This window comes from Chryseobacterium gleum, from assembly GCF_900636535.1.
GTDB classification, from domain to species: domain Bacteria; phylum Bacteroidota; class Bacteroidia; order Flavobacteriales; family Weeksellaceae; genus Chryseobacterium; species Chryseobacterium gleum.
This window is the reverse complement of sequence record NZ_LR134289.1, coordinates 1,268,774-1,326,444: the sequence shown is the minus strand read 5'-3', so window position 1 is coordinate 1,326,444 and position 57,671 is coordinate 1,268,774. Positions and strand designations below refer to the sequence as shown.

The 57,671-nt window shown below is 36.9% G+C and carries 30 protein-coding genes and 1 pseudogene (1 of these 31 cut by a window edge); 27 read left to right on the top strand and 4 right to left on the bottom strand.

The genetic code is table 11. The features are described 5' to 3' along the window. Positions 1–332: 332 nt before the first annotated feature. Together EL165_RS05985 and EL165_RS05980 are read right to left on the bottom strand one after the other, a co-directional pair. Positions 333–2,018, bottom strand: coding sequence for a UvrD-helicase domain-containing protein (locus EL165_RS05985; protein WP_002978683.1), 1,686 nt, complete (start codon positions 2,016–2,018; stop codon positions 333–335). Continuing rightward, positions 2,009–4,087 carry an ATP-dependent nuclease gene (locus EL165_RS05980; RefSeq protein WP_002978684.1) on the bottom strand — a complete coding sequence of 693 codons (2,079 nt, stop codon included), beginning with the start codon at positions 4,085–4,087 and terminating at the stop codon, positions 2,009–2,011. Before EL165_RS05980 ends, EL165_RS05985 begins: the two co-directional genes overlap by 10 nt. Before the next feature lie 325 nt (positions 4,088–4,412). On the opposite strand from EL165_RS05980, the gene EL165_RS05975 reads away from it, so the two are divergent. Next, positions 4,413–6,719 (top strand): AAA family ATPase, encoded by a 2,307-nt coding sequence (locus EL165_RS05975; protein ID WP_002978685.1) that lies wholly within the window; start codon positions 4,413–4,415, stop codon positions 6,717–6,719. A 173-nt stretch (positions 6,720–6,892) separates the two neighbouring features. On the opposite strand, the gene EL165_RS05970 is transcribed toward EL165_RS05975, so the two are convergent. Then, complete coding sequence (locus EL165_RS05970; protein WP_002978687.1) at positions 6,893–7,174, bottom strand: hypothetical protein; 282 nt, start codon at positions 7,172–7,174, stop codon at positions 6,893–6,895. Between the two features lie 515 nt (positions 7,175–7,689). Here EL165_RS05970 and EL165_RS05965 point away from each other — a divergent pair. The 10 genes and pseudogenes from EL165_RS05965 to EL165_RS05920 all read left to right on the top strand — a co-directional run bounded on the left by EL165_RS05965 (position 7,690) and on the right by EL165_RS05920 (position 31,889). Next, the gene (locus EL165_RS05965; protein ID WP_002978688.1) at positions 7,690–14,145 is read left to right on the top strand and encodes an NACHT domain-containing protein; all 6,456 of its coding nucleotides are present in this window, start codon (positions 7,690–7,692) and stop codon (positions 14,143–14,145) included. Next, positions 14,099–14,800 carry a hypothetical protein gene (locus tag EL165_RS05960; protein WP_002978689.1) on the top strand — a complete coding sequence of 234 codons (702 nt, stop codon included), beginning with the start codon at positions 14,099–14,101 and terminating at the stop codon, positions 14,798–14,800. Before EL165_RS05965 ends, EL165_RS05960 begins: the two co-directional genes overlap by 47 nt. Positions 14,801–14,883: 83 nt before the next feature. Continuing rightward, the gene (locus EL165_RS05955) at positions 14,884–15,795 is read left to right on the top strand and encodes a PIN domain-containing protein (RefSeq protein WP_002978690.1); all 912 of its coding nucleotides are present in this window, start codon (positions 14,884–14,886) and stop codon (positions 15,793–15,795) included. Next, entirely contained in the window at positions 15,782–18,724 is a 2,943-nt protein-coding gene (locus EL165_RS05950; protein ID WP_002978691.1) for a hypothetical protein, read from the top strand. The genes EL165_RS05955 and EL165_RS05950 overlap by 14 nt, the downstream gene beginning before the upstream one ends. A 1,001-nt stretch (positions 18,725–19,725) precedes the next feature. Beyond that, positions 19,726–20,112, top strand: a complete 387-nt coding sequence (locus EL165_RS05945; RefSeq protein ID WP_041461724.1) for a hypothetical protein — start codon at positions 19,726–19,728, stop codon at positions 20,110–20,112. Positions 20,113–20,238: 126 nt separating this feature from the next. Further along, positions 20,239–24,586 (top strand): annotated as a pseudogene (locus EL165_RS05940) (CusA/CzcA family heavy metal efflux RND transporter). 2 nt (positions 24,587–24,588) lie between these two features. Further along, positions 24,589–25,743 carry an efflux RND transporter periplasmic adaptor subunit gene (locus tag EL165_RS05935; RefSeq protein WP_041461450.1) on the top strand — a complete coding sequence of 385 codons (1,155 nt, stop codon included), beginning with the start codon at positions 24,589–24,591 and terminating at the stop codon, positions 25,741–25,743. Positions 25,744–25,785: 42 nt separating this feature from the next. Next, entirely contained in the window at positions 25,786–26,250 is a 465-nt protein-coding gene (locus EL165_RS05930) for a heme-binding domain-containing protein (RefSeq protein ID WP_002978696.1), read from the top strand. A gap of 75 nt (positions 26,251–26,325) precedes the next feature. After that, positions 26,326–28,833 (top strand): cation-translocating P-type ATPase, encoded by a 2,508-nt coding sequence (locus EL165_RS05925; RefSeq protein WP_002978697.1) that lies wholly within the window; start codon positions 26,326–26,328, stop codon positions 28,831–28,833. Positions 28,834–29,375: 542 nt separating this feature from the next. Beyond that, complete coding sequence (locus EL165_RS05920) at positions 29,376–31,889, top strand: RCC1 domain-containing protein (protein WP_050791114.1); 2,514 nt, start codon at positions 29,376–29,378, stop codon at positions 31,887–31,889. Between the two features lie 106 nt (positions 31,890–31,995). Here the strand turns inward: EL165_RS05920 and EL165_RS05915 are convergent, their stop codons facing one another. Further along, positions 31,996–32,310, bottom strand: coding sequence for a hypothetical protein (locus EL165_RS05915; protein WP_002978699.1), 315 nt, complete (start codon positions 32,308–32,310; stop codon positions 31,996–31,998). A 642-nt stretch (positions 32,311–32,952) separates the two neighbouring features. Between EL165_RS05915 and EL165_RS05910 the strand changes: the two genes are divergently transcribed. The 16 genes from EL165_RS05910 to EL165_RS05835 form a co-directional block, all read left to right on the top strand. After that, entirely contained in the window at positions 32,953–33,678 is a 726-nt protein-coding gene (locus tag EL165_RS05910; protein WP_002978700.1) for an NUDIX hydrolase, read from the top strand. A gap of 16 nt (positions 33,679–33,694) precedes the next feature. Then, the gene (locus EL165_RS05905) at positions 33,695–35,179 is read left to right on the top strand and encodes a xylulokinase (protein ID WP_002978701.1); all 1,485 of its coding nucleotides are present in this window, start codon (positions 33,695–33,697) and stop codon (positions 35,177–35,179) included. Positions 35,180–35,285: 106 nt separating this feature from the next. Continuing rightward, positions 35,286–36,614 carry a xylose isomerase gene (xylA, locus tag EL165_RS05900; protein ID WP_002978702.1) on the top strand — a complete coding sequence of 443 codons (1,329 nt, stop codon included), beginning with the start codon at positions 35,286–35,288 and terminating at the stop codon, positions 36,612–36,614. 93 nt (positions 36,615–36,707) lie between these two features. Continuing rightward, positions 36,708–39,602 carry a SusC/RagA family TonB-linked outer membrane protein gene (locus EL165_RS05895; protein ID WP_002978703.1) on the top strand — a complete coding sequence of 965 codons (2,895 nt, stop codon included), beginning with the start codon at positions 36,708–36,710 and terminating at the stop codon, positions 39,600–39,602. A 12-nt stretch (positions 39,603–39,614) separates the two neighbouring features. Further along, on the top strand, positions 39,615–41,573 hold the full coding sequence (locus EL165_RS05890; protein ID WP_002978704.1) for a RagB/SusD family nutrient uptake outer membrane protein: 1,959 nt from the start codon (positions 39,615–39,617) through the stop codon (positions 41,571–41,573). Positions 41,574–41,668: 95 nt separating this feature from the next. Next, positions 41,669–42,826, top strand: coding sequence for a mannonate dehydratase (gene uxuA / locus EL165_RS05885; RefSeq protein WP_232529166.1), 1,158 nt, complete (start codon positions 41,669–41,671; stop codon positions 42,824–42,826). A 31-nt stretch (positions 42,827–42,857) separates the two neighbouring features. After that, entirely contained in the window at positions 42,858–43,673 is an 816-nt protein-coding gene (locus EL165_RS05880; protein WP_002978706.1) for an SDR family oxidoreductase, read from the top strand. Positions 43,674–43,895: 222 nt separating this feature from the next. Next, positions 43,896–45,314: a glucuronate isomerase gene (gene uxaC / locus EL165_RS05875; RefSeq protein ID WP_002978707.1), complete on the top strand. Its 1,419-nt coding sequence runs from the start codon at positions 43,896–43,898 to the stop codon at positions 45,312–45,314. Positions 45,315–45,318: 4 nt separating this feature from the next. After that, positions 45,319–46,317 carry a sugar kinase gene (locus tag EL165_RS05870; RefSeq protein WP_002978708.1) on the top strand — a complete coding sequence of 333 codons (999 nt, stop codon included), beginning with the start codon at positions 45,319–45,321 and terminating at the stop codon, positions 46,315–46,317. After that, on the top strand, positions 46,314–46,949 hold the full coding sequence (locus tag EL165_RS05865; protein WP_002978710.1) for a bifunctional 4-hydroxy-2-oxoglutarate aldolase/2-dehydro-3-deoxy-phosphogluconate aldolase: 636 nt from the start codon (positions 46,314–46,316) through the stop codon (positions 46,947–46,949). Before EL165_RS05870 ends, EL165_RS05865 begins: the two co-directional genes overlap by 4 nt. Then, entirely contained in the window at positions 46,950–48,224 is a 1,275-nt protein-coding gene (locus tag EL165_RS05860) for an MFS transporter (protein WP_002978711.1), read from the top strand. 37 nt (positions 48,225–48,261) lie between these two features. Continuing rightward, entirely contained in the window at positions 48,262–50,772 is a 2,511-nt protein-coding gene (locus EL165_RS05855; RefSeq protein ID WP_002978713.1) for a glycoside hydrolase family 95 protein, read from the top strand. Positions 50,773–50,783: 11 nt separating this feature from the next. Next, a complete protein-coding gene (locus EL165_RS05850; protein ID WP_002978715.1) occupies positions 50,784–52,502 on the top strand; it encodes a glycoside hydrolase family 43 protein in 1,719 nt (572 codons plus the stop codon). An 87-nt stretch (positions 52,503–52,589) separates the two neighbouring features. After that, positions 52,590–54,197: a glycoside hydrolase family 43 protein gene (locus EL165_RS05845; protein ID WP_002978717.1), complete on the top strand. Its 1,608-nt coding sequence runs from the start codon at positions 52,590–52,592 to the stop codon at positions 54,195–54,197. Between the two features lie 98 nt (positions 54,198–54,295). Beyond that, positions 54,296–56,221 (top strand): alpha/beta hydrolase-fold protein, encoded by a 1,926-nt coding sequence (locus tag EL165_RS05840; protein WP_002978718.1) that lies wholly within the window; start codon positions 54,296–54,298, stop codon positions 56,219–56,221. 21 nt (positions 56,222–56,242) lie between these two features. Next, positions 56,243–57,671 carry the 5' portion of a glycoside hydrolase family 31 protein gene (locus tag EL165_RS05835; protein ID WP_002978720.1) on the top strand. The gene runs 1,019 nt beyond the window's last position, so only the first 1,429 of its 2,448 coding nucleotides appear in the window; its start codon is at positions 56,243–56,245; its stop codon lies beyond the right edge, outside the window.

Below are 57,671 nucleotides of genomic sequence, written 5' to 3'. Positions count from 1 at the left end.
CGTAATTAACACCTAATTTAAAAACATTTAAGTTAGGTTTTTATACGAAATATATGCTTCAGACCAAATAATGAAACTGACAAGAATATCTTTAAATTACGGTTACTATATATTTTAATGTACCAGATTTATTTTTACACTAAAAAGAACAATTTTATTTCTCTATGGATAGTATAATTTTAAAAACAAGTAGTATTTTATATATCTAACTTTGGTATATTATTGCCTTAATTTGCCTACTGATTTTAATGTCATTGGGCTAGCTTAGCTCTTCGAATAAATATGAATTATATGCTAAATGTTAAAAAAAATCGCATCTTTTAGAATATCGATTAAAATCTTTGAATATTTACCATATCTTTTATGATGTCTTCAACATTAACATCAAGTGTTGGAACTGAAATAAAAAGTTGATCTTTAGCACGACTTGCTCCAACATAATAAATTCTATGTTCTTCCTGCGTATAATTGTATAAATCTGGTTCATACATAAATTTTAAATCTTTTTCTTCTTTTAAAATTAATAGAACGTTATCAAATTCATCTCCTTTTGCCTTATGGACTGTTCTGTGATAGCTTAAATCTTCAGATATATTTACACACAAGTAGACGCTTTGGAATGTGTTGTTTTCATAAAAAATCTTTCCTTTTCCTTTTGTTGCTTTTGGAATACTATCGTTAATATTCAGTCTGATAAATTCTGAGAATTCAAGCATAGAAAGATCTTTATAGTCATTGAATTTTGCCATTAAGATCGTTAAGTAATGTAAAGCTTTCTTTTTTCCTTCTAACCTATTACGTCTATAATTTATTACGTTTTCTAAAACTTTTATGGCTTCTTTAAATTTAGATTGTTGCCCGAGAGCAACAGCAGTAATACACGCTGTTATTAGATCAGCCCTTTTTTTAGTCGAGTCTTCTAACTTGATTTTCCGTAAAAGCTTATCGTCCATTCCAGAGCCGTTTATTTCTGATTTCATAGCATTGGAAGTGATATTATTTCTAGATAATGTATATACATACCCATCAGGACAAGAGGTTTTAGCTCTTCTCAGAGCTTCGACCATATCACCCACGTAAAGTACTGGTTTTGATATAGAAACCGTTCTATGATAATCTTGAGGAAGATCTTGCCTGATAATATTTAGGAAATCAATGATTTCATTAGTGCTTCTGCGATTAAATTTTAAAAAATAATGCTCCATTTCAGGTAATGTAAACCCATCGAAAAGTGCAGGTGTTGCACCTTGAAATGCATATATGGATTGCGCTACATCACCGATGATTCCAATTGTAGAACCAGTTGATAACTTTTCGATTATGTTTACCTGTATAGGGTTGCTATCCTGAAATTCATCAATAAATACGTAAGGGAACTTCTTATTGATTATTTTAATAACAAAAGGAAACTTTTTGATAATCTGATAGGCAAAAAACAATACATCATCATGATGAAGTATACCCCTTTGCCAAGTCATTTTTTTGTAATCAAAATATGAGCTGTTTTTAATAGGATAACCCCCAAATCTGAAAGGATAATCTGTTCTGACAATCAATTCATCGTCTACTAGTAACCATCTGAGTCTTTCAAAGGCGTAAGTAATTAAATTATCATCGGTAATTCTTTTTTGACCGGTTAATGCCTTCCACTCCTGCAAAAATGAGTAATCAGAAACTATAATATCTGTATGACCATCTAGCGAGCTGACATCAAAATCATATTCTTCAGCAATGAATGATAGATAAGGTTTAATTATATGGGAATAAAAGAAACTGTGAATTGTCAATACTTCAACCTGAGTTGCCGAGCTTCCAAGCCTTGTTAAAACTGTTTCAGCTGCAATATTGGTATATGTAATGCAAAGAATCTTCTTTGCGCCGGAAATTAGTGTGGAATTTCTTGTAACATTTTTAATGTGCTCAACCAGCCAGTGCGTTTTACCAGCACCAGGTCCAGCCTTAACTTTAAAATGTTTATTAATCTCTATTAAGGAATCTGATGATATTTCTACTGGCATAACTTTTCTATTGCATCTTTAATATATTGAGGAACATTGAACTCTACATATTCTTCAGTACCTTTTTTTAATAAATTATCCTTTAGCACAACTGCCAATTCTAAAGCATTTTCGCCTTTACCAATGGAATTAAGATATCTTGCTGCAATTATCGATCTTTTCTTACCATCTAAATCAAGCGAGGTGTTGAGAGTAATGCCGGAAATTATTCTCTCATTCTCATCACTTTCACGTAGGATTTCAAAGAAATTTTCAAGTGTTGAATCTTCGTGATCGTACAAATCCATTAGACGTTCTAGCTCATTTCTATTTTTCATAGAATCCGTTAGAATTAGTTTTAATGATGGATTTGAAAATGCTATTTCATATTCCAATGTTTTTCCTAACTCCGAATCTTGAGAATATACTGTAATGTTCGGGTGAGTCTCCCGCTGATATTCGTTGCTAAAAGAATTTTGCTGGTAATCGAAGGTTTCAGCTTCACTATTATATTCAAATGGATAACACTTCTGAAAATTTGATCTTTCTACTGTTCTGTTTTTTCTTTCAGGATCCTTGTCAGTCATACATACGACAGGTTTTGATATTGAGAAATCTTTTTCAGAATCGAATAAATAAAGAAAATGTTTAAAATATCTTCCTCCAACATTAATGACACTTACATGATGGTCTTCTAAAGATTTATCTTCGTAACCTGCGAATACCGTCGCAAGGATTTGTTCGGCAAGTCCTTCAACAAATAGTACCTTTTGACTAAAAAGCATATCTGACTTACTTGCATCCAAAAATCTCTCAACATACTTCTTGCTATGATCTAAAGGTTGACCTTCCGCATTAACAAATGTTTTTCCGGGATATGCCACAATAGTTTCTCCTTCATTATTGTGCAGGCAAATAATTTCATCTAGCCCAACGGCGGATGTTATATGTGTTGAATGTGTTGTGACAAAGATTTGTCTTACTTTTCTTTTAGTTTTATTTTCATCGAGAAATTTTAAAAACTTGAATTGCATTGCCGGATGTAGATGAGCTTCTGGCTCTTCGATAGCCAGCATTGAAAATATTTTTGCATTGCTATCCAAATAATTAACGTCATTATTGACCTGCATTTTTGCTAAAAGAAGAGACATGTAAATTAAATTGTTGTAACCAAGACCATTGCGTGTTGCAGGAATTTTTATTCCTGTCTCATATTCTACAATTAACTTTAGAACACTATACAACTCTGTCTCTGATATTACTCCTTCAAAATCTGGAACAGCATTGTTAAATGACGCTCCCGTATCTTTTGCATAAGATAATATTTCTTCCTTTCCTGATGCAATTCTCCTGTGTAACAAACCTACTAATTCTTCAGCTTTTTCAGAAAACTCAATTTTTCTTTCTTTAATATCCATATGTTTCTCAGGTGCTGTTTTTGTTGGATGGATTTTGATATCATAATCCATGAAAAAATCAAAAACATCTCGCAGCAAAGTATTTCGCCCCGTCAGCATATCTCTCTCGACGTCCCTTATAGCATCTAAAAATTGAAAATCAAATTTTTGTAATGAGTCTACGTCTGCTGTGGATTGATTGACAACATTTCCTCCCCAAATCTTTACTACATAAAGTCTTAGGAAATCATGCTTAATCGTATTCCAAATATTTTTATTTTGGTTTTCATTCTCAGGAATTTCCCTAACTAAGGTTTGGTAATTCTCGACATGCTTTTCGGGAAGAAAGAATTCATATGTTAATTTTGCTTCGTAATCTTCCTCTAATCTGGTTAGCCAAGTTGAAACGGTTACTAAGTCATCCTCCGTTTCATAAGATCCTTTTTTGATTGTTATTTCAATGCTTACTTTTGGAGGAGAAGTCAATAAATGTGCGGTCGGAATAAGTTTGTAAAAGTCGTCAATATTAAGACGTTTTGACTTTGAATTATCCATAACTAAGGAAAGAGCGGAAACCAAATTTGATTTTCCGGCATTGTTATGACCTATTACTACATTGATGCCGTCATTAAAATCGACTGTAGTATTTTCAAAATTCCTGAAATTGGTAATTTTAATCTGAGATATGTACATGGTTAGTTAAGTTGAAATGTAAAAAAGTAAAATTATTAAATTTTATATACTTAATTTAAAGTCTTGAATAAGCTTTGCTAATTTATTTAATTTCCCTACTGAATTATTACGGTTTTCCATAATTTATAGAAAAAAAAGTTTTTAAATTTACAGCACTTTTTAGATGTTTAGACAAAATATAAAACAGCAAATTAAAAATTTGTAATAATTATTAAGTCACATTTTTTAAGTGAATTTTTAATTAGCTATTTTCATCGTTGATCATGCAGTTAAGACTCAGGGAAAGTCTTTTACTTTAAAAAGAAATTATAATAAAAAACTAATAATGAGATTAATAGACGTTCTTGGTCTTAAAAACTTTAGAATATTTGATGATGTAGAAGGATTTCAGGAGGAAATGTCTTCTATAAACATACTAACTGGAGCAAATAATTCAGGCAAAAGCTCAATTATTAAATTCCTTCAGCTTTTAAGAGATAGTATTAAAGAAGGGCAATCAGTGTTTGATCTTGATTTGAGTTTACAAGAACATTTATTAGGAGATTTTGACAATGTTTTGCACAATAGTAAGAATAATAGAATGCAAATTTCTCTTCCTTTTACATTTTTAGGATTGACTAATTTGTTTGTTTCATTATCTTTTGATGTACAATCTAATCAAAAATATAAAGCAAAATTAAGAGAAATCAAGGTACTTGATAATGAAGATGAATCACTTTTGTTTTCTTTTGCATATAAAAAAGCTACTGACAATGATTTAGCGATAGATGATATTGAGTACAAAAAAGAAAAAGAAGAAAACGAAAAAAAATTCGAAGCTTATAAGAAAAATTCTGAAGATGTTATTTTTTCACAATATGTACCAATTCTACCTTATAACCAGCTTCAAGGATTTGTCGAATGGACTATTAACTTTGGAAAGCTTAAGAAAGAATTAAAAAACGTATACAGATTCTATAAAATTTATGAAGATAATGACAATAGTGTAGAGTGGTTGGAGGATATGGATGGTATCGCATCTAAAGAACATGTTCCATTTGTTCCGTCCGTACTCATTAAATCCTTTAAAGACAATATTAATCTAAGTTCTTGGACTATATTTGTTGATGGATTGCAAGATAATATTGTTAGTGATAGGGCAGTAATCAGAGAGAGTGATTTTGAAGTAGATGATTTTACTCCACCTCCAACAGTAGAAGAAATTCTTTATCTGGCTTCTGTTAATATCATCAAGCAGAAAGTATTTTGGATAGAAACAGATAAAAATAATCTTCAATATAATGTAATTGAAAATTGTTTTAAAAGTGCTTGGGATCTTTTGCAGCAAAGGATTTTAACGGTTAACTATCTTTCAGCGGTAAAAGAAAAGAATGCTAGAGTTTATTCTGCATCTAGTAACTCTCCATTTATAAATTTACTTAAAGATTACCATGCATTTGAATCAAGTTTTCCTTTCATGGAAAAGTATTTAAAAAAATTCGAAATAGGATTAAATATTAGCATTGATTTTCAGGTAAAGCTTCAATTAATCTCTATTTCAGTTACTAATTTTGATGGAAGTCATCGTGAGCTAGTTGATTTTGGGTATGGTATTAAACAATTGATTTTGATATTAATTCAAATTTGTGTGCAGGCAAAACGAAATAGAAGGGAAAAAGAGGTTCCTGATAATGAATATGGTTATCATATGGAGATTTATTATCTTCCAAGTTTGCTTCTTATCGAAGAACCGGAAGCTAATCTGCACCCTAAGTGGCAGTCACTTCTTGCAGAAATGTTTTTAGAGGCCAATGACAAATTTAATATCCAATTAATAATCGAAACTCACAGTGAATATCTTATTCGTAATTTTCAGAATTTAGTAGCTGCAAAGAAGCTTAAAGGCAAAAGAGTAAAATTATTTTATCTTAGGAATAAAGCGAAGTCTAATACTAATATCGAACAAATGTCATCTTTAAGTATCTCTGATGACGGCAGTATCGATTATAATGTATTTGATAGTGGTTTTTTTGATGAAACAACCAGTTTAGAACATAGTCTCCTGAATATTCAATTTGTTAATGATTTTAATAATTTGAAAGAAAAAAGTGTCCAAGATGATGAAAGAATCAATGATCTTGAATTGCGAATTGATGAGTATGTTAATAAGTTAGATATCTCGGTTTATGAGGGAATTATTTCTAACAATTTTGATATCCATAAATTAAATAGTACCACTGTTAAATACCTATCTTCTGCTGAACTTTTGCTTGCTACGACAGATTTAAATAGTGATTTCTCGCCTGTTATTATCCAGTATGGAAGAGCAATCGAGAATGAGCTGCAGATTTTGTTTTCTCCACTGAGAATACCCGGCTTGACATTGGCAAAAATGCAGGGTTCGCTAGAAAAATTTAAATCAGGTAGAACACGTCGTGTGAGTTGCAATCCTTCTGAACTTAATAATTTGAGACAACATTTATCTACAATATTTAATAATGCAAATAATTTAAAAATTAATCTGCTTGAGCGCTTAAGAATTCAGAGGAATTCTGCGGCTCACCCTGGACAGACAAAATCTAAACAAGAAGCAGAGAATTATATTTTGATTGCAAATGAATTTTTAATAAGATGGATTTTAGAAAAAATATAATTTTTCTAAAAAAATTCATTCATTTAATTTTAACTTCTTCAAAAGCTTTAACAATATGTTTATTTCTGGGATTATTGTAGGATGGATTTTCTTGAATATATCTGTAATCCTGATGTAATGTAGGAATTGCAACACCTGATCGCATTATAGCATTTCTGGTTTGATAAGGAAGTTTAAAAAAATGCAATGGCTGATTTCAATTCATTTTCAGATATTTCTTTTCTCATATTTGTTGCACTACAACCATTTCCTTTGTGGACAAATTTAACTGTGATATAATCGAAAAGAATCAGATCTTTAGTATTTATCCTAAATGCTCGTTTAGCTTTTTCAGGGTCATAGCCATTTTCTTTTATTTGCTTAAAGTGCAGCGGGAATTTCTTATCAGTGATGTCTACGAATCCATTATTTAGTAAAATCTGAGCAAGTTCTTCGGATGCGTAATAGTTTTTCATTATAATTTATGTTTCTAAATGATGCTTTATAAAAAAATATTGCTTTATTTAAAATTAAGTAAAATTTGGAAAATGACAAGCTATTTTGTTCTTAAAATAACTAAACGATAAGGTATACAGTTTTAAGTTGATTATTCTTTATGATAAACTCAAGAGTAATTCCTTGGCTCGTCTTACCTTTAAATTCATAAACATTAATCTATACTGTATTTGTTTAAGCAAGATAACATCCATTGGTTAACTTTTGCAAGCCCAGAAAAACGTGAAAAAACTTGTGGGTATCCAATTATGTTAAAGATTAGATCAACTTACCTCTTCCGTTTACAGACTTTGGAATACAATCAGAAGAAAAGTTCAAAGCTGAAATGTCTACTCATTTAAATTTCTTTAATCGAGGGACTCTTAAAGACTCATTTGATTTACTATTTTTTTTTTGGAATAGGAAAATTTGCGGTTACTTAAATAAAATTTGACAAATAATTTTAAGTAAATTAGCTATACAAATTATTAGTTAAATGGTTAATAAAAGGTTTATTCCCGATGCCGATTTATCAAGCGCCGGGGATGATTTTCATATTTTGTGGACAATCAAAAAATCTCTGGAATTACTAAACTTTGATAAACAAGGGCTAAAGGCTTTAACTATTGAAGGTTTTGAGAAAAATCTCTCGAAAAAACTTGATCCTACCGGAGAAATGTTCTTAGGGATTGATTTAACGGAATATTTTGGCGGAAAGGATTTCGACAGCGCCAATTCTATACTTATATCTCAATTAAAATACAGTACCAGAAGGGCTGATGAAAATTTTACTTTTTCCAAACTTTATGAAGGAAAAAAGAGTAAATCTTTTCATGGATCAATCGTTCTGCGTTTAGCTAATATTTTTAAAAAATTTGTGGATGAGTTTGGAAGGGAAAAAGTTCTGCAAAAAATAAAGATCAAACTTGTCAGTAACAGAAATGTTAATCAATCCCATCTCAATCAGATTCTTAAAGTTCAGGAATTTTTAAAGACTAATCAAAGAGCCTTAAGTTTCAACAAGGTTTTTTCCGAAATTCCAGACTTAAATAAAGATGCTTTCGGAAAACTGCATAAGGCTTCTAGTCTTAATCTTACAGAGTTTACGGATTTTGTGAGATTGCTGGATTTTAATGATTGTGGATCAAATTCAAGACAGCTACTAAAACTTGAATTGATAAATTCCATTTCAAAAAATAGCATAAAGTCTAAAGGACAGTTCAATTCATTATTTCAGCTGGTCTGGAATAAGATGATGCCTGAAAGTGAGGATGACCGCACCTTAGGCGTTACTGATGTGATTGCAAGTTTTGGATTTAGTGCGCTTGAAAATCTTTTTCCTGTTTCTCAAAATTTCGAAAAAAATATACGTACTGTTGAAAGAGAACAACTGAAGGATATTGTAAATGTTATTGATTCCAATGTTTCTTACCTACCCATCTGTTTACACGGTGGTGCAGGAATTGGTAAGTCAACCATTGTTCATCAGATAAAAAATGCTGTTCCCGACTATTGCCAATCTATTCTCTTTGATTGTTATGGTGCAGGTAAATATCAGAATCCGGAAGATAAAAGACATTTACATAGAAATGCTATTGTACAGTTGGCTAATGAGCTTGCCAAGTCATTAGGAACTGAGTTTTTGCTAGTACAAAATGAATCTGATGATGTTTATTTGAATGAACTAAAAAAGAGGATTAGAGCAGGCGTTGAAATTTTAAAAAGCAGAGATGCTAACGCTTATTTACTGCTCATTATTGATGCTGCTGATAATAGTGTAACAGCGGCAGAATCGTTTGGAGAAAGAAGCTTTGTCCAAGATCTTGTCAATATGGAAATTCCAGAGGGTTGTCATATTGTGGTAACCTCTCGTACGTACCGAAAAGATTCTCTCAAACTCCCGATTAAAAAACATTTGGAGTATGAACTACAACCATTTTCATTGGAGGAAACAACTCAATTTGCAAAAATCAATTTTAAAAATATTACGAAAAGAGAAATTTTAGAATTTCATCAATTTACCAATGGTATTCCAAGAGTACAGTTTTATTCAATGTCCCTACGAAATCAGGGAATAAAAGAGGTAATTAATTATCTTAAACCCAACGGTAAGCTTGTTGATAATTTGATACTCGATAAAATCGAAGATGCTATAGTTAAGCTTGGAGAGGATAATAGAGCTCTTGTCGATGAGTTTTTTAAGTTACTCATAATGCTGCCAAGACCGGTGCCAATTAATTACATTTCAGAAATTATGAATGTTCAAATTGCTTTGCTTCAAGATTTAGCATCTGACATTTGGAATGGACTTGTTCTTGAAAATAACCATTTTTATTTCAGGGATGAAGATTTCGAGAATTATGTAAGACAGACATATCCTTTCAGTCTGGAAGAACATCAGGATATTGCAAATTTGTTTTTATCCAATTCAACTAAAGATGAATACGCTTCTACAAATCTTGGAGCAATCTTATACTCATCGGGTTTGAAGAATGAATTGATTGATATTGTTCTAGATAGAAAATTTTTAGACTTCCCTACAGACCCGATACGCAATAGGGAAGTTTATATCAACCGTACGAAACTTGCTCTTAATGCCAGTGTTGAACATGAGAATGATATCAATTATTTTAAATTATTATTTATAGCCGCCGAAGAATCTAAAACAGATAAAGGTCTGACCAATCTTCTTATTAAATATCCGGATTTGGTTTTGAGATTTGGTGATCAAAATTCTTTGACAAGGCTTCAAATGAAAAGTGAAGAACGCTCTTGGGCTGGAGCTTTTCATCTAAAACTTGCTGGCATTAATTCCCGTAAACCCGAAAATAGAGAAATAGCCATCAAGCATCTTAAGACTGCTAATGAATGGCTTGTTTGGAGAAAAACAAAAAATGACGAAGAGCTACGGCATTATCCCATATCAAGTCTTGATATAGCATTTGAAGCTGAGGCTTTTTTGAAATTATACGGAGTCAGAAGAATGTTGGAACGCTTCAATAGATGGAGTCCTGTTGAGTCGAAAATTAGTGCAGGTAAACATCTTATCGAGAATATTGTCAGCAATTCGAGTGAAACTGAGATTTCAGAGTGGTTGAAATATGATAAATTTAGAATTGACGAAAAGATATATATATCTTGTAAACTGTTTCAATATAAGTTGCCAATCAGTTTTGATTTGACTCAGCTTGCTAAAGACCTATTAAGAGTATTTTCTCATAAGAAAAAGGAGTTCAGTCAATTATTTTATGAGTTTGCTGTAGAGTTTTGCGGAATTTTAAGCTATTACAGAGTTGATAGTGTTTTAATCATTGATTGTCTCAATCGAATTGATTCAAAACCTCTCGGTAAAGTACCTTTCTTTAATGACAGCCGTTTCGAGGATGAACCAAGATTGATGGAAATTTTTCTCAAAAAGGACTGTCTTATGTCATCACTCCAGAATGCAGACAAAAAACTAGAAGATTACTATCCTTCTAATTTTAGAAACATTGATAAAATTAAAGATTATGACCAACGTAAAATAATTGAAAGAGATAAGAGAGAGTTTGTAGCTTTTCTTAAATATGCTGTTCCAGTTTATCAGCTGCATTCCGATTTTTTAACTCACCGTTTTGAAGAGACTGAGCTTACGGAACGATTTCGAAAGATTTGCAGCGATATTCAAAATGATTATGATTTTAAACACCAATTTGGTTATTGGGCAAATTCCCGATTTATATTTTTGGCGGTTAAGCTCGCAAAAACCTGTAATCATTTTGATGATAAAGGTGAGTTGATGCAGTTAATTATCGATAGCTTTGACAAGCAGGCCGAAAAGTTGAAACTTAGGTTCGAGGTTTTAAAAGTAATCATCTTAAACAAAAGATATTTAAAGTTATCATTCAAACTTTTACATGAGGCAAAAGAAATTATTCAGGAATCTCATGTTTCTGCTAATGAATCTACAGAGAACTATCTACAGTGTTTACTGCTTAGCAGCAAGATTAATAATACTCTAAGTAAAGATTTTTTTGAAAAAGCAATTAAATCTGTTTCGGAAATTGATACTGAAGCTTTCGCACAAATAAGATGTCTTTTTGAATTGTCACAGATAGGCATTGTTAATGATAATCCAAAGATGGCATATGATTTTGCTAAGTTTATTGAATATTGCGATATTAAATTAGGAAATTACGATAAAAAACATTTTCCTTATGCTGAAGGTTTAATGGGAATTGGAAACATTGATAAATCTTCAATGTTTCCGATCATGTGCCGTTGGCATCATCGAAACGTTCTAAAGTTAGGACGTCCAATAATTACAGTGCTTAAAAAAGCAATGGAAGTAGGATATATCGACCACATTACGGCAGCGTCGCTGATCAATCTTAAGACAAATTATAACTGGCGAAATCTGGAAGAATTATACAAGATGATTATCTCAGGAATTAATAATAGTGGAAAAACTGATATAAAGAATAGATTTATAAAATCTGAGTTCCGAGATTTAAAACTGCAAAAAGATAAGCATTATTCAAAGGAAATATATGATCAGATAAAGTCACGCCAACTCATTGATGATAATTTAGTGAAGGAGATAAAAGAATATGTTGATTTTATAGATTCTTTAGAAACTAAACCTGAAGATTCGGAATCAAAATATATTGATAACGAAAAAAAACATCATAATATTGATCTCGCTTCATTGGATTTTACATCTGTTAAAGCATTAGAAAGAGTTCTTGATCATATCATAGTCAGCGGTGAAAGTTTTAACAGTAGATCAGTTATTAATAATTTTTTCGAAGATATAATTGAAAACTGTGAGGTTGAGGATCAAGTGTTTTTCCTTAATGCCCTTGTGGATGTTAGCAGTGATTTATTGGAATATCATACTCTGGAAAACATATTAGAAAAAGCTTTTGAAGAGTGGGAATTTTATCCAGATATAAAAAATTGGAAGAAAGATAACTTTGAAAAAGTATTGATAAGCAGACTCCATCAGCTTGACTATGGGAGTGCTTTGAGCATATTTTCTATCAAAAGCTTAGCAAAACTATTCTGCGTAGATGATATTATCTTGGAAATTACTATCAGAAAAATTTTGCCTAAGAAAATTGATCTTCTTTCGGATGAATCTATTTACAGTTCTTTTGAGCTTATCAAGAATACTCTCACCAAAGATAAAAACGAAGAATTATTAGAGTGGATAATCAAAAGATGGAACTTACCAATTCAACCTGATATAGCTGACGGTCTTTGGAGTGAAGAATTAAGACCTTCGAGTGACTGTATTGAAAATGTTGCAGATATGATGAGGTTTATTCTTGGTCATCCTGATAAGCGTCTACGTTGGCGGGCTATCCATTCATTACGGAAAATGGTAAACTTGGGTAGTACAGGTATATTTGATATACTTCTTAAAAAACAAAATGAAAAAAATTGTCTTCCTTTCCAAGAGAAAAACTATATGTTTTACTGGATGTCTTCTAAATTATATTTGTGGATTGCTTTAGACAGAATATCAAAAGAGAACCCAAAGAAACTTTTGCATTTGAAAGATGTTTTCTATCAGGAATTATTAAGTAATAACCTCCCTCATGTCCTGATCAGGCATTATATTAAGAAAAGTTGCCTTAACCTTTATTCATTTGATAACTCTGTATTTACAGATGAAGAGCTAAATTTTATTCTGCAAATGAATAATTCTAAATTTGAAATGGTTGAGGAAAAAAAATACGCCCGAAAGCAACGAAAATTTGCACGGAGTGATTCCGATAGTTGGCTTTTTAAATTTAGTAGTTTGGATACATTGCCGTATTGGTATGACAAGGTTGGAGATCCTTTCAACTTGTCGGAATATGATGTAGCAGACGTTGCAGACAAAATTATTGCTGAAGAATGGGGGTACGTTGGCAATCCTAACGAAGATGATTTTATAGGAAGCCAGCTTTATAATGGAGATTGGCATCTTACAAGAAATGACCACGGAAGCAACCCGGAAGTCGAAGATATTTCTATTTATTGGCAATATCACGCTATGTACTGCGCCGCTAATTTTTTGTTGGAAAATGAGCCATTCGTTAAAACTGATTATTTAGATGGTAAGGAGGATTGGGAGGATTGGTTAAAATCTGAAGCTAATGCTTTTGATAACTTCTGGCTATCGGATTTAAGAGATCCGCTTCCACTAAAAAAGAAATACTGGAAGAAAGGCGAAAACAAATTTGATTTGATTTGGCGTGATCAGATCCAAGAAGATGATTTTGATTCGGGAGTAGGCTTTTTGGATCAAGCCGATCCTTTTCTCTATGTATATGGTGGTATTACAATGTATATGGGAGCTAATCAAGAGTCAGTAAGTATTATATCAAATCTGGTCTCTCCAGATAAATCAGATGCTTTATTGAGGGCTTTGCATACGACAAAAGATAGCTACGATTATTATTTTCCTCTTGCTAAAGATGAAGATGATGATGAAGCAACAGATGAAAAAGATTTCCTTTTGAAAGGATGGATAGAAGAATTTAAATCGGAATACGAAGGTCTTGATTCACAGGATGAACTTTTTAACCGTAATCAACAAGGTTCTTTTGTTTTGGAAGATGGCTTGCAAAAAAAGTATGACGTAACTTATGATGAATACTATAAAATGGGTTATGCAAAAAATTCATTGATAAGTGTCTTCGAAAACTGGAATGAGGTTTCTAACGATGAACCGAGAAATAGAAAATATAATACAGGTGTTGAATCTTCTGGCAGTATTTTAAAAATATCGAAGAATTTTTTAGTTGAATTTTTAAAACAGGAAAAAAAGGATCTAATCTTAAGATGTATGATCGAAAGACAACTCGAAGAGAGGCACTACAGAAATAGAGACAGCGATAACAGATATCAAATAAAACTTTACCTAATAAAAGCAGATGGAACAGTCAAAACACTCAGAGGAGTCAATTATAAAATTGGGTGAGAAGCTCATTAAGGAACTAAACCTTGAATATTCTAGTAATACACTTGCTAGATGGATGTCCCACTATATAGCAGAACTTATCTCCGGAATCAATGCTGCTGAATCTGAAAGCGAAAAAAAACAATTAATGACCGAATGCTGTGATGTTATTCTTAAGTTATGGTCTAACAGAGATGATCTCCCAATCAAACAACCTTTGGAAGATTTAAAACCGGTTTTGGAGATATTGAAAATCTTACAGGAGGATAAAGAACCTATCATTATACCTCGTTGGTTGGAATATAACGCAATGCCAAGAGATAATGAATGGACACAATTTGTTGATCTTGTAAAAAATAATTCTGAAAAAATTTTTAGTAAAGTTGTGCAAATTAACCTGCATAAAGATATTCTGCTGAAAGATCAGGAATGGATGAAGGAGAATAAAGAGTTTTTAACTCGGGAGCAAATCAGTTTCTTAGAGATGCTAGAAGTTTTTAGTGATTTTGATAAAAATATGGGTGTTGTTGATTTAAATAATTTTAAAATGTCGGATGATAATATTTCTAGAGTTGATCATATGTTCAAAGATTTAGAAGATCTATTGGAAGAACAAAAAAATGAATTGGCTAGAATTAAAGAAAACTTTTACAAAAAAAATAGTGAACAGAAATAGTTTTTTGACTTGCACCGCAGGATTTCGTTTATCTGTGGCGGATTTCAAATTTAATTATATTTGTATAAGTAGATATTTTGAAAATGATTTACCTCGCTATTGATACCTGTGTTTGGCTAGAACTGCTTAAGATTGACTTTTTAAATAAAGACAATTATTTTGATGAACTTCTCTTTTGGATAGAAAATGGTCATGTTATATTCGTGACTACGGAAAACTTGGAGAGGGAATGGATGCGGAATAAAGATGTGAAAAAACAGGAGATTCTTAAAAGTTTTAAGGAGAAGAAAAGAGAAATTGCAGGAATGATGAGCGCCGTCCATCAGCTAGATAATATGTACGAACCTGACAAAGTGGAAGCCTCTATCAATAACCGAATGAGTAGAATTGATATGTTATTTTCCAATAAGGCAATCATAGCAAAAGAAAGTGACGAAATCTATTTGGAAGCAACAAAAAGAAATCTTAATTGTTCACCACCAAATCACGCCAAAGATAGTTTTAGGGATACTATAAATCTGCTTACGTTAAAAAAGCACTCACAAGATCATGGCTATTCAAAATGCATATTCACAACCATTAATTATAAAGATTTTAGTGAAGGAAACGAGCGCTATACATTGCATAGTCGACTCGAGCAGGATTTTACAGAAGGTAATTTAGAATATGTATTTTTTGACACATCAATCAAAGCTTTTTCTGGGAAGTTGTTTAAAATAGAATTGAGACCCCATCTTCCTTCTTTCTCCCAACATTTGCTGGAGGAAAAACGTAAACAAGAAAGCAGATTGCTTACAGAAAGAAAAATTCAACAAAGAAATAATATGGATTTGGAAGATGATGAGTTTGTTTCTAACACAGCACAAATAGACAGAATTATTCTGTCTGGAAAACAAACAGCATTGGATAAGAAAATTTTAGATTTTTTATTCGAAATGAATCAGAGTTATCAATTATATTTTTTCAAAAAATTGGCAGAGAATGAGTTGGTTTAGTTATTTGAAAGAGCAAGGTTTTTTTAATCCGGAAAACAATCCAATACCCGTGCAAAAAGAAAGTGGATATCAAATTCCATCTTGGGAGGTTTTAGATTATCTGATTAGTGTTGCTACAAAATTTGAGCGTTCGGAGCATCTGGAACTTGTTCCGGAAATTTTACAAATCATTAAGGATATTTCGGAACACCCCGTCGACAATTACCACACTTGGTATCGCTTAATTAAGATATTGTCTTTGGTTCCAAACGAAAATGTAACAAAGGAATATTTGGACTATATCCCTGTATGGGTAACCAGTCAATTTGATACAATGTTGCAAACGTCGGAAATTACAGATTCATTATTACCTAAATTTTTAACAGATAATCCAAATGATAGAGAGAAAGCTGAAATAATTCTATATTATTTATTTGAGTTGAGAACATCAAATAATCTGGAGGATTTTAATAGATCATCTACCGTACAATACTATTCACCTTATTATTCATATACCTTAAATAATGCATTTCATAACGAGGGATTACTTGACAAAATAATAAATATTTGTCATAACAAAACGATATACAGATTATTGGAGCAAATCAATTTCTTGTTACGCGATCACGTTATTTTTGCGGAGGGAAAAATTGGTGAAACAAATTATATTTTCAAAATATTTAGAATTTTTGAAAAAATGATAGTTCGCTTGGAAAAATCTTCAAATGGTGAAACGATGATTATCGATGAGGTTTCGCAAGAGAATTATTTAAAGCTGGATAAGGTTTGGTTTAATCAATTTTTAACTGATTTATTTGACAAAAATAACCTTGATAAAGTAATCTATCAAGATATTTATAATCGTCTGAGTTTTAATTTTTGGAGCGATTATACTTCTATAATTGGATATGAAGGAATTAAAGATTTGGATGAGAACTCTCATTATAATACTCCTATTTTGGGTGTATTTTCATTTAATTTAAGAGAATGGTTAACCAAATTAGTTACGCAGGATAGCGAGAGTTTACAAGATGTATTAAATGATTTTATTGAAGACCAAAGATTTGATCTTCCATACTTCAAGAGAATGTTGTTCTATATTGTTGCTGAAGATTGGAGTAATTTAAAATTTTTATTTTGGAAGTTATTGGATGAAAAAGATAGTATGTATTTATTTTCTACCTATGCCTATAGATTAGAGCTTCACTATCTACTATCTAAAGTTAGTACAGACTTAAATGAAGAGGAACAAAAGTTTATTTGGAAAATAATTGAAAATGGTCCAATAGGGGACAAACACTTAGCCTTGAATAAAGAAGAATGGCAACACCGATGGTTGGACGCGCTAAAGGAAAATTCATTTTTTAGTGCTAAGTTCTTGACGATTGAAGAACAGTCTAAGATTACTAAAGATTATTCTGAAGAAGGTAAAATTGTTGTTAGGATGGGCCATGTCACTCCATTTTCAAAAGATGAAATTCTAACGATGTCCGATGAGCAACTATTGAATGAACTGGATTCTTTTAAAAGTAATTATGGATTTGATGATCCAACAATTGATGGATTTGCAGAAGCTATAAAGGAAGCGGTGGAAGAGGATCCAAATAGATTCGCTCATTTTGTTGAAGAATTAGTAGAGATTAAGTTTATATATGCTTATAATATTTTATCAGGTTTTTCTAAAGCTTGGAGGTTAAGTAGAGATTTTGATTGGGATAAGGTTATGAAATTTTGTTATGCATACATAACAAATGAGTCTTTTAAATCTAATAAGCTTCAGCTAGAAGATGATTTTAGGGTAACTAAAGATTGGATAATTGGAGAGATTGGTATGCTTATAACTTCTGGAGCACAAAACGAACAGCATAGTTTTGATTGTAAGTTATTGCCAAACTGTAAAAAAGTTTTGCTTCAATGCTTGGATGAACTACCTAAAGATGATTTTAGTACCATTCGGAGTGGTGATTTTATTCTTCATTCTTTAAATTCTACAGCGGGACATGTTTTAACAGGTTTGCTTAATTATTCTTTGAAGTATGCTAGAAATCTGCCGAATAATCAGAAAGTCGCTCGATGGGATATTGAAGCTAAATTGGCTTTCGAACAATCTTTCGAAAACCATATTGATTCCTATGTTCTCTTCGGAAAGTTTCTTTCCCAATTTATGTTCTTAGATAACACCTGGGTTAATGATAATCTTTCAAAAGTAGAAGATTATGATGATATTAAATGGGAAGCATTTATGTCTGGAATAGCTTTTAGAAATCCGTTAAATATTGATTTTTATAAAATACTTTATTCAAGTTATCAGCGTGCCATAGATTCAGATAAGATTCTTACTTTCTATAATCACGGTCTGTTAAGGCATTTTTTAGCCTATTATTTTTGGAATTATGAAAATAGCTTTGAAGAAAGTTTTCTTTATAAATCACTGAAGAATCCGAACATTCATGTTCTCCAAAAAATTATTTCTCTTTTAAGAGGGCAAAAATCAATTATTGATAATGATCAGATTGGAAATAAAGAGGATTTAATTAACAAAATTCTAAAAGTTTGGGGACTAATAAATCAGTCTATAGAAAAAATAACCGATAGTAATGATAGTAAGTTATTAGAAGGAGTTGTTTACCTCACTGATTTTATAGAAAAATTAGATGAAGAAAATGTCTTGTTGGTTGAAGAAAATATGAAGAAATTTCAGAATCAGATCGTAAATATTCATATTACAGAAGCATTATCTCGATGGATAAATAATAGCCCCGCTCATTTGATTAGCAGAATAGCTTTATTAATGAAAATAAATTATGTTTATAAGAAAGAACCTATTTTAAATGTTTTGGTATTCTTATACGAGAATCAACAGAATATTGTAGCTAATCACATCATCAATAGATTGGTGAAAGAGGGATATGATTATTTCAGACCCATCTATCAACAATACAACAAGTAAAACATATTTCATTAAAGAATTTTTACCTTTGATAGTCTGTGTTTTAGTGAAATTTTGCAATCAAAAATTGTCTTTTTTTTGGAAAAACAAAAAGGACATATATTTGACTAATAAAAACAAACGCTCTTAATCTTATTTAAAAAAGTGACCTAAAAATAAGAGAAGGATATAAAGCTTATGGATAGTTTTTCAAATAAGAACAAGTCCCGTCTAAATATAATTGACTATTACTTTTTAAAAATTTCCTATTTACATAATCATTCATAATATTAAAAGTATTTGTTGAAGTTAGTAAAAAATACAAAATTGGTGATTTTATATAACCAAATCAAAATAATGTATTTGCCACCAAGTCTTATAATGAACTACAACTTTCATCTAATTATTCTCTACATTTCAATCTGAGATAATGAATGACGAGAGTTTAGCAAGTTTATCCAAATCTTCTACAAAAGTGTTCGGAAAATGCACCGCTGAGGTCACTTAAAACGGACAAATCATTTTTATTAATGGTTTGTCCGTTTTTTATTTGAGTACTTTCAAGATTGAAAACAGGGCTGAATTTAGCTTTGATACAGAAATACGTTTTATTGAAATCAAATTTTCTAGCTTTATGAGTACAAGTTCTTGTTAATATGCCGGGAGATTATTCTAGATATATATCACTGTTATTCATATGTAAATAGATATATCCTGTAGGTAGTATTTTTACAAGACAAACTTCACCAGAAATTTTATTTTTTCTGCATATTTTCTGATTTTGGTTTTGAAATTAACTTAGGGGAAAATCTAAATGAAAATCAAGATGTCCCTGATTAACTCTGTAATGATTTCAGATGCATTCCTATCATTTAAAGTAATATAGCTTCTGAAAGAGACTGTCTCCGCTGTGGATTTCGTGTTGAAGTACTTTTTGTTCTCTGAAATCTTTGGTACAAACTGACTAAAACAATTTCTTATTTAAAATGGTTCTTAATGAAAAATTTTATAATTTTGATAGTGTGAAAAAGCTGATTTCCATATTGTTGTTAACATTGTATTTGGTTTCTACAACTGAACTGTATCAGCTTTTGAAAATGCCGCTTCTTATTGAGCACTATATTCAGCATAAAAGCCTGAATCCTGAAATGTCGCTTACTGCATTTCTGAAAACCCATTACGATCATCCTGTGAAGGACAGTGACCATGATCAGGACCAGAGATTGCCTTTTGTTTCACATGCAAGCCTGCTGTCTGTGGTTTTCACTATTAATCCTTCCTTAGATTTTCATTGTATAGAAAAAGTTTGCAATCCTATTGAAATAAAAAAGACCTTTTACAAAAGCGCACTTTATAATAAGGAAATTCTTAATTCTATCTGGCAGCCGCCAAGATTTCTTCAATCTTAATCTGTTTTACTCAGTCATTTTTTGACCGGGAAGGTATTCTGTATCTGTATATAATGCGGATGCATTGAATCTATGCGTCAGAATACCGGAATTTTATCACGATAATTAAGATTAATCAATCATTATATGCTTACAAAAATCATTGAGTTTTCTGTAAAGAATAAACTCATTATTGCATTGTTGGTATTGGGACTTATTGGTGTAGGTGCCTATCAGGTTACCAGACTGCCGATAGATGCGGTACCGGATATTACCAACAATCAGGTACAGGTTATTACCACGGCGCCATCTTTTGGTGCAACAGATATAGAACGGCTAATTACTTTTCCTATAGAGCAGGCCAATAACAATATTTCAGGATTAAAGGAGATCAGAAGTTTCTCGAGGTTTGGACTCTCTTTAGTGACCATTGTCTTTGAAGATGATGTTGATATTTACTGGGCAAGGCAGCAGGTAGCTGAAAGGCTTCAGCAGATACAGGCCGTTATTCCACAGGGAATTGGAAATCCACAGCTTGGACCTATTTCCACGGGGCTCGGCGAAATTTTTCAGTATGTGGTAAGACCCGAAAAGGGATATGAAAAAAAGTACAATATCACAGAACTCCGCACTATTCAGGACTGGATTGTAAGAAGACAGCTTTTGGGTGTAAAAGGAGTGGCGGAAGTAAGCAGCTTTGGAGGGAAACTGAAACAATATGAAATTGCTGTAAATCCGGACAGGCTTAATGCCTATGGAATAACAATCAATGACGTATTTGATGCATTGCAGGCCAACAATCAGAATACCGGAGGTGCCTATATCGAAAAAGGACCTACTGTTCTTTACATCCGGAGTGAAGGATTAGTAGGAAGTATTGAAGAAATCAACAATATTTCTATTGCAACCAAAACAAATGCTGTTCCTCTGTTTATACGGGATATTGCTGAAGTGAAAACCGGCTTTGCCACCCGTTATGGAGCCATGACTTTTAATGATCAGGGAGAAGTTTCCGGAGCTGTAGTAATGATGCTCAAAGGCGAGAACAGTAATCAGGTCATAAAAAATGTAAAAGAAAAAATTGCCCAGGTTCAGAAAACCCTTCCGAAAGGAGTGGTGATAGAGCCTTTTCTGGACAGAACCAAAATGGTGAACCATGCTATTGGAACAGTAGAAAAAAACCTTACCGAAGGAGCATTGATTGTCGTATTTGTACTGGTTTTATTTCTGGGAAATATAAGAGCAGGGTTGCTGGTTGCCTCTGTTATTCCTTTGGCGATGCTTTTTGCAATATGTATGATGAACCTTTTTGGAGTCAGTGGAAATCTGATGAGCCTTGGAGCCCTGGATTTCGGACTGATTATCGATGGAGCAGTGATTATTGTGGAATCTGTTTTACACCAGTTCAGTCACAATTCAAAATTTAAAAAGATATTCTCTGTCGGAAAATCCGAAATGGACACTATAGTTATAGAATCTGCAGGGAAAATGATGAACAGCGCTGTTTTCGGACAGATTATTATCCTGATTGTCTATCTCCCGATCCTTACCCTGCAGGGAATCGAAGGAAAAATGTTTAAACCGATGGCTCAGACCGTAGCTTTTGCACTCCTTGGCGCATTTTTGCTTTCACTGACCTATATTCCGATGATGAGTGCGGTACTGCTGAGAAAAAGAAGTGACAAACCAACATTATCAGACAGAATGATGAAAAAGGTAGAGAAGATCTATCTGATAGTTTTGCTCAAACTTATAAGAGTGCCCAAAATAGTTTTTGGTGTGGTGGCAGTCTTATTTATAACCGCTGTTTTCATTTTATCCAGAATGGGAGGCGAATTTATTCCTTCCCTTGAAGAAGGAGATTTTGCAGTAGATACAAGAGTTTTGCCCGGAAGCAGCCTGACAACAACTATTGAAAGTACCCAGAAAGCAGCACATATTCTCAAATCCAGATTTCCGGAGGTGGAAAAGGTAGTTACAAAAATAGGAAGCGGGGAAGTTCCTACAGACCCGATGCCGATGGATGCTTCTGATATGATGGTTATTTTAAAGGATAAAAAAGAATGGACCTCAGCATCTACTTTTCCGGAATTAGCGGATAAGATGGGTAAACAGCTGCAGGAGGTACCAGGAATTACTGCCAGCTTTCAATATCCTGTTCAGATGCGTTTTAATGAACTGATGACCGGAGCAAGACAGGATGTGGTAATTAAAATTTTTGGAGAAGACCTTGATGTGCTTTCCCAGAATGCACAGAAGCTTGGAAAAATTATAGAAACAGTAGAAGGAACCCAGAATCTTTACATGGAACCTGTTTCGGGAATGCCGCAGGTAATCATTGAATATAACCGTCCTCTGATTGCCCAGTACCATTTGTCTGTTTCTGACATCAACCGTGTTGTTAATACTGCATTTGCGGGGCAAAGTACAGGATTGGTTTTTGAAGGAGAAAAGCGCTTCGATATGGTGGTACGTCTGGATAACAAAGACCGGAAAAATGTTACCGATATTAAGAATCTTCTGGTTCCTACGCCTTTTGGGAATCAGATTCCGCTTTCTCAGCTTGCCAAAGTGGAAGTGAAAAATGGTCCCAATCAGATTCAGAGAGAAAATGCTCAACGAAGAATTGTTGTGGGTTTTAACATAAAAGACAGAGATGTTCAGAGTATTGTGGAAGAACTTCAGCAAAAGGTAGATCAGAAGATGAAACTTCCAACAGGATATTATATGACTTATGGAGGTTCGTTTGAAAATCTAAATAATGCCAAACAGCGTCTCATGATTGCAGTTCCTATTGCACTGGCTCTTATTTTCGTTATGCTTTTTCTGGCTTTTAATTCTGTGAAAGAAAGCTTGTTGATCTATACTGCGATTCCCCTTTCTATTATTGGCGGTGTATTTCTGATGGCACTCAGGGGAATGCCCTTCAGCATCAGTGCGGGCGTAGGATTTATTGCGCTCTTCGGAGTGGCAGTTCTCAATGGAATCGTGTTGATCTCAGAGTTCAACCGTCTTCACAAGAGAGGAATTAAAAATATCGTAAGAATCATTATAGATGGTGGAGAATCCAGGCTTCGACCGGTGCTGATGACGGCTTTTGTTGCTTCATTAGGATTTATTCCGATGGCGGTCAGCAACGGAGCTGGAGCCGAAGTACAGCGGCCTCTCGCAACAGTGGTTATCGGAGGATTGATGGTCGCAACTTTTCTTACCCTGTTTGTCTTACCATTATTGTATGTAACTATTGAAAAAGGATTCAAAAATGAAAAAAATAAAAAATAAAAAACAGGCTTCCATTCTGACCTTTTTGGTATGCTTCGGTTTTGCGGGACTGGTAAACTCCCAGACTCCCGTTACATTGCAGGATGCAGTTGATATTGCTTTGAAAAATAACAGAAATATTAAAAATGAAAAACTAAAATCAGAATATACGAAAGCCCTTATCCGATCATCATCTGACATTCCCCAGACTGGAGTAACGGTAGATTACGGACAGATCAACAGTGCTTTGACAGATATGAAATTCGGAATCTCACAGAATATAGCATTTCCGACTGTATATAAAAAGCAGAAGAACGTGTACACCGAAGAATGGAAAAAGTCTCTGCTGAACGTTTCTCTTAAAGAATATGAACTGAAGAAGGCCGTTAGTCTTACCTTTTACAATATCCTGTACGCAAAACAAAAAGAAAAGCTGCTTCAGGAAACATTAAAGCTGTACACTGATTTTCTGGATAAGGCCAATATCCGTCTGAAAGCAGGAGAGAGTAATATTCTGGAAAAAACTACGGCTTCCAACCAAAAGTCTGCTATTGAAATTCAGCTGAAGCAATTACGTCAGGAGCTTTCAGTGCTAAGATATCAGCTTCAGTGGCTTTTAAATACAGAAACAGATTTCATTCCGGAAGATCAGGGAATTTATCAGGGCAGTCTTAAAGAGGAGCTCAGCCTACATCCGGCTATTAAAGTATTGCAGCAGCAGAAAAATATTTCTGAACAGCAGATTGCCCTTGAAAAGGCAAAAATGCTTCCCGGACTTCAGCTGGCCTACAACCTCAACAGCTTCAAAGGGATGGGCGCAGATGATAAAGTGTACAACGGTACACCACAGTTTCATTCTGTACAGCTTGGAGTTTCAGTTCCTGTTTTTTCCGGAGGGCAGAAAGCCAGAATTCAGGCCGCAAAAATTGCTGAATCAGTTGTGGAAAGTGATATTGCCAATATGGAATTCAACCTGCAGAATCAATACAGAAAGGCATCCGGAATTTATCAGGCTAACCTTGACATTGTTTCACAATATGAAAACTCAGAATTGAAAAATGCCGATATCATCACTGAAACAGCTAAAAAACAGTTTCTTGAAGGAGAAATCAATTATCTGGAATTTGTCATCCTGATCAATCAGGCTGTCACTTTAAAAAGCAGCTATACCGATGCAGTATGGAAACTGAATCAGAGTGCTATAGAGCTGGAATACCTTACTTTAAATCCATAACAATGAAACGTACATTTAAAATTATATCATATTCCCTGTCAATATTAGGATTGCTCATGTTTTATGAGTGTAAAGACCATGGAAAAACAGAGCCGGCGCCGGCAACAGTATCTTCAAAAGATGAAAATGTAGTAATGCTTACCGATGCGCAACTGAAAAATGCACCTATAGTAACAACGGTACTCTCCCTGCAGAAAATCTCCTCCGTTTTAAAGCTGAACGGAATGATAGATGTACCGCCCCAAAATCTGGTTTCTGTCAGTATTCCTTTAGGCGGATACCTGAAATCAAGCAGCCTGCTTCCGGGAAAGCCGGTGTCAAAAGGGCAGGTGATTGCGGTGATAGAAAATCCGCAGTTTATTCAGCTCCAGCAGGATTATTTAATGGCGAAGTCTAAAAATCATTTTGCCCAATTGGATTATAACCGCCAGAAAACGCTCAACCAAAGTCAGGCCACCAGCGATAAGGTAATGCAGCAGGCCCAGTCTGAAATGAACAGCCAGAAAATCCTGATGAACTCTCTGGCTCAGCAGCTCCGACTTATCAATATCAATCCCGAATCTCTGAATTCCGGGAGTATTCAGAAAAGCGTACCGGTTTACAGCAGCATCAATGGCTTTGTTAGCAAGGTGAACGTGAATATCGGTAAATATGTGAATCCTTCTGATGTCCTTTTTGAACTCATTAATCCGGATGATATACATCTTAACCTGAAAGTATATGAAAAAGATCTGGCAAATCTGAAGAAAGGGCAGAGGTTTGCCGCCTATACCAATACCGAACCTGATAAAAAATACTATGGTGAAATCCTGCTGATCAGCAAAGATGTGACCCCGGGCGGATGGGCTGAAGTACATTGCCATTTTGAAAAATATGACCAGAGCCTTGTACCCGGAATGTATATGAATGCCGAAATTGAGACCAGTACCTCTTTTTCCAATGCTGTTCCTGAAGAGAGTATTGTCAATTTTGAAGGAAAAGACTTTGTCTTCGTAGAAGAAAAAAAACAAACCTACCGACTGACTCCTGTTACATTAGGCGAAACAGAAAACGGATTTGTTCAGATTATGAATGCTGGCGATTTTAAAAATAAAAAAATAGTCATCAAAAATGCATATACACTTCTTATGAAACTTAAGAACACTGCAGATGAATAAAAATTATAGTAAAATAAAAGAACTTATAAATAAATACAAATTATGAAAACATCTTCTTTAATAAAAACAGGAGCAGGCTTTGTAGTCCTGTTAATGATTGTAATTCAGTTTTTTGATACTGATAAAAATATAGCGGTGGTTCCTTCGGAAAATGCTATTGAAAAACATTACCGGGTTCCGGATCATGTGCAGGGAATATTAAAAACAAGCTGTTATGACTGTCACTCCAACACTACGGCTTATCCGTGGTACAATAACATACAGCCTGTGAAATGGTGGCTGGCAGATCATGTGAACTCGGGAAAGCGGCATTTCAATTTTGATGAATTTTACAGTTATTCAAAAGAGAAAAAATTAAAGAAACTTGATGAAGTGGCAGAAACCGTCAGAGAGGGTGAAATGCCTCTTACATCTTATACCGTTGTTCACCAGAATGCAAAGCTGAATGATACTCAAAAGTCAGAAATAGAACAATGGGTAAAAGAGGTTAAAAAGCAGATTGAATAGAAAAAACAGAAAACATTACTCTGATATAATAAAAACAATCAGTAAATTTAATATCCATATCCATATCCATTTCCTATGAATTACAATATACCGGAAGACTTAAAAGGACTTACAGACGCTGAAGTAGCCGATTCAAGAAAAAAGTACGGATATAACCACCTCGAAGCAGTTAAGAAAGAATCATGGGCAGATCTACTTCTCAACATCCTGAAAGAGCCGATGCTGATTCTTCTTATATGTGTTTCCTTCATTTATGTTCTTACAGGAGATTATGGCGAGGCTTTATTCATGTTTGCAGCTATTGTTGGGGTTACCGCAATTTCTTTTTACCAGGATAACCGGAGCAAAAAGGCGCTGGAAGAGCTAGAAAAGCTCAATGAACCATTAAGTAAGGTGATCAGAAATTCAAAGATTATCAATATTCCTACTTTTGAAATAGCTGTTGGAGATTTATGCATTACCGAAGAAGGAAACCTCATCAATGCAGACGGAAGAATTGTTCACAGCAACGATTTTTCTGTTAACGAATCTTCCCTTACAGGAGAGAGCTTTTCTGTTTTTAAGGACAGCAGATCTGAAGACAATAAAGTTTATAGCGGAACAATTACGGTTTCCGGGCTTGCGGTCTTTGAGGTCGAAAATATTGGAAAAGAAACTAAAGTAGGCAAAATAGGACAGTCTATACTCAATATAAAAACAGAAATATCTCCTTTACAGCTCCAGATCCGGAACTTTGTAAAGGGAATGGCTGTTATCGGAGTTATTATCTTTCTTGCAGTATGTATTTTCAGCTTTGTTAAAACGGGAAATTTTGTGACAAGTTTATTGAGCGGACTTACATTGGCAATGTCTGTTCTTCCTGAAGAAATTCCCGTAGCCTTCACAACGTTTATGGCTTTGGGTGCCTGGAAGCTGATGCGGGAGGGAATCATTATTAAGCGAAGCAGTATAGTAGAAACGCTGGGAAGCGTTTCTGTGATCTGTACAGATAAAACAGGTACAATTACGGAAAACTCAATGCAGTTGAAGCATCTTTATGATTACCGTTCTGACAGAACTTATGAAGAAACAGAGTTTGGAACAAAGGAACTGCATGAGCTTATTGATTATGCAATGTGGAGTAGTGAACCTGTGCCTTTTGATCCCATGGAAATTACATTGCATAAGATCTATGAGCAGAACCAAAAGCCTGATCAGAGGAAAGACTATCAAATGTTTCATGAATATCCGCTGGAAGGTAAACCGCCGATGATGACTCATCTTTTTGAAAACGAACAGAAAGACCGGATTATTGCGGCCAAAGGAGCTCCCGAAGCTATTATCAGTGTTTCCAATCTTTCAGAAGAGGAAAAAAGTAAAATAAGAACGTTAATAAAGAGTTTCGGAGAAAAAGGATACAGAGTTCTTGGTGTTGCCAGATCTCATTTTGAAGGAAATGATTTTCCCGATAAGCAGCAGGATCTTAAATTTGACTTTTTAGGTTTGACTGTATTTTATGATCCTCCTAAAAAAGGAATAAAAGAAGTATTTAAGCATATCTACGATGCCGGTATCCAGGTAAAAGTCATTACCGGAGATAATGCGGATACTACCAGAGCTATTGCATTGCAGGCAGGAATAAACAACAGTACCTCACCTGTTAATGGAAGTGAAATTGCAGCATGCCCAGAAGCAGATCTTATTAAGCTTTCTGAAGAGACTACTTTATTTACAAGGATGTTTCCGGAAGCTAAGCTGGAAGTGGTTTCGGCCTTGAAAGCACAAGGTCACGTTGTAGCAATGCTGGGGGACGGTGTGAATGATGGCCCGGCTTTAAAAGCAGCTCATATTGGAGTGGCAATGGGAAATAAAGGGACGGAAATTGCCAAATCAGCGGCTGCACTGGTCATTACCAATGATGATCTGGATAAACTCGTGATTGGAGTTGCTGCAGGAAGGAGAATTTATGCCAATATAAAAAAAGCGGTCCAATATATTATTTCCATTCATATTCCCATTATTCTTACCGTTTCTTTGCCTTTGTTTCTGGGTTGGGTATTCCCGCATATATTTACCCCGGTACATGTGATTTTTCTTGAACTGGTAATGGGGCCCACATGTTCTATTGTTTACGAGAATGAACCTATAGAGAGAAACGCTATGCAAAGACCTCCAAGAGCACTTACAGATACTTTTCTGAACTGGAGAGAACTCACCATAAGCATTATTCAGGGGCTCGTCATTACAGCAGGAATATTATGGTTGTATCAGTATTCTGTTAACCACGGAAATGATGAAGCTAAAACCAGAGCATTGGTGTTCACTACGCTTATATTTTCCAATATATTGCTGAGTCTGGTGAACCGCTCTTTCTATTACAGCATGCTGGAGAGTTTTAAGAACCGAAACGTTCTGCTTGCAGGCATTTCAGTATTGGTTGTACTTCTCCTGCTGATTATTCTCTATGTATCGCCTGTTTCGGAATTTTTCAGTGTGACAGCCCTCAGTATAAAAGAACTTGGACTGGCACTGCTCACTGCTTCAGTTTCTGTGCTGTGGTTTGAAATTTATAAATTCATAAAAAGGCTTTATTTTAAGAAATAATAGATTCGAAAAATAGTAAAAAGCATAATTTTAGAAATATTGAACATTGCACTCCTCCTTACTTTGGGAAAACACCTTTCAATGATTATATGGAAAATAAGTAGGGATTATTTTTTTTATAATATTAATCATATTTAGTTTTTGTATTAAAAAAAATACCACAAATAGGTAATTTTGAATTAATTATTTGAATATCCATAAGAAAGACATATTTTTGCACAACACAAGATGGAATTATACTTAATTCCATCTTGTTACCAAAAACTAATTGAAAACTAATTACACCATGAAAAAAACTATCCTGGATTTTATTTTATTATTCCATCCACATTGATTGTTTCCAACAATTAAAAACATCATCAAACTCTGAAAATTTCTTTGGAAATATATGCTGTATCTATCGGTATGGCTTACTGTTTATTTCTGAAGCAGAACTTTCATGGAGTTAAGAAACCACGTAAACAAAGCGGAACCGAAAAGCTAAACGAGTAGGAAGAATATTATAAAACTTAAACATGAAGAGAATTATTTTACTAAAAACCATGAAAAAACTTTATTTTTTATTATTAATTTGTATTTCATTTTCTGTATTGGCGCAAACGTATACTTACACAACGTACAATACCTCAAATTCGGCAATAGGAAGTAATTATATTGCTGACATTAAAACAGATCCCAATGGATTATTGTGGCTGGCCACTTACAACGGTGTTTCCTCTTTTAACGGAACCGCTTTTACCAACTATAATACTGCGAATTCCGGGATTGCATCTAATGCAATTCTAAAAATTGAAATTGATGGCCAGAACAGAAAATGGATTGCTTCTCAATTCAATGGGATTATCCTGTACAACGGTACAGCCTGGACCAATTACACCACCGCTAATTCGGGGCTTCCCAGCAATGAGATCATCGATATAGCGGTTGACGGGCAAAATAATCTTTGGGTTGTAACACAAGCAGGCCTTACAAAATTCAATGGTACTACCTGGACGACTTATAATTCAGTATCAAATTTAAATTCGGTAGCAACTGATAGTAATAATGGGGTTTGGGTTACAAACGGTGGTGTGTTATACAAATTTAATGGTACTGATTTTAATTTTGTAGCTCAGGGAACTGAAAAGATACTGAGAATTGCCAATAATACCATTTATGTAAAAGGCTTTGATAGTTTAATTACTTTAACAACAAGTGGAACCAATGTTACTTTTATTTATCAAAATAACTCCTGTCTGGCAGGATACAATCCAAATGCATTAGATGTTGACACTAACAGCAAAGTATGGATAGGGTTTAATGGTGCAGGCTTACAAAATTTTACCAATTGTACTACCTATACCAAAACAAATACAAATTCAGGCTTACCTGATGATTACTTTAGTGCTGTCAGAACACAAGCTTCAGGAACTATCTGGCTGGGAACATTGCAGCTTGGTCTGGTAAAAATGACACCAGCGGCAACCATTTGCAATCCACCTACCCAGCTGTATACTTCTAATATCACATCTAATTCTGCTACCCTTAACTGGCTGCCTTCAACATCGGCACCTAACGGAGGATATTATTATGTTTACAGCACCAGTCCGACAATGACAGGGTCAGCTACTGCCAGCTCTTCTACAACTGCGAATATTGCCAATTTACTTCCTAACACGACTTACTATTGGTGGGTCACTGCAAATTGCGTTACCAGTCAGAGTACATGGGTTCCGGGAGGAGCTTTTACTACACTTCCTGCCCAGACGGGATGCTGGAAAACAGTAAGTGCAGGATATCTACATTCATTGGGAATAAAAGCGGACGGAACACTTTGGGCCTGGGGTAATAACAGCGATAATCAATTGGGAGACGGAACCAATATTAACAGAAATAATCCGGTCCAGATAGGAACAGAAACCAATTGGAAAAAAGTTTTTGCAGGTGAGAAATATAGTGTTGCTATCAAAACAGACGGAAGCCTTTGGGCCTGGGGAAATAACCAGTTCGGGTATTTAGGAGACGGAACAACTACCAACAGAACAACTCCTACAAAAATAGGAACAGCTACAGACTGGGAAGATATTGCAGTTGGAGACAATCATAATTTAGGTCTGAAATCAAACGGAACGCTTTGGGCCTGGGGAATGAATATATACGGAGGACTGGGAGACGGGACTACTACTGATAAACTTATACCTGTTCAAATAGGGACAGCCAATTGGAAAAGTATTGCAGCCGGTAGTTTTTATTCAGTGGCAGTGAAGACAGACGGTACATTATGGGCCTGGGGATACAATGGGCATGGACAATTGGGCGATGGTACTTTAACTAACCGTATTGTGCCTAAACAGATTGGTACCGGTACCGATTGGGCAGATGTGGTTACAGGGAACTCACATACTGTAGCAAGAAAAACAAACGGGCTTATTTATACGTGGGGCTTCAACCAATCCGGTCAGCTGGCTGATGGAACTACCGTGAGCAGAGCTACCCCTTACTTAGCCGCTGATGGAATTCAAAAAGTTATTGCAGGAAGCTTCAATACCATGGCCATTACAATGTCCGGCACCGTGATTGCCTGTGGAAATAATACTACCGGATCTTTTGGAAATAATACTTCTGTAAGCTCTTCAAACTGGGTGAGCCTGGGTGCCAATACGCCTATAATCCTTTCTACGGGAGGATGGCATACCTTATCTGTAAATAATGATGGTATCTTGAAAGTATCCGGAGCTAATAACTATGGTCAGGTAGGCGACGGTACGAACGTTCAAAAACTTGCATTTACCCAGCTCACATGCCCTATAAGTAATTTAGCAGTTGAAGAAATTTCGATAGCATCTGAAAATCTGAAAGTTTTCCCGAATCCTGTTCTTGATCATCTCAACGTTTCATCCGATAAAAACATCCTGTCTGTAGCGGTTTACAATGCAGCCGGCCAACAGGTTCTTTTTGATGATATCAATAGTAATAAAGGAACAGTTGATTTTTCGGCTTTAACATCAGGAGTGTATATGGTAAAAGTAAATACTGGCCATAATACTGTAAAAACGGTAAAAGTAATCAAACGTTAAAAGTATAATGTAAAGTAGTAATTTAATAAACTTTAGTTTTGTTTTCACAGATCTAAAAACTAAAATACCCTGCTATAACAGCAGGGTATTTGTTTTGATTCAAACCTCACTTTTTTGCACGTTGTGATCTGCCTTCTACATTATGGGCGCTGTCAGATACTGCTGCATTGATATTGCCTGTGGCATTACCTGTATTATTATTGCTGGTTTTTCTTCCTCCAATGTGGTTTTTTGTATTAATACTGTCCTGACTTGTTGGGCCGCTTTTCAGAGTATCTGAAGCTGCTGAAACCGCTGTATCAGAATAATTGCTGTGGGTATTGGCGGAATCATTAACATAGTTACTGTTTTCCGTATTGTTTTTTTTGCAGGCCAGCATAATAAAGCTTATGGCTGCCATTGATAAGATTAAATTTTTCATAGGATATTTTGTAATGGGTTATTGGCTCTTGAGGTGAATCAAATTTCGATATTTAGCCGATGCAATCATATGAGTATGGTCATAATAAGAATATAGCTGTCCGGAAATTCAAAAATTTATGATATCCGGTCTTTGATCAAACTCATTTTGATATATCTTTTACTTTGAAGCGCAACGAAAATATAGATTGAAAATTCATTTGTTTAATCCGCTGTTTGCGAAGACTTCAAATATCTGGTATTTCTGCTTTTCAAATTCTTCATTTCGTAATTCTTTATGGTTAGCGTATGAAAAATGGTGAATAAAGATCTGTTTTTGATGGCAATTTATTAATGAAAAGTGTGTTTTTTACATTTTTTTTTCAAGCAAAATGAAAAAAAAAATTATTCTTCTTATCATAATATTTATTCTGAAAATTCAAATTTTTTTTGAAGCTGATTATGATTGCAATTAATTGTGAATTCATATCTTATGAAAATACTAAGTGTAAAATTAATGATAACCTTATCATAATTTTTATACAATTGATATCATAAAAAATCGATATGTAATGTATTGATAAGCAGTAGATAATGACGGATTTATTTTTTTTATTCAGATGAATTTTTATATTTGTAATGTTACCAAAATGTTAACAAACTAATGAATCAGAACTTTATTCATACCTATGTCTCTGTAGATTGTGTTGTATTTGGATTTGACCATGAAAACCGGTTGAATATCTTATTAGTACAACGCCATGTTGATGATATCCCATTGGAAAAACAGCGAAAACTGCCGGGAAGCCTCATCTTTAGCGATGAAGATGTAGATGACGCTGCACAAAGGGTACTTCATGAGCTTACGGGAATAAAGAAAATGGTTCTTAAACAGTTCCGATGCTTTGCTGATCCTATGAGAGCAAGCAACGTACATGATATAAAATGGATGGATAAGGAATATAAGCATCATATAGACAGGATCATCACAGTGGCTTATCTTTCCCTTTGCAAAATAGACCATAAGATCAACAGTACGAAGTATGATACCGTAGACTGGTATCCTATTGATGAGGTGCCGGTATTGCCATTCGATCATAACAAAATTATCAATGAATCCCTTATTGAGATCAGAAAATGGATTGAATCTGATTTCTCCATTATTTTCGAGCTGCTGCCGAAAAGATTTACCATAAGACAGCTTTATCAGCTATACAGTGCTTTAAGCGAAAAAAATATCGATATCAAGAATTTTCATAAGAAAATATCTTCGTTCCCCTATATTGTTCCTTTGGATGAAATCCAAAAAGATGTATCACACCGTGCCGCAAGATATTACAGGTTTGATGCCAAGATTTACAAGAAAAACAATACAAAACTTATAAAATAATCTTTTTTTTAATATTATGTACTTACTAGGCTATGACATTGGCAGTTCTTCTGTGAAAGTTTGTCTCATCGAGGCATCCAGTGGAAAGGTGATTGCTTCTAAATTTTCTCCCAAAAAAGAAATGAAAATCACTGCTATAAATCCGGGATGGGCAGAGCAAAATCCAGTTGACTGGTGGATCAATCTGAAATTGGCCCACGAAGCTGTCATGCATGAATCTGGAGTACATGCTGAAGATATCAAAGGAATCGGAATTACCTGGCAGATGCATGGGTTGATTCTTGTAGACAAAGATCAGAACCTTTTAAGACCATCCATTATCTGGTGTGACAGCCGCGCTGTGCCTTATGGTGAGCATGCTTTCAAAACCATAGGCGAAGAAAAATGTCTTTCTCATCTGTTGAATTCGCCGGGGAACTTTACAGCATCAAAGCTTGCATGGGTAAAAGAAAATGAGCCCGAAATTTTTGAAAAGATAGACAAAATAATGCTTCCCGGAGACTATATTGCCATGAGACTCTCCGGCCAGATAGGAATGACCATTGAAGGATTATCAGAAGGAATTTTCTGGGATTTTAAGAACAACTGCATCTCGGAAGATATTATTAACCATTATGGAATTCCCAAAAGTTTTTTCCCGGAAATTGTGCCTACATTTGGGATTCAGGCAACAGTTTCAAGGGCAGCAGCGGAAGAATTAGGATTGAAAGAAGGTACACCTATCTCTTACAGAGCGGGAGATCAGCCCAACAATGCGCTTTCCCTGAATGTTTTCAATCCGGGAGAAATTGCCTCTACAGCAGGAACTTCAGGAGTGGTATACGGAGTTCTGGACCAGCTGGAATATGATAAACTATCAAGGGTCAATACCTTTGCCCATGTCAATTATACTCCGGAACAGATCAGACTTGGGGTTTTGCTGTGTATCAACGGAACCGGTATTTTAAATTCGTGGCTGAAGCACAATTTTGCAACCTCACTTTCTTCTTATGGGGATATGAACGATATGGCTTCACTTTCACCGATTGGTTCAAAAGGATTAAGTATTATTCCTTTTGGAAACGGAGCCGAAAGAGTGCTGGAAAATAAAGATACAAGCTGTTCTATTCACGGAATTAATTTCAACATACATACAAAAGGAGATATACTGCGTGCGGCGCAGGAAGGTATTGTATTCTCTTATGAATACGGAATGGATATCATGAGAAACATCGGAATGGATATCCAGGTCATCCGTGCAGGAAATGCCAACATGTTTTTAAGTTCAATTTTTCGCCAGTCGCTATCCAGTGTAAGCAATGCGGTCATTGAACTTTATGATACCGATGGAGCGGTAGGAGCAGCAAGAGCTGCCGGAATGGGAATAGGATTTTATTCAGATTCCAGAGAAGCATTTTCTTCACTTGAACAGATAGCAGTGATAGAGCCCGAACACGAAAAACGAGAACAATATTTAGAAGCCTATGGCAGATGGAAACATCATCTTAACGAAATAATCTAGGACCATTACAACAGTATTTTTCATCCTCTTACTGACTCTTAAGAACCAGTGAGAAGGGGATCTCTACGCAAAAAATTAAGAATAAATAAAAAATAATCAAATAAATATGAACACTTTAACAGGTACAAAAGAGTTTTTTACGGGTATTGAAAAAATTAAGTTTGAAGGGAAGGAGAGCAGGAACCCGTTGGCATTCCGCTATTATGATGCGGAAAAGATCGTGATGGGAAAACCTATGAAAGACTGGACAAGATTTGCGATGGCATGGTGGCACACCTTATGTGCAAACGGAAGTGATCCGTTCGGGGGACCTACCATCCACCATCCATGGGATATCGGAAATGATCCGTTAACAAGAGCAATGCACAAAATGGATGCAGGTTTTGAATTCATGTCTAAAATGGGCTTCAACTATTACTGCTTTCATGATATTGATCTTGTAGACCCAGCCAGCAACTGGAAAGACTACGAGAAAAATATGCAGACTATCGTGGAATACGCCAAACAAAAGCAGCAGGAAACAGGCATTAAGCTTTTATGGGGAACAGCGAATGTTTTCACCCATGAAAGATACATGAACGGAGCTTCTACAAACCCAAATTTTGATGTTGTTGCTTGCGCAGGAACGCAGGTGAAAAACTCAATAGATGCTACGATAGCGCTTGGTGGTGAAAATTATGTTTTCTGGGGCGGAAGAGAAGGATATATGAGCCTTTTGAATACCGATATGAAGCGTGAAAAAGATCATCTTGCACGTTTCCTTTCGATGTCGAGAGATTATGCACGTCAGCAGGGCTTTAAAGGAACTTTCCTGATTGAACCAAAACCAATGGAGCCTACCAAACACCAGTACGATTATGATTCTGAAACAGTAATCGGATTCCTGAGACATTACGGATTAGACAAAGATTTCAAACTAAATATCGAAGTAAACCATGCTACATTGGCAGGTCACACATTCGAGCATGAGCTTCAGGTAGCTGTTGATGCAGGACTTTTAGGAAGCATTGATGCCAACAGAGGAGATTATCAGAACGGATGGGATACAGACCAGTTCCCGATCGATTACTACGACATGGTTCAGGCATGGCTGGTATTGCTTCCGGCAGGAGGTCTGGGAACCGGAGGGGTGAATTTTGATGCCAAAATCAGAAGAAATTCCATTGATGCTGAAGATTTGTTCATCTCCCACATTTCAGGGATGGATGTATTTGCAAAAGGTCTTCTTGCAGCGGCTGATATCCTTGAAAATTCAGATTACAAAAAACTGAGAACAGACCGTTATGCTTCTTTTGATAACGGAAACGGAAAAGCATTTGAAGAAGGCTCGCTTACTTTGGAAGATCTGCAGAGAATCGCTCACGAAATCGGCGAACCACAGCCAAAAAGCGGAAAACAGGAATTGTTTGAAGCCATCGTGAATATGTATATATAATAAAAAATAAAAGGCTTATAAACACTAAGGATTTTTATACACAATAATTATTAAAGAGCCTTTTATTCAACAACTAATACTAAAATAATAATTATGAACCGATTTTATTTCAATAAAAGCAATAGAGCCGCATTATTCTTTGCAATGACTTTATTGCCTTCCGGCATAGCATATTCACAGGTTAAGAAAGATACAGTAGCTAAAGAAAATAAAATAGATGAAGTTGTTGTGATAGGATATGGAACCCAGAGAAAAGAAGCTGTAACAGGCTCTGTAGCCACTGTAAAAGGAGATGCCCTGCGTGAAGTACCCTCTGCCAACATTACCCAGGCATTACAGGGAAGAACGGCAGGGGTAGATATCTCTCAAAGTTCCACTAAGCCGGGTGCTGCCATGCAGATCCGTATCAGGGGAACAAGATCGCTGACAGGAGATAATAACCCGTTGATCGTACTGGATGGTATTCCTTTCGTGGGATCGCTGGGAGACATAAGCTCAAGTGATATCAAAAGTATTGACATCCTGAAAGATGCCTCCGCTACAGCCATCTACGGGTCAAGAGGAGCAAACGGTGTTATTCTCGTCACCACCAACAGAGGAGCAAAAGGGCAGAAACCTAAATTTACCTATAACACCTTTACAGGAGTTCAGACTTTATTTTCAAAATATCCGATGATGGATGGACCTCAGTTTGCAAAGCTGCGTGCTTATGCCATTCCTGCAGGAAATACAACCCCTTTGTATTCAAACGGAGCTGATGAAAATAACAGTGTCAATACGGACTGGCAAAGCCTGTTTTATAAGCCGGCGATGATGACCAGCCATGATGTAGGGGTTTCAGGAGGAACAGAAGGTGGAAATTACAATGTAGGATTATCCTATTTTAAACAAAATGCATTAATTCCTGTTCAGAGTTATGAAAGATTTGCTCTGAGAATGGCCATTGACCAGCAGGTAGGATCTGTCTTTAAGTTTGGTTTTACAACCAATACAAACTATTCGGTTTCGGAAGGAAACGGAGTAAACCCGGGTGCAGTTCTGGGATATTCTCCTATTGCCGATCCTTACAATGCGGACGGAAGCCCGAAAAGAGTAATGAGCACCGCAGGAGGTATTGATCAGACATGGATTTATACCAGAAAAAGCTTGGAGAGCCTGGCAGACAAATATATTGATGAAACCAAAGCTTTTGCATCCTATAATAACCTTTACGGAGAAGCCAGCCTTCCCATCAAAGGATTAAAATACAGGTTAAATGTAGGGTTGGATTTCCGTACCTCAAACAGCGGAAACTACAGTGGTGTGGGAGTCTTCAATACAAACCCTCTGGGGCCGTCAGCGGCAGGAAAAGGGAATAACCAGACTTATCACTGGGTATTGGAAAACCTCCTGACGTACGACCGTACATTCGGAAAACATAAGATCAACGCTGTAGCATTATACTCCGCGGAACAGAATAAATATACAAGCTCATACATGAGTGCAAAAAATGTCCCTGCAGACTTTTTCCAGTATTATAACCTGGGACAGTCGCCTCAGGCAGACATTACGGTAAGACCTGAAGACCAGGTGTATTCGAAAACCGGGTTGCTTTCTGCTATGGGAAGAATCATGTATACCTATGATAACAAGTATATGCTTACAGCAACACTTCGTGCCGACGGATCTTCCAGACTGGCACCGGGTAACAAATGGCATACATATCCTGCATTATCATTGGGATGGAATGTTACCAACGAATCCTTCATGCAGAATATCAAAGCCATTAATCTCCTTAAATTCAGAGCAGGATGGGGGCAGACCTCCAATCAGGCAGTAGATCCTTACACTACAATGGGAAGATTTAATGTCGCTCCTTATAATTATGGACTTGCAGGAAGTACAGGGATTTACGGAAGCCAGCCGCCAAACCCGAATTTAGGATGGGAATATTCAAAAACACAAAACTACGGGGTAGATTTCGGAATCCTGAACAACCGCCTTACGGGAAGTGTGGAGTATTACAAAACCCATACTTATGACCTGTTGACACAGAAAAGCCTTCCTCCATCAAGCGGTTGGGCATCCATTGTTTCCAATGTGGCAGAAACAGAAAATAAAGGGGTGGAAATTTCCTTGAACGGAGTTATTTTTGATAACCCGGATGGGTTTACATGGGAAGCAGGAGTTAATTTTTACACCAATAAAAACAAAATTTTATCGCTTGCATCCGGAACACCACGTGATATCAATAACTTATGGTTCGTAGGGCATAATATTAATTCATTGTATGATTATCAATACATCGGTCTTTGGCAGGCTGGTGACCCGTATCAGAGCATTCTGGAGCCGGGAACTGCTGATGATGTGGTAGGATCTATCAAGGTTCTTTACACCGGAGGCTATAATGCCGACGGAACTCCGGTAAGAGCAATAGGACCGGATGACAGACAGATTTTTGATACCGCTCCGAAATTCCAGGGAGGATTTAATATGCGTTTTGCCTACAAGAATTTTGAACTAAGTACAGTAGGAGCTTTCCAGCACGGAGGAATCCTGGTAAGTACTATTTACGGATCTGCAAGTTATCTTAACAGATTAACGGGAAGAGGGAACAACGTGGATGTGGATTACTGGACAGAAGATAATACAGGAGCTTATTTTCCGCGTCCGGGACGTCATTTGAGTGGTGACAATCCGAAGTATTCTTCTACTTTAGCGATGTTTGATGCTTCTTACCTTAAGCTTCGTACCATTACATTAGGCTATAATGTTAATAAAGATTTTTTAAAGGATCTGAAAATTACCAGCTTAAGAATTTACTTCACCGTAACCAATCCTGTAGTCTTATTCTCTCCTTATCATAAGTTCTCAGGAATGGATCCGGAACCAAACTCTTTCGGAAATGAAAACCAGGCAGTAAGCGGATATCCAAACCGTCAGCTTGTTATAGGAGCTAACAACCCTTCCACAAGAAATTACTTAATGGGACTTAACTTAACCTTTTAAAACTGTACTGTCATGATAAATTTTAACAAAAAACTGCTATTAGGAGCAATCTTTTTATCCTTAACATTTACAGGTTGTAATGAAATTCTTGATGAGCAGCCAAGAGCAATCTATACAGCTGACTATTTTAACACACCGGACGGGGTTAATCAGGGATTTACAGCTTTATACAGACAGATGAGATTACTGTATGGCAATGGCTACTTTATGAGCAATTGTCAGAACGGAACAGACGAATCTACCTGGGCACAAAGTGCGGACGGTAACTTTAAGGAATTAGATATGTCCGGAAACGGGATTATCAATTCCAATACTTTTCCTACAAGTATGGTCTGGAACTCTGTATTCCCGTATATCAATACTGCCAACGGAATTATTGAAAAAGGACCAGGATTCGGAATTGCAGAATCTATGATCTCTGAAGCCCGTTTCTTCCGTGGATTTTATTACTTCATGCTCGTTCAGACCTATGGAGGAGTTCCTCTGGATTTAGGAGCAGGAGAATTGAAATATAATACTTTACCTTCCACCTCTTCAGCAAGAAATACGGTGCCGGAAGTATACACAAAAACAGTTTTTGCTGACCTTAAAAAAGCAATAGAAAACCTGCCTGCCTCACCAAGGGTAACCGGAGGGGTAACTAAAAATGTAGCAAGACTGATGCTTGCCAAAGCTTACCTTACTTATGGATGGTGGCTGCAGAATCCAAACGGCATTCCAACTTATCCCGAAGTGGCAAGAACTGATCCTGACGGACACAATGCCCAGTGGTATTTCCAGCAGGCTTATGATATCGCTATGGAAGGAATCAACAATCCCGGACCTTACGCGCTTCAGCCTACCTTCTATGATGTCAATGTAGGTTCAAATGACAGGAATACCGAATCCATGCTTTATGCAGACCATACACAGTCAAGTACTTATTATAACGAAAGCGACCCTGTAGGATTTGGTTCAGGCTGGGCTCCGGACAATTTTGCCGCATGGATGCAGACCTGGAACTATACTGCCATCAAAAGTAGTAAAACAACAGCATGGGTTGGAGCAGACGTAGTAAGTTCAGTACAGAGAGAAGCAGCACAGTCACTGGGACGTCCTTGGGTTCGTATGTGTCCTACTTTAGGGGTTATTAAAAATACTTTTGCAGATAAAACCAACGATTCCCGTTATGATGGAACTTTTGTAACCACGTACAGAGGAAACTGGAACAAGAATGGAACAGGCCTTACAACGGTTCCTGTACTGTATAACGCCAATAATTTACCTGTACAGCCGGGAGGAGCTATCTTAAGCTTCCTGAATGATGACAGCCAGATGCCTTCTTACCCTACAGGATCCGGACAAAGCGGTGTAGGAGCAGGAACCCTTCCGGGAAGAGCAGACTGGGTTATTGCACCGAACGGAATCAGCAGAATTGTATATCCTGGATTATGGAAAATAGGAACTTACCGTACCGATGATCCAAACGGTTTAGGATATCCGAATGCCGGATTAACCCGTCCTTTCAGCGTTGCCAAATTCTCAGAATTCTATTTTATTGCCGCAGAAGCAGCCGTAAAAGGTGCCGCAGGATCTATGACAGCCAAAGACCTTATCAATGTGATCCGTGCCCGTGCCGGAAAGTGGAAGTTTAATAATGCCCAGAATACCGCTTATGTAGCAGATAATAGCGCTGCGATGACAGCGGCCACACCTGCCGTAATTACCATTGATTATATCCTTGCGGAGAGATCCCGTGAATATTACGGAGAATTCTACAGATGGTATGATCTGGTACGTACACAGAAGTGGGGAGATTATGCGGCTACCTATCAGATCGGAGGAGCCTCTTATGGAGATCACTCTCCGCAGACGGTAACAAGAACGATCAAACCTTTTCACTATCTGAGACCAATTCCTCAGAGTCAGATTGATGCGATGGAAGTATCGGCAGATATAAAGGCAAAATATCAGAATCCCGGATACAATTAATTTCATTCTACATTCATATCAGCAACAGAGTAGGTGTGAGAACACCTGCTTTGTTTATCTGAATTAAAACTATACATTATGGAAAAAACCTGGCGTTGGTTTGGAAAAAAGACAAAATACAGCTGAGCACGCTCCGTCAAATAGGAGTAGAAGGAATTGTTTCTGCACTGCATGATATCCCAAACGGAGAAATCTGGAATTTGGAGGCCATCAATGATTATAAAAACTATATAGAAAGCCACGGACTTCGCTGGTCTGTTGTTGAAAGTCTTCCTGTGAGTGAAGCGATCAAATACGGAGGGGAAGACCGTGACTCTTTAATAGAAAATTATATCACGAGCCTTGAAAATCTGGGTAAAGCAGGAGTTACAACAGTTTGCTACAACTTTATGCCCGTTCTCGACTGGGCGCGCACCGATCTTTTTCACGAATGGGAAGACGGTTCTTCATCACTTTATTTTGACAAAGCCAAGTTTGCGTACTTCGAAATTTATATCCTTCAAAGAAAGGGGGCAGAAAACGACTATAACCCGGAGATTCTTCAGAAGGTAGAAGAATTAAAAAATACATTAACGGAGAAAGATAACAATGACCTGATAGATTCTGTTATTGTAAAAACACAGGGATTCGTGAACGGAAATATCAAAGAAGGTGAATTGAATCCTGTAGAAAAGTTTAAAAGTTTACTGGCATTGTATGATGGTATCGATAAACATCAACTACGTCAGAATATGAAATATTTCCTTGAAAAAATAATGCCTGTCTGTGAAAAATGGAATATCCAGATGTGCGTACATCCTGATGATCCGCCGTTTTCATTACTGGGCTTACCAAGAATAGTGACCAATGAAGAAGATATTGACTGGCTTCTGAAAGCTGTTGATAACCCTCACAACGGATTGACTTTCTGTGCCGGATCTTTAAGCGCCAACCTTCAGAATGATGTTCCAAAGCTTGCGCAAAAATTTGCTCATCGTACCAAATTCGTTCACCTGAGAAGTACAAATGTCTTTGAAAATGGTGACTTCATCGAGGCTCATCATCTGGGAGGAAGAGGAAGGCTCATCGAAGTAATCCGTGTATTCGAAAAAGAAAATTCTGATCTTCCTATGAGAATTGATCACGGAAGACTTTTAACAGAAGATATTGACAAAGGATATAATCCCGGCTATTCATTTTTAGGAAGAATGCTGGCATTGGGCCAGATTGAAGGAGTAATGGCCGCAGTACAGTCGGAATTACAGAAAAATTAAACTGCGTTTGTAATAAATAATAAAAAGTAAAATGAAAGACCTGTTTAGTATTGAAAACAAAGTAGCAGTCATCACAGGGGCTTCGGGTGTTTTGGGAGGTAGCCTTGCCAAAAGTTTTATAGAGGCCGGTGCCAAAGTTGTGGCTCTGGGAAGAAACCAGGAAACACTGGATGCACGTGTAAAAGAGCTTACAGATTTGGGCGGGGATGCACTTGCTGTAGAAGCCAATGTGATGGATATTGAAAGCCTTAAAGCTGCCGTAGAAAAAATAAAAGAAAAATATGGCAGCATTGATGTTCTGCTCAATATAGCCGGTGGAAATATTCCGTCAGCAACCTTATCACCCGAACAGTCATTTTTCGATATGGATATGAAAGGATGGGCAGAAGTTACCGATCTTAATATCAACGGAACCGTTTACCCGAGCTATGTTTTCGGAAAAGTAATGGCTGAGCAGGGAAGCGGCAACATTATTAATATTTCTTCCATGGCTGCTTATTCAGCGATTACAAGAGTGGCCGGATATTCTGCCGCCAAATCAGCAATTACCAATTTTACCCAATGGCTGGCCTCTGACCTTGCATTGAAATTCGGAGATAAGATACGGGTAAATGCAGTGGCACCAGGTTTTTTTATTGGAGATCAGAACCGTGCTATTCTGTTGAATCCGGATGGAAGCTTAACGGAGAGAAGTAAAAAAGTAATGGCGAAAACACCCATGCAGAGATTTGGAGAAGTAGAAGAACTGAACGGAGTTGTACAGTTTCTGTGTTCAGATGCCGCAAGTTTTATTACAGGAGCACTGATTCCTGTTGACGGAGGCTTCAGCGCATTCAGCGGAGTATAAAAACTAATTTCTTCATATCATCAAACAGGACCTTAGTGGTTTCATTAAGGGTTCTGTTTTTAAATGTAGACACCAAGTGTTGTGAAAATCTTTGATTTTCATCTTATGTGAACTTTTCTGCATAAGCATAATTGAAGTGTTCTAAAAACAAAGCTTTTGTGACTTTTGTGGTTTTGCAGAGCTTAAACAAGTTAATTAAATCCAGGATTGTAAAAATAAATAATGAGTAATTCCATTAAAAATAAAGATGTTTTCGGAAAACTGTTTCTGCTTGAATCGGCAAAAGCAGAAAATCTGTATTTCGGTTATGCCAAAGACATGCCGGTTATTGATTACCATAATCATCTTGAGCCGGATGTTATTTCTGCTAATCAGAATTTCCGTTCCCCAAATGCTATCTGGCTGGATGGTGACCATTACAAATGGAGAGCCATGAGAAATTTTGGCATTGATGAACAGTTTATTTCCGGAAATGCTTCAGATTATGAAAAATTCATGAAATGGGCCGAAGTGGTGCCTTATACTCTTCGCAATCCCTTGTTTCACTGGACGCATCTGGAACTCAAAAATCCTTTTGGAATCAGCGAATATTTATCATCCAATAATGCAGATACCGTGTATCATCAGATGAATGAAAGTCTGCAGACACCTGGTTTTTTGCCACAATCCATTATTGAAAATTTTAAAGTAGAAGCCTTATGTACTACAGATGATCCTGCTGATGATCTGGCTCATCACAAGGCTTTAAAAAACAGTGGGTTTAACACAGCTGTTCTTCCGGCTTTCCGCCCTGATGCCTATATCAATATGATTAATCCTGAACAGTATCTTTCAGGAATTAAAAAGCTTGAAAAAGTATGCGGATTTTCAATCACATCAGTCTCTGATCTTCTGAACGCACTTCAGGGAAGAATCAATTATTTTGTGGAAGCAGGAGCAAAAGTAGCTGACCACGGCTTTGAATATTTTCCGGATATCACAAAATGGAATCATAGCCTTGAAAAAGAGTTTTCTGAATTCCTGAAGGGCAATCTCTCAACATTTTCCGATCCGGATGCATTATGCGGCTATTTGCTGAAAGAGCTTTGCAAAATGTATGCAGAAAAAGACTGGGTACAGCAGTTTCATGTAGGAGCAACCCGAAACAACAATTCAGAAATGTTCAGAAAAATAGGTGCCAATGCAGGATATGATGCCATTGGAGAACCCTATTATGCACAGAGGTTGAGCATTTTATTGGATGCATTGAATTCAGAAGGAAAACTGGCTAAAACCATTATTTACAATCTGAATCCAGCATTTAACGAAGTTCTTGCATCTCTTGCCGGAAACTTCAACGAAGGAGGTATCAAATCCAAAGTACAGTTTGGAGCAGCCTGGTGGTTTCTTGATCAGCTAGATGGGATGACAAAACAGATGAATACGCTTTCCAATATCGGTCTGATCAGCACTTTTGTCGGAATGTTGACTGATTCCCGAAGCCTGCTGTCATTCTCAAGACACGATTATTTCAGAAGACTTTTGTGCAATCTGTTCGGAAGTGAAATGGAAAGAGGTCTGCTGCCCGATGATGAAAAATGGGTAGGAAAGATCATTCAGGATATCTGTTATCACAATACAAAAAATTATTTTGAAATCTAATACCATGCAGGATTCAGCTAAAATACTATGTTTCGGGGAACTGCTTCTCCATTTTGCCCCGGATTCCGAAGGAAACTGGCTCAATGAACAGTCTCTGAAGATGTATGTTGGTGGTGCTGAATACAATGTAGCAGCAGCACTTTCCCAGTGGAAGAATTCTGTGAAACTGTTATCAGCCTTACCGGATAATTTTGTAGCAAACCAGCTGGAATCTCAGCTTAAAAATAAAGGAATAGAAGTCCTTGCAGAAAAAAACAAGGGGAGAATAGGAACATTTTATCTTTCTTCCGATGGCGATATGCAGAATGCTTCAGTGGTTTACGACCGATTTCCGTCTGTTTTTACCCAGTCGGATTTTGAAAATTTCAGTGATGATGAGATATTTTCAGGAGTAAAATGGCTGCATATCAGCACCATTACGCCGGCTTTGAGTGACAATGCATTCCGCAAATGTCTGCAAATCATGAAAGAAGCCAGAACAAGAAATATCACGGTTTCACTCGACCTGAATTATAGAGCGTTGCTTTGGCAAAACCAGAATCCTCACAAAATTAAAGAGCTGATGCCTTTTGTGAATGTTCTCATGGGAAATATCTGGTCTGTGGAGCAGTTCCTGGATATTCCTGTTGAATATGAACTTAACGGAAATTTCGATGATGAAAACCTTCTGAAACAGGCTGAAAAAACAGCATTGGAAATCAGAAGACAATTCCCGGAGGTAGAAAAAATTGCGAATACTTTCCGCTTTACAAACGGGGAACAGGTGAATTACTTTGCCACCTTATTTGCTGATGAACAGCTTTTGATTTCAGAAAAATATAATTCAGATACCATTAAAGAAAGAGTAGGAAGCGGTGATTCTTTCATGGCCGCTTTGATTCATGGAATTTTAAAAGGAAATCCTGAACAGCAGGTTCTGGAAGATGCTACAAAAGTTGCTTTTAAAAAGCTTTTTGTAAAGGGAGATACCATTGATGAAAGCATTAATATCGAAACATTATGAATGAAATAGTACAAAAAATAAAAGACCAGAAAATTGTTCCGTTGTTTTATAACGAATCGTTTGAAGTCTCAAAAAATATCATAAAAGCTTTATACGAAGCAGGAATCCGTGTGATAGAATATACTAACCGCGGCCATCAGGCACTGGAAAATTTCACTAAGCTGAAAGAAATTTCCCATACAGAATTTCCTGATCTTCTGTTAGGAATCGGGACGGTAAAAAATATACAGGAAATGGATGATTATGCTAACGTAAAATCAGATTTTATCATTACACCTGTTATCAATGAGGCATTGGTAAACCATGCTCTCGAAAAAAATATACTTCTGATTCCGGGCTGCTTTACCCCTTCCGATATCAATATCGCGCATCAGAATGGGTTAACACTGGTTAAAATATTTCCGGCTGATGCTTTAGGAAAGAACTACATCAAATCGGTACAGCCTGTTTTTCCGGGAATGAATTTTATGCCAACCGGAGGAATCCATGCTGAAACTGAAGATATCAGAGAATGGCTCAATGGAGGTGCCATAGCAGCAGGGTTGGGAAGTTCCCTTATTGGAAAAGATTGTAATGAAGAAGAATTGACCCAGAAAACACAGAATTTATTACAACAACTTAATCATAATTAAATGCAGGCTCCTCAAAACCGCAATATAAGATGGTGGATGCTGTCCCTTGTCTTTCTCGCCACTACGATCAATTATCTTGACCGTCAGGTAATGGGTTTACTGAAACCTGTACTGGAAAAAGAATTTAGCTGGGATGAAAAAGATTACAGCTATATCGTTATGGCCTTTACCACGACATATGCCATCGGTTACATGGCGATGGGAAGGTTTATAGACAGGGTAGGAACCAAAATCGGGTATGCGGCTTCCCTTATTGTATGGAGTTTGGCGTCGATAGGACATGGTCTTGTAAAAAGTACCATCGGGTTTATCATTGCGAGAAGCACGTTGGGAATAAGTGAAGCAGGAAATTTCCCTGCTGCCATCAAGTCTGTCGCTGAATGGTTTCCGAAAAAAGAAAGAGCACTGGCAACGGGAATTTTTAACTCAGGAGCAACGGTGGGAGCTATTTTAGCACCGCTATTGGTTCCGTTCATTCTCGGACATTACGGGTGGAGGCAGACTTTTGTCTGGATCGGCGCTTTGGGTATGGTTTGGATTGTCCTTTGGTGGAAATTCTATGCCGTACCGGAAAAAACAAAAAATCTCAGCAAGGAAGAATTGCAGTACATAAAAAGTGATCAGGCTGAAAAAGCAGAGGAAAAAACCAAAATTCCTTTATCGGAATTACTGAAATATAAAGTAACTTGGTCATTTGCCATTGGTAAAATTTTAACTGATCCTATCTGGTATTTCTTCATGTTCTGGCTGCCGGCGTATTTTTCGGATGTATTCAAAATGGATTTAACAAAACCATCGCTTCCATTAATTATTATCTACAGCGGAACCACGATCGGAAGTATCGGTGGAGGATATCTCTCATCATTTCTGATCAAAAAAGGCTGGGCCATCGGAAGAGCCAGAAGTATTACGATGTTACTGTTTGCTTTGATGGTAGTTCCGGTCATGTTCTCAAAATATGTAGATAATATGTGGATGATTACGATTATCATTGCTTTTGCAACAGCCGCACACCAGGGATGGGGAGCCAATCTTATGACCACGGTCGGAGATCAGTTACCAAACAGCTATGTAAGTTCTGTTATTGGTTTCGGCGGAATGCTCGGTTCAGCGGCAGGAATTATTTTTCCGTTGTTCATCGGGATTGTTTTGGACACATTCAAAAAGGCAGGAAACGTCAATGGCGGTTACAATATTATTTTCTTTATTGCAGGAATTTCATATGTTGCAGCCTGGGGACTCATTTCGTTGATTAACAGAAAGAAAACAGTTTAGTATAACAATAATATAGTTTGAAATTTAAAAAATAAAAATGAAATCCGGGCTTTACATCACCATAGGTCTTCTGATCAGTATATTTTCCTTTGCCCAGAAAGGAGGAAAGTATAAGCTGTGGTATGATAAACCCGCAAAACAATGGGTGGAAGCTCTACCGGTAGGAAACGGAAATATGGCAGCGATGGTTTATGGAGACCCTTATCAGGAAAAGCTTCAGCTGAATGAAGGGACATTCTGGTCTGGAGGTCCTTCCCGGAATGATAATCCGGATGCTCCAAAAGTTCTGGATTCAATCCGCTATTATTTATTTCATGGAAACTATAAAAGAGCCCAAATTCTTGCGGATAAGGGATTAACAGCTAAAACAGTTCACGGTTCGGCATTTCAGAATATTGGTGATTTTACACTGGATCTGAATAACCTTAAAGAGATCAGAAATTATTACAGAGAACTGGACATTGAAAAAGCAATAGCAACCACTACATTTACCTCTGGTGGCATTTATTTTAAAAGAGAAGTTTTTGCCTCAATTCCAGACCATGTAATCGTCATTAAATTGAGTTCAGATCACAAAAATGCACTGAACTTTACAGCGAAATTCAATAGTGAGCTTAAAAAGAACGTTAAAGCTATTGATGCCAATACTTTACAGATGGATGGGATTTCTTCCACATTAGACGGCATTCCGGGCCAGGTGAAATTCAATGCACTGGCAAAATTTATTACCAAAGGTGGGAAAACTCAAACCTCAGAGGAAGGAATTTCAGTAAGCAATGCTCATGAGGTCATGATTCTAATTTCCATTGCGACCAATTTTACAGACTACAAAAATTTAAATACAGACGAAGTTGCAAAAGCCAGAAAGTATATTGAAGCAGCAGCAAATAAAAGTTTCAAAACTTTAGTTCAAAACCATCTGAATGCTTATCAGAACTATTTCAAAAGGGTAGATCTGAATTTAGGAACTTCCGAAGCAGCAAAAAATCCTACAGATGTCCGGATTAAAAATTTTGCAACGGGTTATGACCCGGAACTCATTTCATTGTATTATCAGTTCGGGCGTTATCTCCTGATTTCTTCCTCTCAGCCGGGTGGCCAGCCTGCCAATCTGCAGGGGATCTGGAACAATTCCAATAAACCGGCCTGGGACAGCAAGTATACGATTAACATTAATACGGAAATGAATTACTGGCCGGCTGAAAAGACCAATCTTTCTGAAATGCATGAACCATTGATTCAGATGATAAAAGATTTGAGCGAAACAGGAAAAGAAACGGCAAAAACAATGTACAACAGCCGTGGCTGGGTAGCACATCATAACACCGATATCTGGAGAATAACAGGGGTAGTGGATTTTGCCAATGCCGGAATGTGGCCGATGGGCGGAGCCTGGCTTTCACAGCATTTGTGGGAAAAATATTTATACAGCGGAGACGAACACTATCTGCGAACTATTTATCCTGTTCTGAAATCTGCAGCACAGTTCTATGAAGACTTCCTGATTGAAGAGCCTGCGCATCACTGGTTGGTAGCAAGCCCGTCAATGTCACCCGAAAATATTCCGCAGGGACACCAGGGAAGTGCTCTGGCAGCGGGAAATACAATGGATAATCAGTTGATGTTCGACTTGTTCACCAAAACAAAAAAGGCAGCACAGATTCTCAATACAGATTCAGATAAAATTCAGGTCTGGAACACTATTATTTCAAAATTACCGCCGATGAAAATCGGAAGTTACGGACAATTGCAGGAATGGATGGAAGACCTGGACGATCCTAAAGATAACCACAGACATGTTTCGCATCTATATGGATTATTTCCTTCCAACCAGATCAGTCCCTTTACCACACCGGAATTGCTGGACGCCTCCAGAACTGTGCTTATTCACCGTGGTGATGTATCCACAGGCTGGTCAATGGGCTGGAAAGTCAATCTTTGGGCTAAATTATTAGATGGAAATCACGCCAATAAATTAATCAAAGATCAGTTAACACTGGTAGAAAAAGACGGTTGGGGCAGCAAAGGCGGAACGTATCCGAATCTTTTCGATGCCCATCCGCCATTCCAGATTGATGGAAATTTCGGCTGTACTTCCGGGATTACCGAAATGCTTCTGCAGACTCAAAATGGTTTTATAGACATTCTTCCAACACTTCCTGATGAGTGGAAAAGCGGCAGCATTTCAGGGCTGAAAGCGTATGGAGGCTTTGAAGTCAGTGTGAGCTGGGAAAATAATCAAGCTAAAGAAATGACCATAAAATCCGGATTGGGAGGAAACTGCAGAATAAGACTTCCGAACGAAATGAAACTTTCCGGAAACACAAAACTGAAAAATGCAGAAGGTAAAAACCCGAATCCTTTTTTTGAAATTCCGGAAACTCCAAAACCACTAATTTCTGACAAAGCAAGATTGAATCCTGTTGAAATTAAAACTGATCTTATCTATGATTTTCCGACTGAAGCAGGAAAGTTGTATACATTAAAATGGAGTGATAAAAGCTCTGAAAGACAATCTGAAACTAAATCTACTTACAATAAAAACTAAAAAATCTATATATGAAAAAGAGTCTAATGAATCCTGTTTTTTTAAGAAATAAAACCAATGTCATCGCAGTGGCGGCTTTACTTTCCATCAGTAACCTCTCTGCACAGACTTTTTCCGACTTCAACTACCGTGGAAACGATAAAATATATAATGACAACCCTCTTAAACCGGGCGAGTTCTATTCCCCGATTTTACAGGGCTGTTACCCCGATCCAAGCATCACCAAAAAAGGTGACGATTATTACCTGGTAAACTCTTCTTTCTCAATGTTCCCGGGCGTTCCGATCTTCACGTCTAAAGATCTGGTAAACTGGAAACAGGTGGGGCACGTTTTGGACAGGCCTTCACAGCTTAAAGTTGAAAATTCGGGCGTTTCGCATGGAATTTATGCACCGGATATCAAATACAATAAGCACAACGATACTTTTTATATGATTACTACACAGTTTGCGGGCGGTATCGGAAATATGGTTGTAAAAACCAAAGATCCTGCAAAAGGATGGAGCGAAGTTCAGAAACTGAATTTCGAAGGTATTGATCCTTCTATTTTCTTTGATGATGATGGAAAAGCTTACATTGTTCACAATGATGCTCCTCCACAAGGAACCGAGCAGTATCAAGGTCACCGCGTTATTAAAATGTGGGATTACGACCTTGAAAAAGACCAGGTAGTTGCAGGCTCGGATAAGATTATCGTAAACGGTGGGGTTGACCTTTCCCAAAAACCGATCTGGATTGAAGGTCCCCATATTTACAAAAAGAACGGTAAATATTACCTGATGTGTGCAGAAGGCGGAACGGGAGGCAACCATAGCGAAGTGATTTTTATGGCAGATTCTCCGAAAGGACCATTTGTTCCCGCTAAAAATAATCCAATTCTTACGCAAAGATATTTTCCGAGAGACCGAAAAGAAAAAGTGGATTGGGCAGGTCACGCAGATTTGGTGGAAGGTCCTAACGGACAATGGTATGGCGTATTTTTAGCAATTCGTCCAAATGTCAATAACCGTGTTAACAAAGGCCGTGAAACATTTATCCTTCCAGTTGACTGGAGCGGAACGTATCCTGTATTCCAAAATGGCCTGGTTCCGATGAAACCAAAATTGAAAATGCCACAAGGTGTTCAGAATCAAACCGGGCAAACCGGATTTTTCCCGAACGGCAACTTTACCTATAACGATAAATTAAACGATAAAAATCTTGATTTCCGATGGATTGCGATGCGCGGACCGCGTGAAAGCTTTATTACGGTTACAAAAAACGGTGTGAAAGTAAATCCTTTTGCCACCAATATCAAAGCGTTGGCTCCGATTTCATCTTTGTTCCACAGATTACAGCACGAAGATTTTGAAACTTCTGTAACCTTAGATTATAAACCAAAATCGGAAAAAGAATTGGCTGGAATTACCCTCTACCAAAGCGAAACATTCAATTACGTTTTCGGAATTACCAAAAAAGATAAAGATTTCTACATCGTATTGGAAAGAACAGAAAAAGGACAGTCAAAATTGATTGCAAGCGAAAAAATTTCATTATCCAAACCGGTTAAACTGCAGGTTGTTGCCGATAAAGATGAACATAACTTTAATTATTCACTGGATGGCAGGAATTATAAAAATCTTGGCGGGCCGGTTTCAGGAGATATACTTTCTACCGATGTAGCGGGAGGCTTTACAGGAAGCCTTATCGGGCTGTACAGCACCTCTTCCAATGATATTGTACCGAATTAAGTTAGTATTGGCAATGTCACACTGAGCTTGTCGAAGTGTTTCCTTTTAAGACTGAAAAGAATCAAATCGAACCAAAATATCAAAAACGTGAAAATCAAAAAATCTTATATAGTTTCTTTATTGGGATTTATCGGGCTGAATCTTCTTTCAGCCCAGGTAAATCCTTCCGGAAAACAGAGTACTGCATTTACCAATCCCATCATCTGGGCAGATGCACCGGATCTATCCATTACCAGAAACGGAAATGATTTTTACCTGATCAGTACCACCATGCATCTGATGCCCGGAGCTCCGGTAATGCATTCCAGGGATCTGGTACATTGGGAAATGTCTGGTTATGTTTTCGATACTTTGAATGACAACTCAAAATACGATTTATTGAACGGAACCGTTTACGGCAGAGGCCAATGGGCTTCTTCAATCCGCTATCATAAAGGGAAATACTATGTTTTATTCTCTCCGAATGATGAACCTTTCAAATCTTATTTCTATGTGACTGATGATCCCGAAAAAGGAAAATGGAAACTCATCACCAGAACACGGCATTTCCATGATGCTTCACTGTTTTTTGATGATCATGACAGGATTTATGTTTTCACTTCCAACAAAGTTTTTGAACTGAGTTCTGATTTTAAAGAAGTGATCGGAAATCCGGATGGAACTGAGGTATTTCAGAAAGATGATTCGGAAACCGGGCTTCTGGAAGGTAATCAGATCATCAAAAGAAACGGGAAATATTATATGATGATGATATCCTGGCCAAGAAACGGGAAACGCCGCCAGGTCGTCTACAGGGCAGATAAAGTGACAGGTCCTTACGAGAAAAAAGTAATCCTGGAAGATAATTTCTTAGGATTTTCCTATGCAGGGCAGGGCGCTTTGATAGATGATAAAAACGGAAACTGGTATTCCCTTATTTTCCAGGACAGAAACGGGGTTGGACGTGTTCCGCTGCTGTTGCCTGTTCAATGGGAAAATGATTGGCCGGTATTGGGAGATAACGGAAGAGTTCCTTTGAAAGGAGAAGTTCCGCTTCCGCCGTTCAAACCCAAAAATCATTTGGTGGAAAGCGATAAATTCTCTGGTAAAACAATGAAAATCCAGTGGCAATGGAATCATAATCCGGTGAATGAAGCGTGGTCTTTATCTGAAAGAAAAGGCTTTCTGAGACTGAAAACCAGCAGGGTAGTAGACAATCTGTATGCGGCACCCAACACTTTGACCCAGAGAATGGAAGGTCCGGCTTCTTCAGCAGTTGTCGCCATGGATCTTACAGGAATGAAAGATGGAGATGTAGCAGGTTTCAGTGCCTTCAACGGGGATTCCGGGATTTTGTCAGTAGTGAAGGAAGGTGGAGAAAAATTCATTGTTTTTTCAACCAACGAAGTGAGCCTGGACAATAAAACAAAAGCCATTACAGGGGTTAAAAAAGAAGAAAAAAAACGAATTCCTCTCAATTCGGATAAGGTTTTTCTCCGTATTGATGCTGATTTTAACCTCGGGAAAGATCTTGCAGACTTTTATTACAGTACTGATCAAAAGAACTGGACGGAAATGGCAAAAGATTACAAAATGATCTTTGATTATCGTAGATTTTTTATGGGATCGAAATTCGCAGTTTTCAATTATGCCACTAAAAATACCGGAGGCTTCGTAGATGTGGATTTTTTCAGAGTCAGTGAAGCTGGAAAATAAAATCAAATGCAGATAAAAGTCTGTTGTAAACAGTAAGTAAAATATACCTATTATTTTTTTATCTGAAATAATAAGTGTGAAAAATACAAATAAAAATCATGAATAAATCGGTTATATTGGCTTTAGGACTTGTTTTGTCGGGAATGTTCGTTTCCGCACAAACTTTTGATCAACAGGCACCGCAGGGTTTCGATGTGGAAAACGCTGCTGTTTCCCACGGGAAAATTGACACGATTCAATACCAATCGAAAACCGTTGGAACAACAAGAAGAGCTTTGATTTATACACCGCCGGGATTCAAAAAAAGTGAAAAATATCCCGTTCTTTATCTTCTTCACGGAATTGGCGGGGATGAAAAAGAATGGTTCAACCAGGGAAAACCCAATATTATTCTCGATAATCTGTATACACAGGGAAAACTTCAGCCGATGATTGTTGTACTTCCCAACGGCCGTGCGATGAAGGATGACAGGGCGACGGGAAATATAATGGCTCCGGATAAAGTGGAAGCTTTTGCAACTTTTGAAAAAGATTTACTGAATGACCTGATTCCGTTTGTAGAGAAAAAATATCCGGTTAAAAAAGACCGTGAAAACCGTGCTTTGGCAGGACTGTCAATGGGAGGCGGACAGACACAGAATTTTGCTTTCGGAAACATTGATAAGTTTGCCTGGCTCGGCGCATTTTCTTCTGCACCCAATACAAAAGAGCCCAATAAGCTTTTACCCAATCCACAGGATGCGCTAAAGCTGAAGCTGATCTTTATTTCCTGTGGTGATGCAGACGGGCTGATGCCTTTCAGCAAGAGAACCAGCGATTATCTGAGAAAAAATAAAATTCCTCATATCTTTTATATAGAACCAGGCGGTCACGATTTTAAGGTTTGGAAAAATGATTTATACATCTTTTCACAGCTGCTGTTTAAGCCTGTTGATAAAACCAAGTTTGAAGGATTTACCGTTTTGGGAACTCCTGCAGCAACCAATATCAGAAATGCCCAGTATCCTCAAATCCTTCCTGACGGAAGGGTGATGTTCAAAGTGAAGGCACCGGAAGCACAGAAAGTTCAGATCGATTTAGGGAAAAAATATGACCTGAAAAAAGATACTGACGGCTTCTGGACAGGTACAACTGATCCGCAAAGCGGAAGCTTCCATTATTATTCACTTCTGATTGACGGGGTTGCAGTTGCAGACCCCTCCAGCGAAACATTCTACGGAATGGGAAGGTATGCCAGTGGAATCGATATTCCTTTCGAAGGAGATGATTTCTATGCGTTAAAAGACGTTCCTCATGGAGATATCCGTATTAAAAATTTCTATTCCAAAGTCACCAATTCCTGGAGAAGAGTTTTTATTTACACGCCACCGGGTTACGACCAGAATCCTGCTGAATCTTATCCTGCACTGTATATTTTACATGGCGGAGGTGAGGATGAAAGCGGCTGGGCCAACCAGGGCAAAACCAATCTGATTCTGGATAATCTGATCGCAGAAGGAAAGGCAAAAAAAATGATCATCATTATGCCGGACGCCAATATCGGACAGGGCGGAATCCGGAACTTTGGAGAGCGCAATCTTCAGATGTTTGAAAAAGAGCTGAAGGAATCCATCATTCCGTTTGCCGAATCTAATTACAGGATAAAAAAAGGTAAAGAAAACCGTGCGTTGGCAGGACTTTCTATGGGTGGGATTTATACGCTGTATGCCGGAATTCAGAATTCAGATATGTTTTCTGGTTTGGGAGTTTTCAGCTCAGGATACATGTTGCCGATGCTTCAGGATGTTGCTGATAAACAGTACCAATTTTTAAATGAAAATAGATCTGCTTTTTCATCCAACATCAGAAATTTCTGGATTTCAATGGGTGGAAAAGATGATATTGCTTATGAAAACGGTCAGAAAATGCTGAAAGAACTGGATAAAAGCGGAATTAAATATACGTACACAGATTATCCGGGAGGTCACACATGGCCGGTTTGGAGAAATAGTCTGCATCAGTTTGCCCAGGTACTTTTTAAATAATGTTTTCAAATCTGAAATAGAATGAGCTTTACAAAGATGAACATAAAGACTTCCATCGTTACGGTTATCATGTTTTCCGGAATGGTAAATGTCAGTGCACAGTCTTATCAGAAAACAGATTCAGGATTGAAGTTTTCTGCTGATCATATGAATGTTGAAGTGAAATTTTATGGAGAAAATACGGTTAGGATTATTAAATATCCTGCAGGCAGATCATTTGTCAAAAATAGTTTGTCGGTCATTAAACAGGAACAGAAAATCAGATTCTCAGTTTCAGAAAAAAATAATGTTATTTCATTGAAAACAAATGACCTCCTGCTTTCCATTAATACTAAAAATGGAGTGATCACTTATGCATTGCCATCCGGAAAAGAGCTTTTGAAAGAAACCGCAAATAATTTCAAACCATTTAATGATGCCGGAACGCAGACTTATTCTGTAAGACAGGATTTTCAGCTTGAAAAGGACGAGCCGATCTACGGTCTGGGAATTCTGCAAAATGAAAAAATGTCCCAGCGGAATACCGATGTAAAAATGATTCAGAATAATACCTGGGATTTTGTGCCTTTTTTTCAGTCTGTGAAAGGATATGGTGTTTTTTGGGATAACTATTCACCCACACAATTTACGGATACACCTCAGAAAACATCCTTTTCATCAGAAGTGGGAGATGGTATAGATTATTACTTTATCTACGGTAAAAACGCCGATGGAGTCGTTGCCGGAATGCGTGATCTTACAGGAAATGTGCCCATGCTTCCTTTATGGACATATGGCTACTGGCAAAGCAAAGAACGTTACAAAAGCCAGGATGAACTGGTGAACGTTGTTAAAAAATACCGTGATCTGAAAGTTCCTCTGGACGGAATCATACAGGATTGGCAATATTGGGGAAACAATTATCAGTGGAATGCCATGGACTTCATCAGTCCCGACTTTCCGGATGCTAAAAAAATGGTACAGGATATCCATGATATGAATGCCCATCTTTCAGTTTCCATCTGGTCGTCATTCGGACCAATGACCAGACAGTACCGTGAAATGGATCCAAAGGGTATGCTTTTCAATATCAGTACATGGCCTGAATCAGGCCGTGATGTCTGGCCTCCGGATATGAATTATCCTTCCGGTGTCCGTGTTTATGATGCGTACAATCCTGAAGCCAGAAATATATACTGGAAATACCTGAACAAAGGCATTTTCAGTCTGGGAGTAGATTCCTGGTGGATGGATTCAACAGAACCTGATCATCTCAGCCAGAAAGCGGAAGACCTGGACACTAAGACCTATCTTGGCTCATTCAGAAAAGTAAGAAATGCGTATCCTCTGATGACAGTAGGCGGTGTTTACGATCATCAGCGTGAAACCACTGGTGATAAAAGGGTTTTTATTTTAACAAGGTCAGCTTTTGCAGGCCAGCAGCGATATGCAGCCAACACCTGGTCCGGAG

Coding starts and splice junctions, on each gene's coding strand:
- EL165_RS05985 (WP_002978683.1), bottom strand. CDS start 2,018: ATGCCAGTAGAAATATCATCAGATTCCTTAATAGAGATTAATAAACAT.
- EL165_RS05980 (WP_002978684.1), bottom strand. CDS start 4,087: ATGTACATATCTCAGATTAAAATTACCAATTTCAGGAATTTTGAAAAT.
- EL165_RS05975 (WP_002978685.1), top strand. CDS start 4,413: ATGAGATTAATAGACGTTCTTGGTCTTAAAAACTTTAGAATATTTGAT.
- EL165_RS05970 (WP_002978687.1), bottom strand. CDS start 7,174: ATGAAAAACTATTACGCATCCGAAGAACTTGCTCAGATTTTACTAAAT.
- EL165_RS05965 (WP_002978688.1), top strand. CDS start 7,690: ATGGTTAATAAAAGGTTTATTCCCGATGCCGATTTATCAAGCGCCGGG.
- EL165_RS05960 (WP_002978689.1), top strand. CDS start 14,099: ATGGAACAGTCAAAACACTCAGAGGAGTCAATTATAAAATTGGGTGAG.
- EL165_RS05955 (WP_002978690.1), top strand. CDS start 14,884: ATGATTTACCTCGCTATTGATACCTGTGTTTGGCTAGAACTGCTTAAG.
- EL165_RS05950 (WP_002978691.1), top strand. CDS start 15,782: ATGAGTTGGTTTAGTTATTTGAAAGAGCAAGGTTTTTTTAATCCGGAA.
- EL165_RS05935 (WP_041461450.1), top strand. CDS start 24,589: ATGAAACGTACATTTAAAATTATATCATATTCCCTGTCAATATTAGGA.
- EL165_RS05930 (WP_002978696.1), top strand. CDS start 25,786: ATGAAAACATCTTCTTTAATAAAAACAGGAGCAGGCTTTGTAGTCCTG.
- EL165_RS05925 (WP_002978697.1), top strand. CDS start 26,326: ATGAATTACAATATACCGGAAGACTTAAAAGGACTTACAGACGCTGAA.
- EL165_RS05920 (WP_050791114.1), top strand. CDS start 29,376: ATGAAAAAACTTTATTTTTTATTATTAATTTGTATTTCATTTTCTGTA.
- EL165_RS05915 (WP_002978699.1), bottom strand. CDS start 32,310: ATGAAAAATTTAATCTTATCAATGGCAGCCATAAGCTTTATTATGCTG.
- EL165_RS05910 (WP_002978700.1), top strand. CDS start 32,953: ATGAATCAGAACTTTATTCATACCTATGTCTCTGTAGATTGTGTTGTA.
- EL165_RS05905 (WP_002978701.1), top strand. CDS start 33,695: ATGTACTTACTAGGCTATGACATTGGCAGTTCTTCTGTGAAAGTTTGT.
- xylA (WP_002978702.1), top strand. CDS start 35,286: ATGAACACTTTAACAGGTACAAAAGAGTTTTTTACGGGTATTGAAAAA.
- EL165_RS05895 (WP_002978703.1), top strand. CDS start 36,708: ATGAACCGATTTTATTTCAATAAAAGCAATAGAGCCGCATTATTCTTT.
- EL165_RS05890 (WP_002978704.1), top strand. CDS start 39,615: ATGATAAATTTTAACAAAAAACTGCTATTAGGAGCAATCTTTTTATCC.
- EL165_RS05880 (WP_002978706.1), top strand. CDS start 42,858: ATGAAAGACCTGTTTAGTATTGAAAACAAAGTAGCAGTCATCACAGGG.
- uxaC (WP_002978707.1), top strand. CDS start 43,896: ATGAGTAATTCCATTAAAAATAAAGATGTTTTCGGAAAACTGTTTCTG.
- EL165_RS05870 (WP_002978708.1), top strand. CDS start 45,319: ATGCAGGATTCAGCTAAAATACTATGTTTCGGGGAACTGCTTCTCCAT.
- EL165_RS05865 (WP_002978710.1), top strand. CDS start 46,314: ATGAATGAAATAGTACAAAAAATAAAAGACCAGAAAATTGTTCCGTTG.
- EL165_RS05860 (WP_002978711.1), top strand. CDS start 46,950: ATGCAGGCTCCTCAAAACCGCAATATAAGATGGTGGATGCTGTCCCTT.
- EL165_RS05855 (WP_002978713.1), top strand. CDS start 48,262: ATGAAATCCGGGCTTTACATCACCATAGGTCTTCTGATCAGTATATTT.
- EL165_RS05850 (WP_002978715.1), top strand. CDS start 50,784: ATGAAAAAGAGTCTAATGAATCCTGTTTTTTTAAGAAATAAAACCAAT.
- EL165_RS05840 (WP_002978718.1), top strand. CDS start 54,296: ATGAATAAATCGGTTATATTGGCTTTAGGACTTGTTTTGTCGGGAATG.